General features: G+C 72.1%; 56 protein-coding genes and 1 pseudogene (1 of these 57 cut by a window edge). 19 read left to right on the top strand and 38 right to left on the bottom strand.

Annotated features, from left to right (window positions below; genetic code table 11):
• Positions 1–131: pseudogene (locus tag ACIPSJ_RS50045) on the top strand (electron transfer flavoprotein subunit alpha/FixB family protein); the annotation flags it as partial.
• Positions 132–160: 29 nt separating this feature from the next.
• Here the strand turns inward: ACIPSJ_RS50045 and ACIPSJ_RS50050 are convergent.
• A complete protein-coding gene (locus tag ACIPSJ_RS50050) occupies positions 161–1,327 on the bottom strand; it encodes an acyl-CoA dehydrogenase family protein (RefSeq protein WP_359223867.1) in 1,167 nt (388 codons plus the stop codon).
• 99 nt (positions 1,328–1,426) lie between these two features.
• On the opposite strand from ACIPSJ_RS50050, the gene ACIPSJ_RS50055 reads away from it, so the two are divergent.
• Together ACIPSJ_RS50055 and ACIPSJ_RS50060 are read left to right on the top strand one after the other, a co-directional pair.
• Positions 1,427–2,917, top strand: a complete 1,491-nt coding sequence (locus ACIPSJ_RS50055; protein WP_401356780.1) for a class I adenylate-forming enzyme family protein — start codon at positions 1,427–1,429, stop codon at positions 2,915–2,917.
• A 4-nt stretch (positions 2,918–2,921) separates the two neighbouring features.
• A complete protein-coding gene (locus ACIPSJ_RS50060; protein WP_359223863.1) occupies positions 2,922–3,686 on the top strand; it encodes a glucose 1-dehydrogenase in 765 nt (254 codons plus the stop codon).
• A 76-nt stretch (positions 3,687–3,762) separates the two neighbouring features.
• Here ACIPSJ_RS50060 and ACIPSJ_RS50065 read toward each other — a convergent pair whose 3' ends face one another.
• From ACIPSJ_RS50065 to ACIPSJ_RS50080, 4 genes are all read right to left on the bottom strand, one after another.
• Positions 3,763–5,022: an amidohydrolase family protein gene (locus tag ACIPSJ_RS50065; protein WP_401356783.1), complete on the bottom strand. Its 1,260-nt coding sequence runs from the start codon at positions 5,020–5,022 to the stop codon at positions 3,763–3,765.
• 37 nt (positions 5,023–5,059) lie between these two features.
• The gene (locus tag ACIPSJ_RS50070) at positions 5,060–5,389 is read right to left on the bottom strand and encodes a hypothetical protein (protein ID WP_359223859.1); all 330 of its coding nucleotides are present in this window, start codon (positions 5,387–5,389) and stop codon (positions 5,060–5,062) included.
• Positions 5,390–5,406: 17 nt separating this feature from the next.
• Positions 5,407–6,693: an aromatic ring-hydroxylating dioxygenase subunit alpha gene (locus ACIPSJ_RS50075; RefSeq protein WP_401356786.1), complete on the bottom strand. Its 1,287-nt coding sequence runs from the start codon at positions 6,691–6,693 to the stop codon at positions 5,407–5,409.
• Between the two features lie 156 nt (positions 6,694–6,849).
• Positions 6,850–7,794, bottom strand: a complete 945-nt coding sequence (locus tag ACIPSJ_RS50080) for an NAD(P)-dependent oxidoreductase (RefSeq protein WP_401356789.1) — start codon at positions 7,792–7,794, stop codon at positions 6,850–6,852.
• 78 nt (positions 7,795–7,872) lie between these two features.
• Here ACIPSJ_RS50080 and ACIPSJ_RS50085 point away from each other — a divergent pair, with 78 nt between their 5' ends.
• The 3 genes from ACIPSJ_RS50085 to ACIPSJ_RS50095 are packed head-to-tail and all read left to right on the top strand — an operon-like array spanning position 7,873 to position 9,667.
• Positions 7,873–9,153 carry a cytochrome P450 gene (locus ACIPSJ_RS50085; protein WP_401356791.1) on the top strand — a complete coding sequence of 427 codons (1,281 nt, stop codon included), beginning with the start codon at positions 7,873–7,875 and terminating at the stop codon, positions 9,151–9,153.
• Positions 9,150–9,338, top strand: a complete 189-nt coding sequence (locus ACIPSJ_RS50090) for a ferredoxin (protein ID WP_359223852.1) — start codon at positions 9,150–9,152, stop codon at positions 9,336–9,338. The genes ACIPSJ_RS50085 and ACIPSJ_RS50090 overlap by 4 nt, the downstream gene beginning before the upstream one ends.
• Positions 9,339–9,352: 14 nt before the next feature.
• Positions 9,353–9,667, top strand: coding sequence for a DUF1330 domain-containing protein (locus ACIPSJ_RS50095; RefSeq protein ID WP_359223850.1), 315 nt, complete (start codon positions 9,353–9,355; stop codon positions 9,665–9,667).
• Here ACIPSJ_RS50095 and ACIPSJ_RS50100 read toward each other — a convergent pair.
• The 3 genes from ACIPSJ_RS50100 to ACIPSJ_RS50110 are packed head-to-tail and all read right to left on the bottom strand — an operon-like array spanning position 9,664 to position 11,677.
• Complete coding sequence (locus ACIPSJ_RS50100; protein WP_359223848.1) at positions 9,664–10,521, bottom strand: SDR family oxidoreductase; 858 nt, start codon at positions 10,519–10,521, stop codon at positions 9,664–9,666. The two genes, ACIPSJ_RS50095 and ACIPSJ_RS50100, sit on opposite strands and share 4 nt — an antisense overlap.
• Entirely contained in the window at positions 10,518–10,976 is a 459-nt protein-coding gene (locus ACIPSJ_RS50105; protein ID WP_359223846.1) for a VOC family protein, read from the bottom strand. The genes ACIPSJ_RS50100 and ACIPSJ_RS50105 overlap by 4 nt, the downstream gene beginning before the upstream one ends.
• Positions 10,973–11,677 (bottom strand): TetR/AcrR family transcriptional regulator, encoded by a 705-nt coding sequence (locus tag ACIPSJ_RS50110; RefSeq protein ID WP_359223844.1) that lies wholly within the window; start codon positions 11,675–11,677, stop codon positions 10,973–10,975. Before ACIPSJ_RS50110 ends, ACIPSJ_RS50105 begins: the two co-directional genes overlap by 4 nt.
• Before the next feature lie 37 nt (positions 11,678–11,714).
• Between ACIPSJ_RS50110 and ACIPSJ_RS50115 the strand changes: the two genes are divergently transcribed.
• Together ACIPSJ_RS50115 and ACIPSJ_RS50120 are read left to right on the top strand one after the other, a co-directional pair.
• Positions 11,715–13,052: an acyl-CoA dehydrogenase family protein gene (locus ACIPSJ_RS50115; RefSeq protein WP_401356794.1), complete on the top strand. Its 1,338-nt coding sequence runs from the start codon at positions 11,715–11,717 to the stop codon at positions 13,050–13,052.
• Positions 13,049–14,077 carry a phosphotransferase family protein gene (locus tag ACIPSJ_RS50120; protein WP_359223839.1) on the top strand — a complete coding sequence of 343 codons (1,029 nt, stop codon included), beginning with the start codon at positions 13,049–13,051 and terminating at the stop codon, positions 14,075–14,077. Before ACIPSJ_RS50115 ends, ACIPSJ_RS50120 begins: the two co-directional genes overlap by 4 nt.
• A gap of 16 nt (positions 14,078–14,093) precedes the next feature.
• On the opposite strand, the gene ACIPSJ_RS50125 is transcribed toward ACIPSJ_RS50120, so the two are convergent.
• From ACIPSJ_RS50125 to ACIPSJ_RS50185, 13 genes are read right to left on the bottom strand one after another with little or no spacing between them, the layout of a single operon-like run.
• The gene (locus tag ACIPSJ_RS50125) at positions 14,094–15,242 is read right to left on the bottom strand and encodes an acyl-CoA dehydrogenase family protein (protein ID WP_401356796.1); all 1,149 of its coding nucleotides are present in this window, start codon (positions 15,240–15,242) and stop codon (positions 14,094–14,096) included.
• A gap of 12 nt (positions 15,243–15,254) precedes the next feature.
• Positions 15,255–16,388 (bottom strand): thiolase family protein, encoded by a 1,134-nt coding sequence (locus tag ACIPSJ_RS50130; protein WP_401356798.1) that lies wholly within the window; start codon positions 16,386–16,388, stop codon positions 15,255–15,257.
• Positions 16,373–17,197 (bottom strand): enoyl-CoA hydratase/isomerase family protein, encoded by an 825-nt coding sequence (locus ACIPSJ_RS50135; protein ID WP_401356801.1) that lies wholly within the window; start codon positions 17,195–17,197, stop codon positions 16,373–16,375. Before ACIPSJ_RS50135 ends, ACIPSJ_RS50130 begins: the two co-directional genes overlap by 16 nt.
• A complete protein-coding gene (locus tag ACIPSJ_RS50140; RefSeq protein ID WP_401356804.1) occupies positions 17,194–18,384 on the bottom strand; it encodes a CaiB/BaiF CoA transferase family protein in 1,191 nt (396 codons plus the stop codon). Before ACIPSJ_RS50140 ends, ACIPSJ_RS50135 begins: the two co-directional genes overlap by 4 nt.
• Positions 18,384–19,151, bottom strand: coding sequence for an SDR family NAD(P)-dependent oxidoreductase (locus ACIPSJ_RS50145; RefSeq protein WP_359223830.1), 768 nt, complete (start codon positions 19,149–19,151; stop codon positions 18,384–18,386). The genes ACIPSJ_RS50140 and ACIPSJ_RS50145 overlap by 1 nt, the downstream gene beginning before the upstream one ends.
• Complete coding sequence (locus ACIPSJ_RS50150) at positions 19,151–20,449, bottom strand: amidohydrolase family protein (RefSeq protein WP_401356807.1); 1,299 nt, start codon at positions 20,447–20,449, stop codon at positions 19,151–19,153. The genes ACIPSJ_RS50145 and ACIPSJ_RS50150 overlap by 1 nt, the downstream gene beginning before the upstream one ends.
• Positions 20,450–20,486: 37 nt before the next feature.
• Entirely contained in the window at positions 20,487–20,816 is a 330-nt protein-coding gene (locus tag ACIPSJ_RS50155) for a hypothetical protein (RefSeq protein WP_401356810.1), read from the bottom strand.
• Positions 20,782–21,177: a hypothetical protein gene (locus ACIPSJ_RS50160; protein ID WP_362596547.1), complete on the bottom strand. Its 396-nt coding sequence runs from the start codon at positions 21,175–21,177 to the stop codon at positions 20,782–20,784. The genes ACIPSJ_RS50155 and ACIPSJ_RS50160 overlap by 35 nt, the downstream gene beginning before the upstream one ends.
• Complete coding sequence (locus ACIPSJ_RS50165) at positions 21,174–21,881, bottom strand: ABC transporter ATP-binding protein (RefSeq protein ID WP_401356814.1); 708 nt, start codon at positions 21,879–21,881, stop codon at positions 21,174–21,176. The genes ACIPSJ_RS50160 and ACIPSJ_RS50165 overlap by 4 nt, the downstream gene beginning before the upstream one ends.
• On the bottom strand, positions 21,878–22,588 hold the full coding sequence (locus tag ACIPSJ_RS50170; protein ID WP_401356816.1) for an ABC transporter ATP-binding protein: 711 nt from the start codon (positions 22,586–22,588) through the stop codon (positions 21,878–21,880). The genes ACIPSJ_RS50165 and ACIPSJ_RS50170 overlap by 4 nt, the downstream gene beginning before the upstream one ends.
• Positions 22,569–24,680, bottom strand: coding sequence for an ABC transporter permease (locus ACIPSJ_RS50175; RefSeq protein WP_401356819.1), 2,112 nt, complete (start codon positions 24,678–24,680; stop codon positions 22,569–22,571). The genes ACIPSJ_RS50170 and ACIPSJ_RS50175 overlap by 20 nt, the downstream gene beginning before the upstream one ends.
• 12 nt (positions 24,681–24,692) lie before the next feature.
• Positions 24,693–26,081, bottom strand: coding sequence for an ABC transporter substrate-binding protein (locus ACIPSJ_RS50180; protein WP_401356822.1), 1,389 nt, complete (start codon positions 26,079–26,081; stop codon positions 24,693–24,695).
• A gap of 46 nt (positions 26,082–26,127) precedes the next feature.
• On the bottom strand, positions 26,128–27,582 hold the full coding sequence (locus ACIPSJ_RS50185; protein ID WP_401356825.1) for an aldehyde dehydrogenase family protein: 1,455 nt from the start codon (positions 27,580–27,582) through the stop codon (positions 26,128–26,130).
• 276 nt (positions 27,583–27,858) lie between these two features.
• Between ACIPSJ_RS50185 and ACIPSJ_RS50190 the strand changes: the two genes are divergently transcribed.
• From ACIPSJ_RS50190 to ACIPSJ_RS50205, 4 genes are read left to right on the top strand one after another with little or no spacing between them, the layout of a single operon-like run.
• On the top strand, positions 27,859–28,431 hold the full coding sequence (locus ACIPSJ_RS50190; protein ID WP_401356828.1) for a carboxymuconolactone decarboxylase family protein: 573 nt from the start codon (positions 27,859–27,861) through the stop codon (positions 28,429–28,431).
• Positions 28,421–28,846: a nuclear transport factor 2 family protein gene (locus tag ACIPSJ_RS50195; protein WP_359223809.1), complete on the top strand. Its 426-nt coding sequence runs from the start codon at positions 28,421–28,423 to the stop codon at positions 28,844–28,846. The genes ACIPSJ_RS50190 and ACIPSJ_RS50195 overlap by 11 nt, the downstream gene beginning before the upstream one ends.
• Positions 28,843–29,952, top strand: a complete 1,110-nt coding sequence (locus ACIPSJ_RS50200; RefSeq protein WP_401356832.1) for an acyl-CoA dehydrogenase family protein — start codon at positions 28,843–28,845, stop codon at positions 29,950–29,952. The genes ACIPSJ_RS50195 and ACIPSJ_RS50200 overlap by 4 nt, the downstream gene beginning before the upstream one ends.
• A 2-nt stretch (positions 29,953–29,954) precedes the next feature.
• Positions 29,955–30,722 (top strand): acyl-CoA dehydrogenase family protein, encoded by a 768-nt coding sequence (locus ACIPSJ_RS50205; RefSeq protein ID WP_401356835.1) that lies wholly within the window; start codon positions 29,955–29,957, stop codon positions 30,720–30,722.
• A 96-nt stretch (positions 30,723–30,818) separates the two neighbouring features.
• Here ACIPSJ_RS50205 and ACIPSJ_RS50210 read toward each other — a convergent pair whose 3' ends face one another.
• Positions 30,819–31,526, bottom strand: coding sequence for an SDR family oxidoreductase (locus tag ACIPSJ_RS50210; protein WP_365695211.1), 708 nt, complete (start codon positions 31,524–31,526; stop codon positions 30,819–30,821).
• A gap of 101 nt (positions 31,527–31,627) precedes the next feature.
• Here ACIPSJ_RS50210 and ACIPSJ_RS50215 point away from each other — a divergent pair, with 101 nt between their 5' ends.
• Together ACIPSJ_RS50215 and ACIPSJ_RS50220 are read left to right on the top strand one after the other, a co-directional pair.
• Positions 31,628–32,473, top strand: a complete 846-nt coding sequence (locus tag ACIPSJ_RS50215) for a helix-turn-helix domain-containing protein (protein WP_401356839.1) — start codon at positions 31,628–31,630, stop codon at positions 32,471–32,473.
• Positions 32,474–32,500: 27 nt separating this feature from the next.
• Positions 32,501–32,968, top strand: a complete 468-nt coding sequence (locus tag ACIPSJ_RS50220; RefSeq protein ID WP_359223800.1) for a VOC family protein — start codon at positions 32,501–32,503, stop codon at positions 32,966–32,968.
• Positions 32,969–32,981: 13 nt separating this feature from the next.
• Here ACIPSJ_RS50220 and ACIPSJ_RS50225 read toward each other — a convergent pair whose 3' ends face one another.
• From ACIPSJ_RS50225 to ACIPSJ_RS50235, 3 genes are read right to left on the bottom strand one after another with little or no spacing between them, the layout of a single operon-like run.
• Positions 32,982–33,764 carry an enoyl-CoA hydratase gene (locus ACIPSJ_RS50225; RefSeq protein ID WP_393799330.1) on the bottom strand — a complete coding sequence of 261 codons (783 nt, stop codon included), beginning with the start codon at positions 33,762–33,764 and terminating at the stop codon, positions 32,982–32,984.
• A gap of 10 nt (positions 33,765–33,774) precedes the next feature.
• Complete coding sequence (locus tag ACIPSJ_RS50230; RefSeq protein WP_401356841.1) at positions 33,775–34,950, bottom strand: acyl-CoA dehydrogenase family protein; 1,176 nt, start codon at positions 34,948–34,950, stop codon at positions 33,775–33,777.
• Positions 34,947–35,948 carry an acyl-CoA dehydrogenase family protein gene (locus tag ACIPSJ_RS50235; RefSeq protein WP_401356843.1) on the bottom strand — a complete coding sequence of 334 codons (1,002 nt, stop codon included), beginning with the start codon at positions 35,946–35,948 and terminating at the stop codon, positions 34,947–34,949. The genes ACIPSJ_RS50230 and ACIPSJ_RS50235 overlap by 4 nt, the downstream gene beginning before the upstream one ends.
• A gap of 126 nt (positions 35,949–36,074) precedes the next feature.
• Between ACIPSJ_RS50235 and ACIPSJ_RS50240 the strand changes: the two genes are divergently transcribed.
• From ACIPSJ_RS50240 to ACIPSJ_RS50250, 3 genes are read left to right on the top strand one after another with little or no spacing between them, the layout of a single operon-like run.
• Positions 36,075–36,746: a TetR/AcrR family transcriptional regulator gene (locus ACIPSJ_RS50240; RefSeq protein ID WP_401356845.1), complete on the top strand. Its 672-nt coding sequence runs from the start codon at positions 36,075–36,077 to the stop codon at positions 36,744–36,746.
• 53 nt (positions 36,747–36,799) lie between these two features.
• On the top strand, positions 36,800–37,630 hold the full coding sequence (locus ACIPSJ_RS50245; RefSeq protein ID WP_359223790.1) for an acyl-CoA thioesterase domain-containing protein: 831 nt from the start codon (positions 36,800–36,802) through the stop codon (positions 37,628–37,630).
• A complete protein-coding gene (locus ACIPSJ_RS50250) occupies positions 37,627–38,658 on the top strand; it encodes a dihydrodipicolinate reductase (RefSeq protein WP_401356848.1) in 1,032 nt (343 codons plus the stop codon). Before ACIPSJ_RS50245 ends, ACIPSJ_RS50250 begins: the two co-directional genes overlap by 4 nt.
• 69 nt (positions 38,659–38,727) lie before the next feature.
• Here ACIPSJ_RS50250 and ACIPSJ_RS50255 read toward each other — a convergent pair whose 3' ends face one another.
• Complete coding sequence (locus ACIPSJ_RS50255) at positions 38,728–39,882, bottom strand: thiolase family protein (protein ID WP_359223786.1); 1,155 nt, start codon at positions 39,880–39,882, stop codon at positions 38,728–38,730.
• 100 nt (positions 39,883–39,982) lie between these two features.
• On the opposite strand from ACIPSJ_RS50255, the gene ACIPSJ_RS50260 reads away from it, so the two are divergent.
• Positions 39,983–40,750, top strand: coding sequence for an SDR family NAD(P)-dependent oxidoreductase (locus tag ACIPSJ_RS50260; protein WP_401356850.1), 768 nt, complete (start codon positions 39,983–39,985; stop codon positions 40,748–40,750).
• Between the two features lie 22 nt (positions 40,751–40,772).
• Here the strand turns inward: ACIPSJ_RS50260 and ACIPSJ_RS50265 are convergent, their stop codons facing one another.
• Genes ACIPSJ_RS50265 through ACIPSJ_RS50280 form a run of 4 tightly spaced genes read right to left on the bottom strand, consistent with a single transcriptional unit; the run spans position 40,773 to position 44,963 of the window.
• Complete coding sequence (locus ACIPSJ_RS50265) at positions 40,773–41,558, bottom strand: enoyl-CoA hydratase/isomerase family protein (RefSeq protein ID WP_401356852.1); 786 nt, start codon at positions 41,556–41,558, stop codon at positions 40,773–40,775.
• Between the two features lies 1 nt (position 41,559).
• A complete protein-coding gene (locus ACIPSJ_RS50270; protein ID WP_401356854.1) occupies positions 41,560–42,648 on the bottom strand; it encodes an acyl-CoA dehydrogenase family protein in 1,089 nt (362 codons plus the stop codon).
• Entirely contained in the window at positions 42,635–43,552 is a 918-nt protein-coding gene (locus tag ACIPSJ_RS50275) for an acyl-CoA dehydrogenase family protein (protein WP_401356857.1), read from the bottom strand. Before ACIPSJ_RS50275 ends, ACIPSJ_RS50270 begins: the two co-directional genes overlap by 14 nt.
• Complete coding sequence (locus tag ACIPSJ_RS50280) at positions 43,530–44,963, bottom strand: class I adenylate-forming enzyme family protein (RefSeq protein WP_401356860.1); 1,434 nt, start codon at positions 44,961–44,963, stop codon at positions 43,530–43,532. Before ACIPSJ_RS50280 ends, ACIPSJ_RS50275 begins: the two co-directional genes overlap by 23 nt.
• 97 nt (positions 44,964–45,060) lie before the next feature.
• On the opposite strand from ACIPSJ_RS50280, the gene ACIPSJ_RS50285 reads away from it, so the two are divergent.
• The gene (locus tag ACIPSJ_RS50285; protein ID WP_401356863.1) at positions 45,061–46,062 is read left to right on the top strand and encodes a 2Fe-2S iron-sulfur cluster-binding protein; all 1,002 of its coding nucleotides are present in this window, start codon (positions 45,061–45,063) and stop codon (positions 46,060–46,062) included.
• On the opposite strand, the gene ACIPSJ_RS50290 is transcribed toward ACIPSJ_RS50285, so the two are convergent.
• The 8 genes from ACIPSJ_RS50290 to ACIPSJ_RS50325 all read right to left on the bottom strand — a co-directional run.
• The gene (locus ACIPSJ_RS50290; protein WP_401356865.1) at positions 46,039–47,094 is read right to left on the bottom strand and encodes a CaiB/BaiF CoA transferase family protein; all 1,056 of its coding nucleotides are present in this window, start codon (positions 47,092–47,094) and stop codon (positions 46,039–46,041) included. The two genes, ACIPSJ_RS50285 and ACIPSJ_RS50290, sit on opposite strands and share 24 nt — an antisense overlap.
• Complete coding sequence (locus ACIPSJ_RS50295; RefSeq protein WP_401356867.1) at positions 47,091–48,047, bottom strand: TIGR03564 family F420-dependent LLM class oxidoreductase; 957 nt, start codon at positions 48,045–48,047, stop codon at positions 47,091–47,093. Before ACIPSJ_RS50295 ends, ACIPSJ_RS50290 begins: the two co-directional genes overlap by 4 nt.
• 74 nt (positions 48,048–48,121) lie before the next feature.
• Positions 48,122–48,514 (bottom strand): cobalamin B12-binding domain-containing protein, encoded by a 393-nt coding sequence (locus tag ACIPSJ_RS50300; RefSeq protein ID WP_355727732.1) that lies wholly within the window; start codon positions 48,512–48,514, stop codon positions 48,122–48,124.
• Positions 48,514–50,094: a methylmalonyl-CoA mutase family protein gene (locus ACIPSJ_RS50305; protein ID WP_401356869.1), complete on the bottom strand. Its 1,581-nt coding sequence runs from the start codon at positions 50,092–50,094 to the stop codon at positions 48,514–48,516. The genes ACIPSJ_RS50300 and ACIPSJ_RS50305 overlap by 1 nt, the downstream gene beginning before the upstream one ends.
• Positions 50,095–50,273: 179 nt before the next feature.
• Positions 50,274–51,098, bottom strand: coding sequence for an SDR family oxidoreductase (locus ACIPSJ_RS50310; protein ID WP_401356872.1), 825 nt, complete (start codon positions 51,096–51,098; stop codon positions 50,274–50,276).
• Between the two features lie 92 nt (positions 51,099–51,190).
• Positions 51,191–51,598 carry a hypothetical protein gene (locus tag ACIPSJ_RS50315; RefSeq protein WP_359223765.1) on the bottom strand — a complete coding sequence of 136 codons (408 nt, stop codon included), beginning with the start codon at positions 51,596–51,598 and terminating at the stop codon, positions 51,191–51,193.
• A 173-nt stretch (positions 51,599–51,771) separates the two neighbouring features.
• On the bottom strand, positions 51,772–53,235 hold the full coding sequence (locus tag ACIPSJ_RS50320; RefSeq protein WP_401356875.1) for an MFS transporter: 1,464 nt from the start codon (positions 53,233–53,235) through the stop codon (positions 51,772–51,774).
• A 348-nt stretch (positions 53,236–53,583) separates the two neighbouring features.
• Positions 53,584–54,337, bottom strand: partial view of an SDR family NAD(P)-dependent oxidoreductase gene (locus tag ACIPSJ_RS50325; RefSeq protein WP_359223761.1) — the 3' portion only. It continues 191 nt past the right edge of the window; 754 of the gene's 945 nt are visible here — the last part of the coding sequence; its start codon lies off the right edge, out of view; it ends in the stop codon at positions 53,584–53,586.

Raw genomic sequence — 54,337 nt, forward strand, 5'->3', positions numbered from 1 at the left:
CCAAGACCATCGTGGCCGTCAACAAGGACGCCGAGGCCCCGATCTTCGAGCTGGTCGACTTCGGCGTGGTCGGCGACCTCTTCGACGTCGTCCCCCAGCTCACCGAGGCGATCAACACCCGCAAGGGTTAAGGAAGTTCTGCGGTTCGGGACTGCCTTGGTCAGTACGACCTGGGCAGTCCCAGCACGTGCTGGGAGACGTAGTTGAGCACCATCTCCTGGCTGATCGGCGCGAGCCGCAGCAGCCGTGACTCACGGAAGTACCGCTCGACGTGGTACTCGCGGGCGTACCCCATACCGCCCAGCGTCTGCACCGCCCGGTCGGCGGCCTGGAATCCGGCGTCGGCGCACAGGAACTTGGCCATGTTGGCCTCACGGCCGCACTCCAGCCCCCGGTCGTAGCGCCAAGCGGCGTTGCGGGCCATCAGACGGGCGGCGTCGAGGCGGGTCAGGGCTTCGGCGAGCGGGAAGGCGATGCCCTGGTTCTGGCCGATGGGGCGGCCGAAGACGATCCGGTCCTTCGCGTACCGGGTGGCCGCGTCCAGGGCCGCCCGGCCCAGGCCCAGGGCCTCGTGGGCGAGCAGGATGCGCTCGGGGTTGAGGCCGTCGAGGAGGTAGCGGAAGCCCTCGCCCTCCTCGCCGATCCGGGCGCTCGCCGGGACCCGCAGGCCGTCGATGAAGATCTCGTTGGAGGCGACGGCGTTGCGGCCCATCTTGGGGATCGGCCGGATGTCCATCGCCGTACGGTCGACGTCGACCAGGAAGACCGAGATGCCCTTGGTGGGCTTGTCGACCTGGTCGCGCGGGGTCGTACGGGCGAGGAGCACCATCTTCTGGCTGTCGCCCGCCTTGGTGATCCAGATCTTGCGGCCGTCGATGACGTAATGGTCGCCGTCGCGGCGGGCGAGGGTGGAGATGCTGGTGGTGTCGGTGCCGGCGTCGGGTTCGGTGACGCCGAAGCAGACGTGCAGGTCTCCGGTGGCGGCGTGCGGAAGGACTTCGCGGCGGAGTTGCTCGCTGCCGTGCCGGGCCAGGACGTTGAGGCCGAAGATGGTCAGGTGCATGGTGCTGCAGCCGTTCATGCCGGCCCCCGAGGCGGCCACCTCCTCCAGCAGGAGTGAGGCCTCCAGGACGCCGAGTCCGCCGCCGCCGTACTCCTCGGGGACGGCGATCCCGAGCCAGCCGGCCTTGGCGAAGGCGTCGTAGAAGCTCCAGGGGAACTCGGCCCGTTCGTCCTGCCCGGCCCAGTACTCGGGGCCGAAGGAGGCGGCCAGCTCACGGACGCCCGTACGGATGTCCTCCTGCTGCTCGGTCAGCTCGAAATCCACGTGGCCCCCTGGAGCGCAACCCTGCACAACTATGGAGAATGAGGTTTCCCTATACGTAGAATATCGTTCGCAGTCGGGGAGCGGAAGAAAGGGTGGGCCGTGAACATCGCGATGCTGCTCGACATGGCCGTGGCGGGCGATCCGGACCGGGTGGCGGTCGGGACGCGCGGCTCGGGTATGACCTGTGCGGAGCTTCGGCGCGTGGCCGGTGGAGTGGCGGCTGTCGTCCATCGGTCGGGGGCGCGGGAAGTGGTGTTCGCCGGGGTCAACGGGCCGGACTTTCCCGTGCTGTTGTTCGGTGCCGCGCTGGCGGGCGTGCCGCTGGTGCCCGTCAACTACCGCCTCTCCGCGGACGCGTTGACCGGTCTGCTCGATCACACCGACCGTCCGCTGGTGGTGGCGGACGAGTCCCTCGCGGGTGCGTTCGCCGGGGCCGGGCTGTCGGTGCGCACCCCCGGGGACCTGCTGGCGGAAGGGCGGGCCGCCGAGCCGGCCGAGGGTCTGGAGGGGGCGGCGGACGACCCGGCCGTGCTGCTGTTCACCAGCGGGACCACCGCCGCGCCCAAGGCGGCCGTGCTCCGGCACCGGCATCTGACCAGTTATGTCCTGCAGACCGTGGAGTTCGCCTCCGCCGCCCCGGACGACACCGTCCTGGCCTCGGTCCCGCCGTACCACGTCGCGGGCGTCGGCTCGGTGCTGAGCAGCCTGTACGCCGGTCGCCGCATGGTGCACCTCGGCGCCTTCGAGCCGGGCGGCTGGCTGGAGCTGGTCCGTTCCGAGGGCGTCACCTCCGCGATGGTGGTGCCGACCATGCTGGCCCGGGTCGTCGAGCATCTGGACGGCCGTCCGGCCGAGGTGCCGACGCTGCGCGCGCTGGCCTACGGCGGTGCCCGCATGCCGCACACGGTGCTGGAGGCGGCGCTGCGGGCCTTCCCGGCCACGGGTTTCACCAATGCCTACGGGCTGACCGAGACCAGTTCCACCATCGCGCTGCTGAGCCCCGACGACCATCGCGCGGCGCTGGCCTCCGACGACGTCGAGGTGCGCGCCCGGCTGCGTTCGGCGGGCCGCATGGTGCCGGGCGTGGAGGCGCAGATCCGGGACACGGCCGGGGCCGTGCTGCCCTCCGGGGTGCCGGGCGAGCTGTGGGTGCGTGGCCCGCAGGTGTCCGGGGAGTACAAGGGGGCCGCCGCGCTGCTGGACGCGGAGGGCTGGTTCCGCACCCGGGATCTCGCCCGCTTCGACGACGACGGTTATCTGTTCGTCGTGGGACGCGCCGACGACACGATCATCCGGGGCGGTGAGAACATCGCTCCGGCCGAGGTGGAGGACGTCCTGCTGGGCCACGAGGCCGTGCGCGAGGCGGCGGTCGTCGGCGTGCCGGACGAGGAGTGGGGCGAGCGGATCGCGGCCTTCGTCGTCGTCCACGAGGGCTCGGAAGTCGACGCCGAGGGGCTGCGGGCCTGGGTGCGTGCCCGGCTGCGCGGGTCCAGGACGCCCGATGTGGTCGTCTTCCGCGAGGAGTTGCCGTACACACCGACCGGAAAACTGCTGCGGCGCGAGCTGCTGACACTGATACGGAAGGGCTGACGCCGTGACGTCGTTCGCTGAGCTGCACGACCTGACGGGCAAGGTGGCGGTGGTCACCGGCGGTTCGCGCGGGATCGGGCGGGCCATCGTGCAGACGCTGGCGGAGGCCGGCGCCGATGTGGTGGTCGCCTCCCGGAAGGGTGAGGTGTGCCGGGCGGTCGCCGAGGAGGTGCGGGCGTCGACCGGGCGGCGGGCCGTCGGGATCGCCTGCCATGTCGGCCGCTGGGACGACTGCGAGCGGCTCGTGGCGGAGTCCGTGGAGCGGCTGGGCGGGCTGGACGTGCTCGTCAACAACGCCGGGATGTCACCCCCGTACGAGAGTCTCGACGCGGTCGGCGAGGAGCTGTACGACAAGACCCTCGCCGTGAACCTGAAGGGGCCGTTCCGGCTGGCGGTCCTCGCGGCGACGCACATGGCGGACCACGGCGGCGGCTCGATCGTCAACATCGGTACGGCCGGGTCGCTGATGGCGAGCGTCCACGAACTGCCCTACGCCTGCGCCAAGGCCGGTCTCAACGCGCTCACGGTGGGGCTCGCGGAGGCGTACGCCCCGAAAGTGCGCGTCAACGCCATTCTCCCCGGGCCGGTGCTCACCGACGCCCACCGGGCCTGGGCGGCCGAGGACTTCGACACCTCGTTCGTGCCGCTGGGCCGGCTCGGTGTGCCGGCCGACGTGGCGCCCCTGGCACTGCACTTCGCCAGTGCCGCGTCCAGCTTCACGACCGGGGCGATCGTGCGGGTCGACGGGGGCATCACGCGGAAGGTCTGAACCCCGTACGCCATGCGGAAGGGCGGCGGCTCCGGTCGGAGTCGCCGCCCTTCCGTCCCCCCGTCCCCCCGGCCTGTCAGTGGTCGGCGGTCTCGTTCCGGTACACCTGTCCGCCCTTCATCACGAACCGCACGTCCTCGGTCACCCCGATGTCGGTCAGCGGGTCGCCGGGGACGGCGACGATGTCGGCGAGCAGGCCGGGTTCGAGGCGGCCGCGGTCGTCGGCGTCGATCAGTTCCGCGGCGACGGTCGTCGCGGCCCTGAGTGCGGCCAGCGGGGTCATGCCGCGGTCGACGAGGGCGAGGAGTTCGCGGGCGTTGCGGCCGTGCGGGATCGCCGGGGCGTCGGTGCCGCAGGCGACCCGGACACCGCGTTCGATGGCCCGTCTGGTCGTCGCCTTGGCGCGGGGGAAGACGTCGGCGGCCTTGGCCTGGAGTTCGGGCGCGGCCTTGGAGACGTCCATGCCGTCGGCAATGTAGGTGGTGGCGACCAGGAAGGTGCCGCGCTCCACCATCAGGTCGAGGGTCTCGTCGCCGGCCAGGAAGCCGTGTTCGACGCAGTCGATGCCCGCGTCCAGCGCGGCCCGGATCGCCCGGTCGCCCATGCAGTGCGCGGCCACCTTGAGCCCGGCCCGGTGTGCCTCGTCGGCGATGGCGCGCAGTTCCTCGTCGGAGTACTGCTGGGCGCCGGCCGGGCCGGTATGTGACATGACACCGTTGGAGGCGCACACCTTGATGACCCGCGCCCCGTGCTTGATCTGGTAGCGGACCGCCTTGCGCACCTCGTCGACCCCGTTCGCGATGCCCTCCTCGGTCGTCAGGGGCATGATGTGCGGCGCCAGTGCCTGGAACATGGTGGGGTCGAGGTGCCCGCCGGTCGGCGTGATCGCGTGCCCGGCCGGCACGACCCGCGGTCCCTCGATCCAGCCCAGGTCGATGGCCTTCTTCAGCGCCACGTCAAGCAGCAGGCCACCGGTCTGCACGAACAGACCGAGGTTGCGTACGGTCGTGAAGCCGGCCCGCAGGGTGCGGCGGGCGTTGGCGACCGCGCGCAGGGTGCGGACGGCGGGATCGTCCTGGACGGGGTTGAGGGGGCTGCGGTGGTCGGGCCCGCCGAGGAGCAGGTTGACCTCCATGTCCATCAGGCCGGGCAGGAGCGTGACGTCGCCCAGGTCCAGTTCGACGGTGTCGGGCGGGACGGCCGTCGGGGCGACGGCGGTGATGTGCTCGCCCTCGATCAGCAGGTCGCCCGGCTCGACGAGTTCACCCTTGTCGATGTCGAGCATGCGGGCGGCACGCAGCCGGACCGGGGGCTGCGGGGCGCGTGGGCGGGGCATCAGGCACCTCCCGCGGCGCGGTGGGCTCGCACGGCGCTCACACCGCCGGTTCGACGACGGCGTCGATGCTCGCCGGGCCCGTGTCGGGCACCCGGGGCTGCCGCCAGGCCTCCACCGAGAAGGCGACGGTCACCAGGGCGCAGAACAGCCACAGCAGGTGCTTGTCCGCGTCGGAGATGTCCGCCATGGAGATGTTCTGCAGGTATTCCGTGCCGGACGCGAGGAGCGGGAACGCCGCGTTGTAGAAGGTGTCCAGTTCGTCCATGGTGCTGGCGATCCGCTTGGCGTAACGGGCCTTCTCGGTGGGGACGGCCCAGTCGGCGAAGGGCTCCAGCGCGGCGAACTCGGAGGGAAAGACGGTGGCCATGGTTCGGTCTCCTCGGGTCAGTTCGCGGCCGGGGCGCCGGAGGTGCGCTGCTGGTACTCGCGGACGTACTGCCGGGCGGTGCCGTGCAGATGGCGGAGCAGGACCTCCTGGTCGTTGAGGGGGAACTCCCGCACCGCACGCGATTCGAGCATGGTCTGGGTCGCCTCCAGGGTGTTGCCGTCCTGCAGGCCGTACTCCTTGAAGGAGACGACGGCCAGCTCCTGCTGCAGGCGCTGGAAGGCGTTCTCGGGCGGGACGAAGTAGCAGGTCGCCTCGAAGATGTGCGTGTTGTACGAGGTCGGCCAGTAGTGGTACGTCAGCACCCAGTTCGGCCGCCAGATCAGCAGCATGAAGTTGGGGAAGAAGACGAACGAGTCCATGCCCCAGCGCGGGTCCCGGGTGGGGTTGACGGCCGGCGGCAGCTGCTCGGTGCTCAGGCCGATGTCCGGGGCCTCCCAGGGTCCGAACAGGCCGCTGCGCAGGGCTCCTTCGATGGGCTTGACCATCGTGCGGTCGTGCGGCGGGGCGATGCCGCCCCAGGAGGAGACCATGCTGTGCGGGCCGTCGATGTCGTAGTGCAGGGCCTCGTACCCGTACTTCTGGATCTTGCGGGCCTCGTCGGACACGTACTGCCCCGCGTGCAGGATCGGCGCGTGGTAGAACTCGGCGAACGCGTCGATGAACAGCTTCCAGTTGGCGCCGATCTCGGCGCGGTAGCGGTGCGCCTGGGTCATCTTGTGGAACGGGTAGCCCTCGATGCCCTTGGCGAACTCGCCCAGGAACTCCCGTAGCGGGGTGGTGTTCTCGGGGTCGAGGTTGACGAAGACGAACCCCTCCCAGATCTCCGTCCGCACGCCCTTGAGGCCGTACTGCGACTTGTCCAGGTCGAAGAACTCCTGCTCCTGCTGGACGAAGGACAGCTTGCCTTCGAGGTCGTAGCGCCAGGCGTGGTACTTGCAGGTGAACTGGCGGCAGACCCCGCTGGTCTCCTCGCGCGGGAAGTCGTTCCACACGAGCTTGTTGCCGCGGTGCCGGCACACGTTGTGGAAGGCGCGCACCTCGTCGTCCATGCCGCGCACCACGACGACGGAGGTGCCGGCCGCGTCCAGCTCCTTGGTGAAGTAGCTGCCGCGCTTGGGGAGTTGCTCGACCCGCCCCACGTTCAGCCAGGTGCGCTTGAAGATCGCCTCCCGCTCCAGTTCGTAGTGCGCGGGGGAGATCGAGTCCTCGTACGACACCGGCTCCGTGCCGATCTTCAGGTGTGCGGTCCAGCTGCCTGCCGCGGGCTTCTTGAAGTGCGCCATGGGGTCTGGTCCTCCAGTCGCTTGTACGGAGGGGACTCACGATAATCTCAGTCTCTCCGAATGAGAATGCTATTCTCATTCCGGATCGGCCGTCAAGTCAGCCGCTTGTCAGGAAGAGCGCGGGAGGCCGCGGCGGGCTCGGCGGCCGGTCCTCCGTCAGGACCCGTCCACGAAGGGGAAGATCCGGGTGAAATCGGCCCCCGGCTCGGCCCGGGCGAACCGGCCCCAGACGATGCCGGCCGCCTCCCCGATCGCGGCCGGGCCGCCCTGCTCGGCCACCGCCCGGAGATACAGCCGTACATCCTTCTCCATCAGGGAGTTGGCGAAGCCGGCGGCGTAGCGGCCGGTGAGGACGTGGGCCGGGAACTTGTCCTCGGTGGCCGCGCTCCGGCCGCTGGACTCGTTGAGCACGTCGAGCATCGTGGCCATGTCGAGTCCGGCGGCCAGCCCGAAGGCGACGGCCTCGCTGGTGGCGGCGAGGGCGGTCGCGGACAGGAAGTTGTTGGCGAGCTTGAGGGCCTGGGCCATGCCGGGACGGTCACCGACCCGGCGGCGGCGGTCGCTCAGTCCGGCCAGCACGCCCTCGACGGCAGAGCACGCGTCGCCGTCCCCGGCGTACATGACGGTGAGGGTGCGGGCGCGGGCTCCGGCGACCCCGCCGGAGACGGGGGCGTCGACGTAGCCGATACCGCCCCCGGCCAGCAGTCCGGCGACGGTGCGGGCGGCGGCCGGGCCGATGGTGGAGGTGTCGACGACGTACCGTACGAGGCGGCCGGGCGCCGCCAGGATCTCGCGGGCGACCTGCTCGGACGCGGCCCCGTCGGGCAGGCTCAGCACCAACACGCCCACGCGGCGGGCGACTTCGGCCACCTCGGGAACATGCACGGCACCCTCGGGCGAACGCCCGGCACCCAGCGCGTCATGGGTCACGACCGTACGTCCGGCACCCACCAGGTTTCCGGCGAGCACGCTCCCCATGTTGCCGAGGCCGACGAACCCGACCCTCCCGGCGCGCGGTTCTCCGCCTCGCCCATCGAGCTCCCGCGTCTGTTCCACAACTCTCCTCATCACGAATGAGAATGGCGCTCTCCTGAACATCATTCAGCATTCCAGCAAACGGAGAATTGTGCTACCGTCCCCGATCGTCAGGGTGCCGGCCGAGAGGGAGCCGAACAGACCGTGAACGACTTCGAGGCGATCGACTTCTTCCGGGACGAGAGGCTCGTCGCGGATCCCTATCCCTATTTCGACGCCCTGCGCGGGCAGTGCCCCGTCCACCGGGAGAACCATCACGACGTGATGATGGTGACCGGGTACGAGGAGGCGCTGCAGGTCTACAACGACACCGACACCTTCTCCTCCTGCGTCTCGGTCACCGGTCCGTTCCCCGGGTTCCCGGTCCCGCTGGAGGGGGACGACGTCAGCGGGCTGATCGAGCGGCACCGGGACGCGCTGCCGATGAGCGACCAACTGCCCACCATGGACCCGCCGGTGCACACCGACCACCGCGCCCTGCTGATGCGGCTGATCACGCCGAAGCGCCTCAAGGAGAACGAGGCGTCCATGTGGCATCTCGCCGACGGGCTGCTGGAAGGGTTTCTCGTGCCGGGCGAGGGGGAGTTCATCGGCGGGTTCGCCGGGCCGTTCACGCTCCTCGTCATCGCCGACCTGCTCGGCGTGCCGGAGGAGGACCGGCAGGAGTTCATGGACCGGCTCCAGAACCGTCCGCCGGACGGGGGCGGCGTGGGCAGCACGGGGGCCGACACACTGCACCACTCGCCGCTGGAGTTCCTCTACGGCCGCTTCAGCACGTACATCGAGGAGCGCCGCCGGGAGCCGCGCGAGGACGTGCTCACGGGACTGGCGACCGCGACCTTCCCGGACGGCTCGACCCCGGAGGTCATGGACGTCGTCCGGGTCGCGGCCAACCTCTTCGCCGCCGGCCAGGAGACCACCGTCCGGCTGCTCGGCTCGGCGCTCAAGGTGCTCGCCGAACGCCCGGAGCTGCAGCGGCTGTTGCGCACCGAGCGGGAACGCATCCCGAACTTCGTCGAGGAGGCGCTGCGCGCGGAGAGCCCGGTGAAGGGCGACTTCCGGCTGTCCAGGGTGGCGACGACGGTGGGCGGTGTGGAGGTCCCGGCCGGGACGACGCTGATGGTGGTCAACGGCGCCGCGAACCGCGACCCGCGCCAGTTCGAGGACCCGGAGACCTTCGACGTCGGCCGTCCGAACGTCCGCCGGCACCTCGCGTTCGGCCGCGGTGCCCACACCTGCCCGGGCGCGCCCCTGGCCCGCGCCGAGGCCCGGGTGACCCTGGAACGGCTGCTGGACCGCACCTCCGACATCAGGATCGCCGAGCGGGTGCACGGCCCGGCTAACGCCCGCCGTTACCAGTACGTGCCGACCTTCATCCTCCGCGGCCTCACCCATCTCGACCTGGAGTGGAGCCCGGCCCGATGAAGGTCACCGTCGACGACGACCGCTGCCGCGGGCACGGGGTGTGCTGCTCGCTCTGCCCGGAGGTGTTCGACCTGGGCGACGACGGCTACGCCGTGGTGGACACCCCCGAGGTCCCCGCCGAACACGAGAACGCGGTCCGCTCGGCCGCCGCCCTGTGCCCCGAGCACGCCATCACCGTGAGCTGACGACGAGGAGCACCATGCCCAAGGGCTACGTCATCTTCACCGAGGCCATCGACGATCCCGCCGCGATGGCCGCGTACGGCAGGGCCGCCGGGCTCTCCCTCGCGGAGAGCGGGGCCGCCGTCCTGGCCGTCGACTCCGGCCCGCAGGTGCTGGAGGGAGAGTGGCACGGCGACCAGACGGTCGTCCTGGAGTTCGAGTCGGTGGCGGCGGCCCGGGCCTGGTACGAGTCGGCCGCCTACGAGAAGGCCAAGCCGCTGCGGCAGGCGGCGGCCCGGACCAACGCCGTGATCGTGTCCGGGATCGCGCCGCCGGCGGCAGCGGACGGCTAGCCGGAGCGTGCCGTCAGCCCGGCCCGTACCCCACCGTCGACCAGGATGTCGACGCCGGTGAGGAAGGACGCCTCGTCCGACAGCAGGAAGGCGACGACGGCGGCGAGTTCCTCGGGGCGGCCCTCGCGTCCGAGCGCCGACTGCCGTACCAGCGCGGCCATGGACGGGTGGTGCTCCGCCTCCTGCCGGCCCTGCGGGGTGGCGACGACACCGGGCGACACCGAGCAGACACGTGCCCCGGCCGGTCCGACACGCACGGCCTCCCGTTGCACAAGGCGCTGGACTCCGCGTTTGGCCCAGGTGTAGGCGACGCCCGGGTCCTCGATGTCCGGTCCGACGGCGGCGCGGATGCGGTCGAGGAAGTGCTCGTCCAGCGGGTCCGCCAGGGCTTCCTCCGTCGCGGGCCGGGGTTCGGTGTCGCCGAACAGCGCGGCCATCGAGGCGAAGCACACCAGCGCCGTCCCGCGCGTGGCGAGCGGGCGCAGGGCCTCGGCCAGCAGTGCGGTGCCGACGAGGTCGACCGTGAGGATGCGGCGCCAGTCCGCCATGGTCGGTGAGATACCGGCGGCGTGGGCGACGGCGCGGAGGGTGCCGAGTTCACGCGCGCGGGCGGCGAGGCGGGCCAGGCCGTCGCGGTCGGTGATGTCCAGGGTGTGCGGTTCGACGACGGTCGCCCGCGCGTCCGTGGAGAGTTCCGCCGCGGCCGCGGCCACCGTCTTCTCGTCCAGGTCGACCAGCAGCAGCCGGTCCACCGTCCCGGCCAGCCGCCGGGCGCACTCCAGGCCCATGCCGCGCCCGGCTCCGGTCACGATTCCCACACTCGTCGTGCGTCCGGGTTCCGTTGCGGCGGTCATGACGGCCTCCTGCCGGTCGCCCAGTACTGCTCCAGGACGGGTTGCAGCGCGCGGGTGACGAGTTCGACGCGCGGGCCGGTGGGGCCGCGGTGGAACGCCCAGTACGGGGTACCGTCCGGGCGGCGGCCGACGGCCTCGGACGCGTAGCCGCGCCGGGCCAGTTCGGCGGAGTCGGCGGCCACGTCGTCGGACCAGTACCCGAGGTGGTGGACTCCCGAGTCGGCGGCCGGCTGCCAGAGGGTGCCCGGGACGCTGCGGACCAGTTCCAGCCGGGGGACGGACATGGAGTACGTCGACGCCAGGTCGAGCACCGTGTCACCGCCGGGCAGGCTCACCTGGGCGGGTGCGCCCAGTTCCGCGCACCACTGGTAGCCGAACAGCGCCGTCAGCTCGGCCGCCGCCGCCGGAATGTCGTCCACGACGATGCCCACGTGGAACTGATCGCTCGCCTTCATTCACGCCCTCCCTGGGGTGTGACCGTGCGCAGACAGAAGCGGGTGAGATGGTCGAAATCATCGTCCGTCGGCGGCGTCCGGCGCCACAGATGGTCGGCGAGGCGGCCGACCGTGGCGTGGGCGGCGAGGGACGCGTCCAGGTCGGGAGCGGCGCTCCCCAACCGGGCGTACGGCGCACGTAGCAGGTCGGCGAGGAGGCCGGTGGCGGAGGGCGGGCCGGCCAGGAACCCCTCCCCCACGCTCTGCGCGTTCCACATGACGGCGAGGGTCGTCGCGGCCGTGTCGGCATCCCTGGCCTGGGACAGGACGCCCTCGACCCAGCGGCGCACCTGACCCTCCGGCGTGGGCTCCTTCGCCATCTGGTGGGCGATGTAGCCGCACAGGCGCTCGGTGCCGTCCTCCATGATCGCGGCAACCAGGGCGTCCTTCGAGCGGAAGTGCCGGTAGAACGCCTCGTTCGACAGTCCGGCGGCCGCCACGATATCGGCGACCCGCGGGCGCGCGCTGGTGCCGCAGCGGCGCATCACCGCCCGTGCCGCGTCGAGCAGGGCGCGCACCTCGTCGGCGTACTGGTCGGCGCGCCGGGCCAGGGCGCGCCGGGCTATCCGGTCGGCCAGGCCGTCCGGAGGCCGGCCCGGCGGCGCGTCAGAAGTCGATCCAGAAGTCGCGTTCCGCGTCAGGGGAATTGTGTTCTCCTTCATGAGAACGTTATTCTGGCACCTGCCGGAAGGAGACACAATGCCGTGGGACTTCGAGACCGAGCCGGACTACCAGGCGCAGCTGGACTGGGCGGACCAGTTCGTGCGGGAGGAGGTCGAACCCCTCGATCTCCTCTGGGACGGCCTGCAGTTCACCCCGCCCGACGACAACCTCCGCAGCGTCCTGGACCCCCTCAAGAAGGAGGTGCGGGCGCACGGACTGTGGGCGACCCACCTCGGCCCGGAGCTGGGCGGCGCGGGCCACGGGCAGGTCAGACTGTGCCTGCTCAACGAGATACTGGGCCGCTCCTCCTGGGCCCCGATCGTCTTCGGCTGCCAGGCGCCGGACACGGGCAACGCGGAGATCCTCGCCCACTACGGCACCGCGGCGCAGAAGGAGCGCTATCTGCGCCCGCTGCTCGACGGCGAGATCTTCTCCTGCTACTCGATGACGGAGCCCCAGGCGGGCGCCGACCCCAAGGAGTTCACCACCCGGGCGGTGCGGGACGGTGGGGGCACCTCCCGCTCGAGCGCAGCCGAGAGTGGGGGAGAGTGGGTCATCGACGGCTGGAAGTACTTCTCGTCCAACGCGAGGACGGCCGCCTTCTTCATCGTGATGGCCGTGACGGACCCGGACGGGGACCCGTACAAGAGCATGTCGATGTTCCTGGTCCCGGCGGAGACACCCGGAATCGTCATCGAGCGGAACGTCGCGCTGGCCGGTGAGCCCGAAGAACGGGGTTCTCACGCACTGGTGCACTACGAGGGCGTACGCGTGCCGGCGGACGCGCTGCTCGGCGGGGAGGGTCAGGCGTTCGTGATCGCGCAGACCCGGCTCGGCGGCGGGCGGATCCATCACGCGATGCGGACGATCGGGCTCGCGGGCAAGGCGTTCGACATGATGTGCGAGCGGGCGCTGAGCCGGCACACCCAGGGCACCGTCCTGGCCGACAAGCAGTTCGTGCAGGGGCACATCGCCGACTCGTGGGCGCAGCTCCAGCAGTTCCGGCTGACCGTGCTGCACACCGCCTGGAAGATCGACAAGTACAACGACTACCGCAAGGTCCGCAAGGACATCGCGATGGTGAAGGTGCTGCTGCCGGGCGTGCTGCATGACATAGCACACCGCGCGATCCAGGTGCACGGCGCGCTGGGCGTCAGCGGCGACATGCCGTTGTTCCGGATGCTGCTGGGCGCGAGCGTGCTGGGCATCGCGGACGGGCCGACCGAGGTGCACAAGGTGACGGTCGCGAGGCAGGTGCTGCGGGACCACCGGGCCAGCGAGGACCTCTGGCCGAGCGGCTACCTCCCCAAGCGGCTGGCCGCGGCCCGCGCCAAGTACGCGGAGTTCCTGGAGCCCGGGGCGGAGACCCGATGATCGACGTCGAGCGGCTGGCGCCCTGGCTGGACGAGTCCGGGCTGCCCGGCAAGGGCGAGGCGGTCGAGCACCGGTTCGTCTCGGGCGGTGCGCAGAACGAGATCTACGAGATCCGGCGCGGCGAACTGCACTGCGCCCTGCGCATCCCGCCGCCCGCCGCGCCGCCCGCCCGCGACGAGGGCATCCTGCGGGAGTGGCGGATCACGGAGGCGCTGAACGGCACGGACGTCCCGCACACCGAGGCGATCGCCGTCTGCACGGACACCGCCGTCCTCGGCCGTACCTTCTATCTGATGGAGTTCGTCGACGGCTGGTCGCCGATGTCCACCACCGGCGGACGCGGCTGGCCGGAGCCGTTCGGCACCGATCTCGCCGCACGGGCCGGGCTGGCCTACCAACTGGCCGAGGGCGCCGCCCTGCTGGGCCGGGTGGACTGGCGGGCGAAGGGGCTGCACGACCTGGGCCGCCCGGACGGCTTCCACGAGCGGCAGGTCGACCGCTGGACCCGCTACCTGGAGCGGGCCAAAGGCCGGGAGCTGCCCGGCTTCGAGACGGCCGCCGCCTGGCTGCGCGCCCACAAGCCCCTCGACTACGTCCCCGGCCTGATGCACGGCGACTACCAGTTCGCCAACGTCATGTTCCGGCACGGCGCCCCGGCCCGGCTGGCCGCCGTCGTCGACTGGGAGATGGGGACGATCGGCGACCCCAAGCTCGACCTCGCCTGGATGCTGCGCGGCTGGCCCGAGGACACCGGTGCCCCCGAGGCGGCCACCGCGTCCTATGTCGACCTGTTCGGCATGCCCTCGCGGGCTCAGCTGATCGAGCACTACGCGCAGGTGTCCGGCCGTCAGGTCGACGACATGGACTACTACGACGTCCTCGCCCAGTGGAAGCTGGCCATCGTGCTGGAACAGGGCTTCCAACGGGCCGGTGACAACGAGAAGTTGCGGGCCTTCGGTCCGATGGTGCTGGACCTGATGAAGTCCGCGGCCGACCTCGCGGAGACCACGGCCTACGGAACCTGAGCCGCACGCGAGCGGCTCACAGCCCCAGCGACTTGGCGATGATCACCTTCATGACCTCGCTGGTCCCGGCATAGATCCGGGTGATGCGGGCGTCGGCGTACAGCCGGGCGATCGGATACTCCGCCATATAGCCGTAGCCGCCGAAGAGTTGCAGACAGCGGTCGACCGCGCGGGCCTGCGCCTCCGTGCAGAAGAGTTTCACCTTGGCCGCGTCGGCGCCGGACAGTTCGCCGGCGACGAGGTCGAGGACCGCGCGGTCCAGCATGGTCTGCGCGGCCTCGATCTCGGTGGCCACGGCGGCGAGTTCGAACTTGGTGTTCTGGAAGGCCGCCACCGGCCTGCCGAAGACCTCGCGTTCCTTGACGTAGGCGATCGTCGTGTCCAGGGCGGCCCGTGCCTGCGCGACCGAGCCGACCGCCACCGTCAGCCGCTCCTGTGCGAGGTTGTGGCCCAGATAGCCGAAGGCCGCGCCCTCCTCCCCCAGCCGGTTGGCGACCGGGACGCGTACGTCGTCGAAGGCCAGCTCGACGGTGTCCTGGACCTTGATGCCCAGCTTGTCCAGGACCCGTCCCCGGGTGAAGCCGGGCATGCCGTCCTCGACCACGAGCAGGGTCAGCCCCGCACGCCGGTCGGCGGGGTCCGCCGACGTCCGCGCGACGACGATCACCAGGTCGGCGAGGAGCCCGCCGGTGATGAAGGTCTTGGCACCGTTGAGGACATACGTGTCGCCGTCGCGTACGGCGGTGGTGCGGATGCCCGCCAGGTCGGAGCCGGTGCCGGGTTCGGTCATGGCGACGGCGGTGAGCAGCCGGCCGGCGGCGAGGCCGGGGAACCAGCGCTGGCGCTGTTCCGCGTCGGCGTAGGCGAGGAAGTAGGGCAGGATGACGTCGAGTTGGGTGCGCACGGTGCCCAGGGTGACCAGGGCCCGGGACGCCTCCTCCTGGAGGACGACGTTGTAGCGGTAGTCGGCGATGCCCGTCCCGCCGTACTCCTCTGGGATCGCGATGCCGAGGACGCCGAGCGCGCCCAGCCGTTCGAAGAGCTCACGGGGCAGCCGGCCGTCCTGCTCCCAGGTGGTGTAGTTCGGGACCACCTCCTTGGCCACGAACTCCCGGACCAGTGTGCGGAATTCCTCGTGGTCGGCGGTGAAGATCTGTCGGCGCACCGAAACCCCCGGTCAGTCGATGAGTTCGACGAGTGTGGCGTTGGCGGTGCCGCCGCCCTCGCACATGGTCTGCAGGCCGTAGCGGATCCCGTGGTCGCGCATGTGGTGGATCATGCGGGTCGTCAGGACGGCACCGGACGCGCCCAGCGGGTGGCCGAGCGCGATGGCGCCGCCGAGCGGGTTGAGCAGGGCCGGGTCGGCGCCGGTCTCGGCGAGCCAGGCGAGCGGCACGGGCGCGAAGGCCTCGTTCACCTCGAAGACACCGACCTCGGACAGGCCGACGCCGGCTTTCGCGAGCACCTTCTCGGTGGCCGGGATCGGGCCGGTCAGCATGAGCACCGGGTCGGCGCCGACCACCGCGCCCGAGCGGTAGCGGACGACAGGGGTGAGCCCCAACTCCCTAGCCTTCCCAGGGGTGGTGACCAGGAGGGCCGCCGCGCCGTCCGAGATCTGGGAGGCGTTGCCCGCGTGGATCAGGCCGTCGTCGAGGAAGGCGGGCCTGAGCCGCGCCAGCTTCTCGGCGGTGGTGCCGCGCCGTACGCCCTCGTCGGCCTTCACGCCCTCCACCGCCACGATCTGTGCCTCGAAGGCGCCGCTGTCCTGCGCGGTGGCCGCGCGTTCGTGGGACAGGGCCGCGAACTCGTCGAGGCGGGTGCGGGTGAAGCCCCACTTCTGGGCGATCTTCTCGGCGGAGAGTCCCTGGTTGAAGGAGAAGTCGTGGTAGCGGGCGAGGACTTGGGGCCCGTACGGCGTCCCGGTGGCCCGTGCCGAGCCGAGCGGCACCCGGCTCATGACCTCGACCCCGCCGGCCACGACGACGTCCTGCTGGCCGGACATGACGGCGTGGACGGCGAAGTCGAGGGCCTGCTGGCTGGATCCGCAGGCCCGGTTCACGGTGGTGCCGGGGACGGTCTCGGGCCAGCCGGCGGCGAGGACGGCGTAGCGGCCGATGTTGCTGGACTGGTCGCCGACCTGGGAGACGCAGCCCCAGACGACGTCGTCGACGAGCGCCGGGTCGAGGCCGGTGCGTTCGGCCAGGGCGTTCAGGACGACGGCGGAGAGGCCGGCCGCGTGCACGCCGGACAGGCCGCCGTCGCGTTTCCCGACGGGGGTGCGGACGGCCTCGACGATCACTGCTTCGCGCATGAAGGGTCCTCCGTCGGGGGCTGGCGGAACCAGCGGCCGGTGAAACGCGGTTCTCGCTTCTCGGCGAAGGCCGCGTAGGCCTCGGTCACGTCGGTCGAGGCGAAGTTCGCCGTCTGGGCGCGGGCCTCGGCGGCGAGCGCCTCGCGCAGGGTGCGGCCGGTGCCCTCGTCGAGGAGCGCCTTGGTCTGTGCGAGGGCGACGGGCGGCCCGGCCGCCAGCCGGTCGGCGAGGTCGGCGACGTACGCGTCGATCTCGTCGGCGGGCACCACCCAGGTGACGAGGTTCAGGGACCGGGCCTCCTCGGCGTCGATCGTCTCGGCCAGCAGGGCGAGTCGCTTGGCCTGCTGGAGTCCGGTGAGCCGGGGCAGCAGCCAGGAGCCGCCGCAGTCCGGGGAGAGTCCGCGGCGGGTGAAGATCTGCGAGAACCGGCTCTCCGGCGTGGCCACCACCAGGTCGCAGCCCAGCGCCAGGTTCCACCCCGCGCCGACCGCCGCGCCGTCGACCTTGGCAACGGTCGGGACCGGCGACTCGTGCAGCAGCAGGGCGACCTCGTTGAGGTCGCGCACCTTGTCCAGGGGGTGCCGGGTGTCGGCGGCGCCGCTGGTCAGGTCGGCGCCGGAGCAGAAGGCTCCGCCGGCGCCGGTGAGGACGAGGGCCCGTACGGCGGGGTCGTGGGAGGCCTCGGTGAGTGCCTGCCGCAGCAGTCCCCACAGGTCCCGGTCGACGGCGTTCCTGCGGTGCGGGCGGTTCAGGGTGAGGGTCCGTACGCTGCCGCTGTCGCTGGTCAGGAGCGCGGGCGGGGCGGTCATGTGGCGTTCCCCGACTCCGTTTCGTGGCAGCCGAGTTCGGCCAGGATCCGCTCGGTGTGCTCGCCGAGCGCGGGGACGGCGCCCATCGGCGGGTCGTAGCCGGCGATGACCGGGGGCGGCAGCAGGGCCGGGACGGGCCCGGCGGGGGTGGCGATGCGGCGCCAGCGGTCGCGGGCCGCTAGGTGGGGGTGGGCGAGCACGTCGTCCGGGGTGTTGTAGCGGGAGTTGCCGATGCCCGCGTCGTCGGCGCGCTGCTGGATGTACGCCAGCCGGTGCCGGCCGCACCAGGCGCCGATCTCGGCGTCGAGCAGCTCGCGGTGGGTGACGCGGCCCGGGTTGGTGCGGAAGCGGTCGTCGGCCGCGAGGTCGGGGCGGTCCAGCAACTCCCGTGCCAGGCGCTGCCATTCGCGGTCGTTGGTGGTGCCGAGGACGACCGTGTGGCCGTCGGCGGTGCGGTAGGCGCCGTACGGGGCGACGGCGGGCGAGCTCATGCCGAGCGGCTGCTGCCAGCCGCCCGCGTGCCGGGTGTAGGTGAGCGGATAGCCCATGAGTTCGGTCATGGTGTCGAACATGCTCACCGCGACGGCTCCGCCCGGCTTGCCGCGGCGCTCACCGGAGTACAGCAGCGCCACGATCGACAGGGCCGTGTAGAGGCCGGTGCTGGCGTCCGCGATGGGCGGGCCGGGTTTGGCCGGGGCGCCGGGGTGGCCGGTGATGGCGCAGACGCCGGACTCGGCCTGGACGAGGAGGTCGTAGGCGCGTTTGTGGGAGAGCGGTCCGCCGGGGCCGTAGCCGTCGATCTCCACCGCGATCAGGTCGGGGTGGCGGGTCGCCAGGTCGTCGGGGGCCAGACCGAGTTTGGCCGTGGTGCCGGGGGCGAGGTTGGAGACCAGCACGTCGGCGCGGTCGAGGAGGCGGTGCAGGATCGCCGTCCCCGCTTCTGACTTGAGGTCGAGGGCGATGGACTCCTTGCCCCGGTTGGCCCAGACGAAGTGGGCGGCGAGGCCGCCGACCACGTCGTCGATGTGGCGGGCCGAGTCGCCGCCGTCCGGGTTCTCCACCTTGATGACCCGGGCGCCGAGGTCGCTCAGGACCCGGGTGCACAGGGGTGCGGAGACGGCCTGCTCCAGGGCCACCACCGTCACGCCGGAGAGAGGCCCCGGAGTCAGGAGCGGTTCCGGCGTCATCAGATCACCAGGCCGCCGTCGACCGGCAGGACCTGGCCGGTGACGAAGGAGGCCGCGTCCGAGGCGAGGAAGACGAAGGCCCCGGCGACCTCGTCGGGTTCCGCCCAGCGGCCGAGCGGGATACGGGCGAGCATGGTGGCGGCGAACTTCTCGTGGGTGCGGATGGTCTCGGTCATGGGGGTGGCGGCCAGCGGCGCGAGGGCGTTGACCTTGATCTGCCGCCTCGCCAGCTCCCTGGCCAAGGACTTGGTCATGCCGATGACCGCCGCTTTGGCGGCGGAGTAGTTGACCTGGCCGAGGGTGCCGGTCAGGCCCGCGGACGAGGTGACGTTGACGATGCGTCCGGTGCCGTCGGTGGGCAGGTACGGAAGAGCGGCCTGGGAGCAGGTGAAGGTGCCCAGGACGTGGATGTCGAGCAGGCGGCGGAAGGTGTCCTCGTCGAGGTCGGGGAACATGGCCGGCGCGGTGACGCCGGCGTTGTTCACCAGGATGTGCAGGGTGCCGTCGGCGAGGTCGGCGGCCCGGGAGACGGCGTTGTCGGCGGCGGGCCGGTCGCGGACGTCGAGGGGCGCGCTGTCGGCGGTGCCGCCCGCCGCCGTGATCTTCCCCGCGACGGCCGCGGCGGCGGTCGGATCGACGTCGGTGACGAGGACGGCGGCACCGGCCCGGGCGAGGGCGTGGGCGACGGCGGCGCCGATGCCGCCCGCGGCTCCGGTGACCAGCGCCGAGCGTCCCGTGAGGTCGAACAAGTCGTTGCCGTTCGCCACTACTTGCTCGCCGCCGCTACGGCCGCGCGGGCCCGGGCGCGGAAGGCCTCCAGCTTGTCGACGGGTTCCTTGAGCTGGCGGCTGCGGGCCCGGATGCTGACGTCGTGGCCCGCGGCGGCCACGCGCAGGGCGCCGACCGTGGCCTGTTCGCGGGGGATGTGCGCGAACGGGTCGAAGGAGTACCAGCGCATGGCGTTCTCGTGGGTGATCTTCACGGTGTCCGCGTCCGGGACGGCGAACTCGGTGAGGACGCCGTGCAGTTGCTCGGGGGCGTCGGGCCACAGGGAGTCGCTGTGCGGGTAGTCGCCCTCCCAGCAGATGTTGTCGATGCCGATGTCGTGCCGCAGCTTCACGCCGAGCTTGTCGGTGATGAAGCAGGTCAGGAAGTGCTCGCGGAAGACCTCGGAGGGCAGCTTGCCGCCGAAGTCCTGGAGGGTCCAGGCGGCGTGCATCTCGAAGGTGCGGTCGACCCGCTCCAGGAAGTAGGGGATCCAGCCGGTGCCGCCCTCGGAGAGCGCGATCCTCAGGTCCGGGAAGTCCTTGAGGGTGCGCGACCAGAGCAGGTCGGCGGCGGCCTGGACGAGGTTGATGGGCTGGAGGGTGATCATCACGTCGGGCGGCGAGTCGACGGCCGGGATGGCGAGGCGGCCGGAGGAGCCGATGTGCACCGACAGGACGGTGTTGGTGTCGCAGGCGGCCTGCCACACCGGGTTCCAGTACGGGTCGTGGAAGCTGGGGTAGCCGAGGGCGGCCGGGTTCTCGGGGAAGGTCATCGAGTGGCAGCCCTTGGCCGCGACCCGGCGCAGTTCGCCCGCGCAGAGTTCGGCGTCCCAGATGGCGGGCAGGGCCATCGGGATGAAGCGGCCGGGGTAGGCGCCGCACCACTCGTCGATGTGCCAGTCGTTGTAGGCGCGGACGAGGGCGAGGGAGAAGTCGGAGTCCTCGGTGGCGAACATGCGGGCCGAGAAGCCGGGGAAGGACGGGAAGTTCATCTGGGCGAGGACACCGCCGGCGTTCATGTCCTTGACGCGTTCGTGGACGTCGTAGCAGCCGGGGCGGATCTCGTCCATGCCCTGCGGGTCGAGGCCGTACTCCTCCTTGGGGCGCCCGGCCACGGCGTTGAGGGCCGCGTTTCCGACGGTGTTGTCGCGGAACTGCCACACGTCGCTGCCGTCCTCGCGGTGGACGAGCTTGGGGGCGTCGTCCAGGTACCGCTTCGGGAGGTGGTTCACGAAGATGTCCGGCGGCTCGATGACGTGGTCGTCGACGCTGATGAGGATCAGGTCGTCCTTGTTCATGCGAGGTCCCTTTCGCTGTGAAGCCGGTGGGTGCGGGTCAGTCCGAGGCGGGGAGGGGTTTTGCCGCCTTGAGGGTCATGGGGACGCCCGCGCAGGCGAGTTCGCCGGTGCCGGGGCTGGTGCAGAGCAGTTCGAGGGTGCCGTCGGCGTCGGTGTAGCGCTTGCCGAGGAGGGTGACGGGGTCGCCCGTCGTGGTCGTGGCGGGCGGGGGCGGGGGCGGGGCGGTGGATGCGGGGACCATGGGGGCGCCGCCGCAGGTCAGGGCGGACAGCGCGGCGGCCGGGGCGCGGACCACGACCACGCGGGTGGCGCACACCGTGCTGGCGAGCTGGTCACCGGGGCGCAGCGTCGGTGCTGGTGAGGTCATGGTGCGGGTCCCTTTCGGACAGGCGGTCGGCGAGCACGGCGAGGTCGTAGGACTGGCGGGCCATCCAGAACCGCAGGAAGCCGGTGAGCGAGTAGCGCAGGAACAGCGCGGCGCCGACGACCGTCCCGGCGATGCCGCCGAGGCCGAGGGCGAGGGCGTCGCGCTGGTCGAGCGGGTTCTGGGTGTTGTGCGACACGAAGTACGCCGACACCGCGAGGACCAGGCCGACGGCCATCAGGGCGGCGCCGAGGCGCAGCCAGAGGCCCGCGCGGGCGGCGGCCGGGTCGGGGATCCGGAGGTCGGCCAGCTCGCGGACGAAGCGGTCCGCACGGGAGTCGGTGGGCGGCTCGGTGGGTGTCATGCGGAGCTCCCGAGGTAGAGGGCGGACAGTTCGTCGCGCAGCCCGCCGTCGGGGCGGCCCTGGCGTTCGACGCGGCCGCGCACGAGGACGGCGGCGTGGTCGGCGATGCCGAGGACGGCGGCGGCGAACTGCTCGACGACCAGGACGGCGACGCCCTGCCGGGCGATCTCGGCGACCTGTTCGTAGAGCCGGGAGACGACCAGCGGGGCGAGTCCCATGGAGAGTTCGTCGAGGAGCAGCACGGCCGGGTCGGTGGCCAGGCCCCGGGCGAGGGCGAGCATCTGCTGCTCGCCGCCGGAGAGCGTCCCCGCCGCCTGGCCCGGCCGCTTGCCGAGGACCGGGAAGCGGGCGTAGGCGATCTCCTCGATCTCCGCGCGGGTGCGGCCGGTGAAGGTCATCATGAGGAGGTTGTCGCGGACCGAGAGGCTGGGGAAGACCCCGCGTCCCTCGGGGATGAGGCAGACCCCGGCCCGGGCCAGGTCGCGGGGGTCGGCGCCGGTCATGTCCCGCCCGCCGAGCAGGAGTTGCCCGGAGAGCGGCGGATGGAGTCCGGCGGCGACGTGCAGCGTGGTGGTCTTTCCGGCGCCGTTCGGGCCGAGCAGCGCGACGACCTGCCCGGCGCCGACACTCAGGGCGACGCCGTGCAGGACGGTGATGCCCTCGTGGGCGGCGCGCACGGCGCGCAGTTCGAGCAGAGCGTTCACACGTCCCCCAGGTAGGCCGCGAGCACCGTCTCGTCGTTGCGGATCACCTCGGGCGGTCCTACGGCGATGACCTTGCCCAGGTCGAGTACGTACACCTCGTCGCAGACGCCCATGACCAGCCCCATGTCGTGTTCGACCAGGACGACGGCGGTGCCGTCTGCGGCGAGCGAGCGCAGCAGGGCCGCGAACCGTTCGGTCTCCTCGCCGTCCTGCCCGGCGGCGGGCTCGTCGAGGAGCAGCAGCGCGGGCCGTACGGCCAGGGCGCGGCCGACCTCGACCAGGCGGGCGACGCCGGTGGGGAGGTTGTCGGCGCGGGTGTCGGCGATGCCGGTCAGGCCGAGCCGGTCGAGCAGTTCGTCGGCCAGGGCTGCCGCCCGCCGTCGTCCGGGGCCGAGTTCCGCGGCGACGAGGAGGTTGTCGCGGACGCTCAACCGGCCGAAGGGTTCGAGGCGTTGGAAGGTGCGGGCCAGCCCGTGCCGGCAGCGGCGGGCGGGTCCGAGGCGGGTGACGTCCCGGCCGTCGAGGGCGACCCGGCCCGCCGAGGGCCGGCGCAGTCCGGAGACGACGTCGAACAGGGTGCTCTTTCCGGCCCCGTTGGGTCCGATGAGGCCGGTGATCCGGCCCCGGTCGGCGCTCATGGCGACCCCGTCCAGGGCGCGGTTGCCGCCGAAGGAGACGGTGACGCCGCTAACGTCCAGCAGTGGCACGGACCAGCACCTCCCCGTCCTCGGGACGCCAGGGGCGGCGTACGCCCCACCACTCGACCGGCACGTCCTGCTCGGTCTCCGGCTGCCTGCGGGCGGCGGCCCAGGCGCGCAGCGCGAACCCCACGACCAGCGAGCCGATCAGGAACGTCCAGCCGTCGATCGCGCCGGTCAGCCGCAGCACCCAGCCCAGGGCCAGGGCGGCCAGCAGGACGGGCAGGGCGGCCGGGTCCCGGCCGAGGGGCTCCCACTGCCGGCGGAACCTGGCCCCGATCCCCTCGGGGCTGTGTCCGAGCCCCATTCCCGCCAGGGCGGGCAGCAGGGCGACGATGTTCTGCGTCCAGGAGGCCATGCCGGTCAGGATGTTGGGGCCGAGGTAGGCGGTGCCGGTGAACAGGCCGGTGCCGACCGCGCCGAGGCCGCCGATGACGGCGACGAGGAAGATCGGCAGTCCGGCGACGAGGTTGAACTGCTCGGCGGTGATGGCGCGTTGCTGCATGCCGTAGAGGGCGCCGCCGAGTCCGGCGATGCCCGACGACAGGGCGAACACGGCGACCTTGGTCAGCAGCAGGTTGCCGCCGAGTGTCGCGTAGGCCGCCTCGCTGTCCCGCAGGGCGATCAGACGCCGTCCGAAGCCGCCGCGGCGCAGCCACGCGACCGCGAGGGAGGCGAGGCCGAGGCAGACGGCGGCGAGGACGGTCAGGTCGGCGGCGGAGTCGAGATGCCATCCGAACAGGTCGGGCCCGCTCATGTCGACCGAGCCCTGGTCGAAGAGCGAGATACGCAGACCGAAGAGGTGGAAGGCGGGCAGGGTGAAGATCCACCGGTCGAGGATCACCGCGAACGCCGCCGTTCCCAGCGCCAGGTACACACCGGAGAACCGCAGTGCGGGCACCGCGATCAGCGCCCCGGCGGCCCCGGCGACGGCGATCGCCGCGGCCAGCGCCCACAGTTCGCCGTGGGTGCCGAGGTGTCCCCAGACGACGGCGCCGATGCCGGCCATGCTCAGCTGGCACAGCGAGATCTGCCCGGCGTACCCGGCGAGCGGCACGTAGGACAGGGCGACGACGCCGAGCGAGAAGATCGGTCCGTAGGTGACGAGGTCGGCCTCGTCCAGCACCGTGGCCAGGACCACGGCGAACGCGACGGTGGCGGCGGCGAAGACGGCGGTGCCGCGCAGGCCGGGCGCCGGGACCTGGACCAGCCGGCGGTCGCGGTGGCGCAGTCGGGGATGGCGGAAGAGGAGCAGGGCGAGGAAGAGGAGCAGGGCCGGGGCGGCCAGCCGCAGGCCGGGCAGGTAGGGGTTCTGCGGGAGGTAGCCGGTGAGGTAGCTCTCCATGCAGCCGACGACGACCGCGCCGGCGAAGGTGAGCGGCAGGCTGCGCAGCCGGCCGAAGACGGCGGCGGTGTAGGCACTGACGATCAGGAGGGAGAGCTGGGAGGCGTCCAGGGCGACGGTCGGGGCGATCAGGATGCCGCCGATCGCGGCCAGTTGGGTGCCGAGGATCCAGGCGACGCGACCGGCCCTGACCGGGTCGGCGCCGGTGAGCCGGGCGAGGGCGCGGTCGTCGACGGTGGCCCGCATCTCGGCGCCGGTGCGGGTGCGGGTCAGCAGGAACCACAGGACGGCGGCGACCGCCACCGCTACGGCCATGGTGAGCGCCTGGTGCCAGGTGACGGTGGCCGGGCCGAGGTGCAGGGGCTTCTCGTCGGCGAAGAACACCGTCAGCGGGCGGGGGACGTTGGGGTCCCAGATCCAGCGGGCGGCGGCGATGGCGCCGCTGAGCAGCGCCACCGTCATCACCAGGCGTTCGGCCTCGCCGAGCCGTTGCACGGGCCGCATCAGGACCCGTTCGACGGCGAGGCCGAACCCGGGGGCCAGTACCAGGAGCACCACCGCCAGGGCCACCGGGACGGGCCAGCCCCAGCCGACGGTGAACTGCCAGTAGCAGAACGCCGCCAGCATGCCCGCCGCCCCGTGCGCGAAGTTGAACACGCCGGTGGTGACGTAGGTGAGCACCAGGCCGCTGCCGATCACCGCGTAGACGGCTGCGGTGCTCAGGCCGACGATCCCGAAGGTGAGGAACTGCTCCATCTGCTTCAGCCTCTACTTCACATCGCTCATGCTCTTGCCGACGTCGGCGAGGGTGAGGGGCTTGCCGTAGGCGCCCTTGAACTTGTAGGTGGGCGCGTCGCAGCGGTAGGCCCCGGTGTTCGGTGCGAAGTCGGCCGACTGCCAGCCCTTGGACGTGGCCTTCTCGACGTTGAAGCACTTCAGCGGGGCGTCGGCCTGGGTCAGGTCGACGGGGGCGAGCAGTCCGCCGCCGGTCCACGCGCTCTCCTTGCGGGCCGCCTCGTAGACGCACGCGCGGGTGAGCTGGTCGCCGCAGGAGGAGGCCGCCTTGGCGAACAGCAGCCAGGCCGCGAAGCCGCGTACGCCGGGCATGGTGGGCTGCGCGTCGGGGGCGTACTTCTTGTACAGGGAGACGAGTTGCCCGGTCGCCGGGTTGTCGGCGGCCTTCTCCAGCGGGTAGACGCCGCTGAGGTCGGCGAAGTTGTTCTGGTAGTCGAGTGACTTGCCCGCCAGTTGCAGGAAGGGCGCGCCGTAGGCGTTGTTGTTGGCGTCGATCCAGTCCAGCTTGTAGTCCATGCCGGTGAGGATCTGCTCCAGCTTGGCGAGGCTCGCGAAGTCCCCGAGGAACACCAGGCCCTTGACGCCCTTGCTCTTGATGGCCTGCGCGTAGGGCGTCCAGTCGGAGACCCCGGCGGCCGGGTACAGGTCGTGGTACGTGATCTTCGCGCCGGAGGCCTTGAGGCTCTCCTGGGCGCGGGCGTCGATGACCTTGCTGACCGCGGCGTCGCCCGCGATGGTGCCGACGGCGCCCGCGGACTTGGGGTAGGCGGTCTTGAGCAGCCACTGGTAGTAGCCGGGGTAGCGGTCGTAGGACGCGCCGCCCGTCTCGTTGAGCTGAAGGTCGGAGCCCTGGTTCTGGATCTGGCTGACCTGGGCGGGGAAGTCGGGCAGCAGGCACTTGAGCCGGTCCTGCACGCCGAGGGCGTCCAGCGCCGCGCCGCCGCCGACGAGCGCGAAGTCCGACTGGCAGGCCTCCAGCATCCGCTGGCGGACCTCCATCAGCTTGGAGTCGCGGGTGGTGGCGACGAGCTTGCGGCCGTCGATGCCGCCGGCCGCGTTGCACCAGGAGGTGAACACCTTGGCGGCGTCCACGAATTCGGAGTTCTTGGTGAAGCCGACGTCGGAGAAGACGCCGAGCTTGATGGTGTCGGCGGTGACGCCCTGGGTGGGCGCGCTCTTGGCGTCGCCGGGTCCGCAGACGTTCTTCAGGTCGCCGAAGTCGCCGCCCGCGGCCTGCTGGGCGGCCTTGGTGGGGGTGGCGTCGCCGTCGCCCGACGTGCCGGCGCTGTCGTGGCCACCGCATCCGGCGACGGCGAACAGCGCCGCCGCCGCGAGGGCGGCGGGGATTGCCTGGACTCTCACGGGGTTCCTCCTCGGTGGTGTTCCCCGGGCTGCTGCGTGCCGCCGGTCAGTCGGCCGGCACGGCGAAGGTCTTGAGCTCGAGGAACTCCTCGAGGCCCGCGACGCCCATCTCCCGGCCGATGCCGGACTGCTTGAACCCGCCGAACGGGGCGTCGGCGGCGAAGTAGTTGCCGCCGTTGATGCTGAAGGTGCCGCTGCGGATCCGGCGGGCCACGGCGGTCGCCCGCTCGGCGTCGGCGCCGAGCACCGCGCCGGACAGCCCGTACACCGAGTCGTTGGCGATCCGGACGGCGTGGTCCTCGTCGTCGTAGGCGATGACGGCGAGCACCGGTCCGAAGACCTCCTCCTGGGCGATCTCGGCGGCCGGGTCGACGCCCGCGAGCAGGGTGGGCTCGTAGAAGAAGCCCTCCCCGTCGACGGGACGGCCGCCGGTCACCAGGCGGGCGCCGGCGGCGACGGCCCGCTCGACCATGCCGTGCACCTTGGCCCGCTGCTTCTCGCTGATCAGGGGGCCCATGTGGGTCTTGGGGTCGGCCGGGTCGCCGTACCGGACCTTGCCGAGCATGGCGGCGACCAGGCCGACGATCTCGTCGTGCTTCTCCCGTGGGACCAGCAGGCGTGAGGTGAGGGCGCAGCCCTGGCCGGAGTGCGAGCAGATGGTGAAGGCGGCGAACATGGCCGCGTTCGCGAGGTCGGCGTCGTCGAGCAGGATCATCGCGGACTTGCCGCCGAGCTCCAGGAAGACCCGCTTCAGGGTGGCGGAGGCGGCGGCCATGATCGCCTTGCCGACCGGGGTCGACCCGGTGAAGGTGATCATGTCGATGCCGGGGTGGGTGGTGAGCAGTTCGCCGGTCTCGGGTCCTGACGAGGTCAGGACGTTGACGACACCCGGGGGGATGCCGGTCTCCTCGGCGATGATCCGGCCGAGCGCCAGGGTCGTCCACGGGGTGTCCGGTGCGCCTTTGAGGACGACCGTGCAGCCCGCGGCGAGCGCGGGGGCGAGCTTGGCCAGGGCCAGCTGGTTGGGGAAGTTGTACGGCAGGATGGCCGCGACGACTCCGGCGGCCTCCTTCTCGATCCACCGGCGGTGCCGCCGCCCCCGGCTCTCCAGGACGGGCAACTCCTCGCGGAAGGAGTGGCGTTCGAGGAGATCCGCGTAGTACTTGACCATCTCGATCGGCTCGTCGAGCTGGGGTCCGTGGGTGAGGGAGCGGGGTGCGCCCACCTCGGCGATGGTCAGGTCGCGCAGTTCCTCGCGGTGCGTGTGCAGCGCGTCGTACAGGCTGCGCAGGCAGCGCAGCCGCAGCTCGCGGTCGCGCATCCAGTCGGTGGTGTCGAACGCGCGGCGGGCGCCCGCCACCGCCGCCTCGACATGACCGGTGTCCGCGTCGGATGCCGTCCCCAGCACCTTCCCGGTGGACGGATCGACGGTCTCGAACGTGCGCTCCGCGCGCACGAGCCGCCCGTCGATCAACAGCCGGTCCTCATGGAAAAGACTCACGGCTCCCCATCTCTTCTGGGTGTCACAGGTCCTGCCTGCCTTGGCCCTGCCTGCGGTGGAAAGTAGCTTCTCATTAGATGAGAAGCAACCATCCACACAGGAGAATTGGGCAATCACACGGGAGCGGGAGGAATCATGCCCGGTCAGGACGGAGGAGCGGCGACCGCCGGGCCCGAAGGGCCGCGCCCAACGGTTGACGCCGCCGCGACGCGGGTGAAAATCTGAAACTCGCATCCGAGAATCCCATTCTCGGAAGACTCTGCCGAGGGAGCCCGCATGCCGCCTCGCCTGCCTCCGCTGCCGGACGACCAGTGGGACGACCGGACCCGTGAGGTGCTCGCCGCCCTGCTCCCCCGGCGCATGCGCAACGCCGAGGCGGCCGGCAACGCGATGTCCACACTCGTCCGCCACCCCGACCTGACCGCGGCCTTCCTCCCCTTCAGCACGTACCTCCTGGCCGGCTCCACCCTCCCGGAACGGCTGCGCGAGCTGGTCGTCCTGCGGGTCGCGCGGCGCCGGGACTGCGCGTACGAGTGGGCCCACCACGTCCTCGCCGCCCAGCAGTGCGGTCTCACCGAGGCCGAGGTCGAGGCCGCGGGCCAGGGCAAGGCGGACGATCCGCTGGAGAGCACGGTGCTCCGGGCCGTCGACGAACTGGAGGACGGCTCGGACATGTCGGACGGCACCTGGGCCGCGCTCGCGGAGCACCTCGACGAACGCCAGCTGATGGACCTGGTGTTCACCGTCGGGACGTACGCCCTCATGGCGACGGCCTTCAACACCTTCGGCATCCGGCCCGAACACGACGCGCGCGAGCGTGCGGAAAGGAGGCGGGCCCGTGACCACTGACGAGACCACCGCCGACCTCGTCGAGATCCAGCAGCTCCTCGCCCGCTACGCGGTGACCATCACCCGAGGTGACCTCGACGGGCTGCTCGCGGTCTTCACCCCCGACGGCAGCTACAGCGCGTTCGGCGACACCTACCCCCTCGCGGAGTTCCCCGCGCTCGTCGCGGCGGCCCCCAAGGGGCTGTTCCTCACCGGTACACCCGCCGTCGAGCTGTCGGGCGACACGGCGACCGGCACCCAGCCGCTCTGCTTCGTCGAGCAGACCACGCACGAGATGCGCATCGGCTACTACAACGACACCTACGTCCGCACCGCCGACGGCTGGCGGCTGCGCACCCGGGCCATGACCTTCATCCGGCGCAGCGGCGCCCACGACTCGGGGCGCCCGCACGCGTTCGGGCGCCCGGCGGTATGAGCCCGTTCACCACGGCGGCGGAGTTCCGCACCGCCCTGCGCGCCTGGCTGGACGAGCACGACCTCACGCCCGGCCCCGACCACTCACTCGACGCGCAGGTCGCCCAGCTGGCGCGGGTCCGCCGGGCCCTGTTCGAGGCGGGCTGGATGCGGTACGGCTGGCCGGAGGAGGTCGGCGGCCTCGGCGGACCGGCGGTCCTGCGGGCGGTGCTCGGCGAGGAGGTCGCCACCCGCGGCCTCGCCGAGCCCGGTATCTACTCGATGGTCGAGGTCCTCACCCCGACCCTCGTCTCCTACGCCCGCCCCGAACTGGCCGCGGACATGGTCCCGTTGCTGCTGAGCGGCCGGGAGCAGTGGTGCCAGGGCTTCTCCGAGCCGGGCTCGGGCAGCGACCTGGCCTCCCTGACCACCCGGGCCGTGCCCCGGGACGACGTCTGGGTGATCAGCGGGCAGAAGGTGTGGACGAGCCTCGCCCAGTACGCGGCACGCTGTGTCCTGCTCACCCGCACCGCCCCCGGCCACGACGGGATCACCGCGTTCTTCGTCGACATGGACACCCCCGGCATCACCGTGCGGCCGTTGCGTACGATGCACGGCGTCGACGAGTTCGCCGAGGTCTTCTTCGACGAGGTCGTCGTGCCCGCCGACCGGATGCTGGGCCGCCCCGGCGACGGCTGGCGGCTCGCGATGGACCTGCTCCCGCACGAGCGCTCCACCTGCTTCTGGCACCGGGTCGCCCACCTCTACACCCGCCTCGACCGCCTCCTGGACGAGACCGACGCGACGGACGACGCGGACGACACGGCCCTGGGCGCCGCCTACCTGGCCCTGCACACCGTCCGCTGCCGCTCGCACGCCACCCAGCACCGGCTCGCCACGGGCGCCCGGCTCGGCCCGGAGACCTCGGTCGACAAGGTGCTGCTGGCCACCGCCGAGCAGCAACTCTTCGAGACGGTACGGGACTTGCTGCCCGGGGTCCTGGAACTGACCGACTCGCCCTGGCGGTCGGAGTACCTCTACGCGAAGGCCGCCACCCTCTACGGCGGCACCGCCGAGATCCAGCGCAACATCATCGCCCGCCGGCTCCTCGACCTGGGGAGGGAGTGACCGTGGACCCCGCCGAGCTGGAGCTGCTGACGCAGACGCTCCGCAAGACGATGACGACCACCGCCCCGGGCCCGGCCCTGGACGCGGCGCTGGCCGGGCTGGGCTGGCGCGAGCTGCTGGCCGAGTTCCCGGGTCCGGCCGTCGCGACGGTGTTCCGGCTGCTGGGCGAGACGGGGGCGCACGCCTCGGCGCTCACGGACGTCGTGGGCTCGGCGACGCTGCCGTATACGGGCGGCCGGTGGGTGGTGTGGGAGTACGGAGCCGCCGCGCCGGGTGCCGGGCTGGACGAGGAGCTGCCCCTGCGGCCGGTCACGGCGCCCGCGGGCGATCCCGTCGCGCTCGCCGCCGGCCGGCGGGCGGTCGGCTGGTGGCTGCTCGGCACCGGCCACACCATGCTGGCGCTCGCCCGGGGGCACGCCCTGGACCGGGTCCAGTTCGGCCGTCCGCTCGCCGCGTTCCAGGCGGTACGGCACCGGCTCGCGGAGACCCTGGTGGCGCTGGAGGGCGCCGAGGCCGTCCTCGCGGCGGCCGAGGACGACCTGGGCGCGCTGCTGGCCAAGGCGGCGGCCGGGCAGGCGGCGCTGACCGCGGCCCGGCACTGCCAGCAGGTGCTGGGCGGGATCGGCTTCACCGCCGAGCACCCGCTGCACCGGCATGTCCGCCGGGCCGTCGTCCTCGACGGACTCCTCGGCAGCGCCCGGGAGTTGACGCGTGAGGCCGGGGCGCTGGTGCGCTCACGCGGCACCGCGCCCCGGCTGGTTCAGCTGTGACTCACCGGGGTGTCCGCCCGGGTCGGTCGCGATTCACCGGAGCAGGCGCCCCGGTCGGTCGCGCATCACCGAAGCGGCCGGCCCGTCGGTCGCGGTTCACCAGGGCAGTCGTCCGTTGACGTCGAAGTAGCCGCCGGTCGGGCCGTCCGGGCCGATCTGCGCCATCCGCACGATGATCTCGGCGCCCTGCTCGACGGTCTGCGTGCCTGTGTTGCCGTTCAGGTCCGTCTTGGTGAAGCCGGGCTCGACGGAGTTGATCCGCAGCGCCGGGAACGCCTTCGCGAACTGCACGGTCAGCATGTTGACCGCCGTCTTGGACGTCGGATAGGCGATGCCGGGGTAGAAGTGCGCGGGGTGGTCGGGGTCGGACAGAGCCGTCAGCGAGGCCAGACCGCTGCTGACGTTGACCACGACCGGCGCGGCCGAGCGCTGCAGCAGGGGCAGGAAGGCGTGCAGGACGCGGACGACACCGAAGACGTTGGTCTCGAAGGTGTTGCGCATCAGGTCGGCGGTGACCGTCTCGGCCGTGGGCACGCTGTTGTCCGGGGTCCGGCTCTCGATCCCGGCGTTGTTGATCAGGACGTCGAGCCCGCCGTCGGCCGCGACGGTCTTGGCCGCGGCCTCGACGGAGGCGTCGTCGGTGACGTCGAGCAGGACGAACCGGGCGCCCAGCTCCTCCGCGGCCCGGCGTCCGCGCTCGGCGTCCCTGGCTCCCACGTACACGGTGTGACCTGCGGCGATGAGCTGGCGGGCGGTCTCGTACCCGATGCCCTTGTTGGCTCCGGTGATCAGTGTTGTCGTCATGTCTCCACCCTGCGCCCCGGCCACCCGGTCAGCCAGCAGACCCTTCTTCCTGGGACTGCCGGTACCAGGCACGGCGGCGGCCGACGGTGTTGACTGGGGGCATGACGGCCACGGAACTGGGGCAGGCGCTGCGGCGCTGGCGGGACCGCGTCGCCCCGGACGCGGCGGGGCTGCCGCCCGGCGGCCGGCGGCGCGCGGCCGGGCTGCGGCGCGAGGAGCTGGCGCTGCTGGCCGGGATCTCGGTCGACTACGTGACGCGCCTCGAACAGGGCCGGGCGGCCAATCCGTCCGTGCAGGTCGTCGAGGCACTGGCCCGGGCGCTACGGCTCTCCGCCGACGAGCGGACCTACCTCTTCGGGGTGGCGGGGCTGGTGCCGCCGGGTCCTGACATGGTGCCCGGGTACATCACGCCCAGCGTGCAGCGGCTCCTCGACCGGCTGTCCGGCACCCCGGTGGCGGTCTCCGACGCGGCCATGACGCTGCTGGTGGCCAACCCGCTGTACGGGGCACTGATGGGTGACCCGTCCCAGCTGCGCGGCTTCCAGCGCAACGGCGCCTGGCGGAACTTCCTGGGCTGGCCGACCCGGGTACGGCACACCCCGCGGGAGCGGCGCGACTTCGAGACCGGCATGGTCGCCGAGCTGCGCGCCACTGCGGCCCGCTATCCCGGGGACCGCCAACTGCGGCGGCTGATCGCCGAGTTGCGCGCCGGGAGCGAGCGGTTCGCCGAGCTGTGGGACGCGGGGGTCGTCGGCCGCCTGGAGGCCTCGCGCAAGACGATCGAGCACCCGCAGGTGGGGCTGCTCACCCTGGACTGCGACCAGCTCCGGGTGGAGGAGCACGACCTGCACATCCTCGTGTACTCGGCCGAGCCCGGCACCGAGGACGCCGAGAAACTGGCGCTGATCTCGGTGCTCGGCACCCAGAGCCTTGCGCCCGGCCCCTGACGGTTCAGCAGAACAGGAGTGATCGCGATGCCCATGCCGCCCCACCCGCCGAGGAACCCGTCGAGCCCCTTCGCCTCCTTCGGCGGTCACCATGTGGGTATCCGCGTCCCCGACTACGACGCGGCGAAGGCCTGGTACACGGAGAAGCTGGACTTCCGTGTGCTCCAGGAGTGGCCCTACGGCGAGCTGAAGCTCGCGTACCTCTGCCCGCCCGACGACGACACCTTCCACGTGGAACTTCTGGCCGGCCCGGTGCCCTTCCCGAACGAGGTCCTCGACGATCTCGGAGTCAGCCTCCAGCACGGCGGCTACCAGCACATCTGCGTCCATGTCGACGATGTCGACGCGGTCCGCGCGGAGCTCGCCCGCCGTGGTGTGGACCTGGTCGGTGAGCCTTTCGAGATCGAGGACATCAGCCGTCGGCTGGCGTTCTTCCGCGACCCGTGGGGCAACATGATCGAACTCTCCCAGAAGCTGCCCGGCGCCGGTTCCTAGACGCTCCCCGGTTCTAACGGAGCTTCTCCTTCATCTCGTCCAGCTTCGCCAGGATCGGATACCCGCTGACGCTCAGCGCGTTGCCGTGGCCGGTCTGGTGGATGTCGAAGACGGACTGGATCGCCGCGTAGAAGCCCTGGACGTCCAGGGTCTGGTTCACGGCGCGTTTGGCCTGGCGCAGGCCGAAGGCGGGCATCGCGGCGATCCGCTCGGCGAGTTCCCGGGTGGCCGTGTCCAACTCCGCGCGCGGGACGACCCGGTTGACCATGCCGACCCGCTCCGCCTCCTCGGCGGTCAGCGGGCGGCCGGTGAACAGGATCTCCTTGGCCTTGCGGGGGCCCAACTCCCAGGTGTGGCCGTGGTATTCGACTCCGCCGATGCCCATGGTGACGACCGGGTCGGAGAAGAGGGCGTCCTCGGCGGCCACGATCAGGTCGCAGGGCCAGCACAGCATCAGCCCGCCGGCGATGCAGCGGCCCTGCACGGCGGCGATCGACGGCTTGGGGGTGTTGCGCCAGCGCAGCGTGTACTCCAGGTAGCGGCGGTTCTCGGCGCGGTAGATCCACTCCAGGGTGATCTCGTCGGGGCCGGGCCAGCGGTCCTTGAGGTCGTGTCCGGCGGAGAAGTGCTTCCCCTCGGCGCGCACCACGATGACCTTCACGTCCGGGTCCTCGGCGGCCCGGGTCCAGGCCGCGTCGAGTTCGTCGAGGAGCGCGGCGTTCTGGGCGTTGGCGACCTCGGGGCGGTTGAGGGTGAGGGTGGCGATGGAGTCCTTCACCTCGTACAGGATGTGCACGGACGTCTCCTCAGCGTCGGGGCAGACCGAGCACGCGCTCGGCGATGATCGTGCGCTGGATCTCGGACGTGCCGCCGGCGATGGTGCCGCCGAAGCTGCGGGCGAAGCGGTTGAACCAGCTGGCGGAGTCGTCGTCGAAGCTCATGTGGAAGTAGGGCGCGGTCCGTGCCGGGTGGTCCAGGCCGTCCGGTCCTGACGCCTCCAGGACGTGCTCCAGGGCGTGCTGGGCCGCCTCGGAGCCGAACACCTTCAGCACGGACAGCGCGGGCACGTCCTGTTCGCCGCGGGCGGCGCGGGCTAGTGCGGCCGAGCCGAGCAGTCGTAGCGCCTGGAGGTCCATGACCAGGGTGGCGTACCAGTCCCGCTGTACGGCGCCGGTGGGCCGGAAGTCCCGTACGACGGCCTCCAGCCGCTCGGCCTCGCCGAGCCACATCAGGGTGCGCTCGTGCCCGAGGGAGCCGTTCGCGACCCGCCAGCCCTGGTTGAGGGGGCCGACGAGGTTCTCGGCGGGGACCCGGACGTCGTCGAGGTAGACCTCGTTGAAGTCCCGGTCGTCGGGGCTGGTGTAGGAGGCGAAGGGGCGGCGGGTCACGCCGGGGGTGTCGGTGGGGATCAGCAGGACGCTGATGCCCTTGTGCTTGGGGGCGTCCGGGTCGGTGCGGACGAAGGCGAGGAGGACGTCGGCGTCGTGGGCGCCGGACGTCCAGACCTTCTGGCCGTTGACGGTGAAGTGGTCGCCGTCGAGGTCGGCGCGGGTGCGCAGGGAGGCGAGGTCGGAACCGGCGCCGGGCTCGCTCATGCCGAGCGCGGCGGTGAGTTCGGCGCGCAGGATGGGCACGGCCCAGCGGCGCTTCTGCTCCTCGGTGCCGAAGGTGAGCAGGGAGGCGGCGATGATGCCGACGCCCTGCGGGTTGAAGCTGTGACAGATCCGGCGCCGGGACAGTTCCTCGCGATGGACGTACTGCTGGACGACGGTGGCGTTCCGGCCGCCGAACTCGGGCGGGTTGCCGGGCAGCAGCCAGCCCTCGTCGAACTGGAGGCGCTGCCAGCGTCTGGCCCACTCGGGCAGGTGCGCGGTGGAGCGGGAGCGCTCGGCGGCCTCGGCCTCGGTCGGCAGGTTCGCCTCCAGGAAGGCCACGAACTCGGCCCGGAAGGCCTCCACTTCGGCGTCGAAGGACAGTCTCATGCGATCTCCTCCGCGACCGCGTGCTCGGCGATGAACGCCCGGTGTTCGGCGGCCCCGCCCAGCATCAGCTCGCCCGCCTTGGCCCGTTTGACCGCGAACTGCAGGTCGTTCTCCCAGGTGTGCCCCATCGCGCCGAACAGCTGCACGGCGTTGCGGAACACCAGGGCCTGGCACTCCCCCGCCGACGCCTTGGCCATCGAGGCGGCCAGGCGGCGGCGCGGGTCGTCCTCGGCGATGGTGAGGGCGGCGAAGTAGGCGAGGGCGCGGGCCCGTTCGACCGCCACGTGCATGTCGGCCGCCTTGTGCTGGACGGCCTGGAAGGAGCCGATGGGCGCGTCGAACTGCCGTCGGCCGCGCACGTGGTCGAGCACCAGGTCCAGGGCGCGGCGGCAGGCGCCGACCATGGTCAGGGCCATGCCGGTGAGCGCGATGTCCCGGGCGCTGTCCGGATCCGCCCCGCCACGGTCGCTTCCGCCCACCCCGACCCGTTCGAAGGTGACGTCGGCGAGGTGCAGGACGGGGTCGAGGACCGGGGTGCGTACGGCGCTCGCCGCGGCGGCCGGTACGACGAAGACGCCCGCGTCGGTGACCACGGCGAAGTGGTCGGCTCGGTCGCCGTCCAGTACGTGGCGGGCGGTGCCGTCGAGGACCCAGCCGCCGTCGGCGGGCCGCGCGGTGACGCCTTCGTAGACGGCCGTGCCGGACTGGCCGGGGTCGCCGAACCCGGGGGCGAGCGGGGCGAACCGGGTGAGCGTCGCCAGGTAGGGCGTGGGGTCGGTGGCCCGGCCCAGCTCCTCCAGGACGATCGCCAGTTCGACCGCGTCGGCCGGGTCGGTCAGCTCGGTCCAGCCGAGGTCCGCGTACGCGCGCCACAGCGGGGACGGGTTGGCGCCGTCGTCCGCGACGGCCCGCACCAGCGCGGGCGGGCACTCCTTGAGGACGGCCTTGTGCACGGTGTCCTGCCACAGCCGTTGCTCGGCGTCGAACTCGAACAGCATCCGAATGGCCTCCCGGCGATGAGAATGCAATTCTCTTCAGATGGAATTCGAAGTCTCCTCCAGATCTCCGATGGTGTCCAGACTGGATACAGATGCTTGTCGGTGGGCTGCAGTAATGTTCTCCTCATGGCACAGAAGGCGGAGCAGCCCGTGAGCACACCGACCGAGGAACCGGCCTGGAAGCAGCGCGCGGTCGAGCGTTCCACCCAGGCGGCGAAACGCCGGGCGGAGCAGAGGGTGGAGCGGTTCCTCGACGCGGCCCAGGCGATCATGGCGGAGAAGGGCACGACCGACTTCACCGTGCAGGAGGTCGTCGACCGGTCCAAGCAGTCGCTGCGCAGCTTCTACCAGCACTTCGACGGCAAGCACGAGTTGCTGCTCGCCCTGTTCGAGGACGCGATGAGCAAGTCCGCCGACCAGTTGCGGACGATCGCGGCCGAGCAGTCCGCCCCGCTGGACCGGCTCAGGGTGGTCGTCCAGGAGCTGTTCGAGAGCTCACGCCCCGACCTGACCGGCCGGCAGCGCCCGTTGTTCAGCGACTTCGCGCTGCGCCTGCTGGTCTCGCACCCGGCCGAGATGCGGGTGGCGAACGCGCCCCTGCTGACGCTGTTCACCGACCTCATGCAGGAGCTGGAGGACGCGCACCTGCTCCGCGAGGGCTTCAAGCCCAAGCGGGTGGCGGCGCTGACCATGCAGACCGTCATGTTCAACGCCCAGTCGAGCGGCCAGGACGCGGCCCACCCGCTGACCGCGGACGAGATCTGGGACTACTGCGCCAACGGGATCACCAGCGACTGAGCCGAGCGAGAGCGCCATTCTCATATCTGGATAGTGGGACTACCCTCACGGGCATGCCACTTGCCGTGAGTGAACTCTGGGACGACCTTCGGCACTGCCTCGACCTCCGGGGGCACGACGAGAAGACCGGCCCCGTCTACGAGGCGGGCAACCAACGACTCGGCTACCACCGCCTGTTCGGCGGGCAGTTGCTGGCCCAGTTCGTCCGGGCGGCTCAACTGAGCTGCCCGGGCAAGGGCGTCAAGTCCCTGCACGCGCTGTTCGCGCGGGCGGGCCGGCCGGAGGAACCCGTCCGCTACGAGGTGGAGCGCCACCACGACGGCGGTTCCTTCGCCGCGCTGACCATCGTCGCCCGGCAGTCGAAGGGCGTGGTGGCCACCGCTTCGGTGTCCCTGCACATCCCGGAGGACGGCCCGGCCCGGCAGACGGTCGCGCCCGTGCCCGCCCCGCCCGGCCCCGGACACCGCACGGATCTCCACCCGATCCCCTGGGAGACGCGGGCCGCCACCGACCTGGACACCCCGGTCGCCGAACCGCCCGAGTACGACGTGTGGATGCGCCTCCCGGCCGACGGTGCGGCGGAACTGGCTCCGGCGCTCACCGCCTACGCCACCGACCTGACCCTCATCGGCACCGCCCTGCGCCCCCTGGCCGGTGTCACCCAGCACGACTCGGGCAAGGCGTTCACCTCCGCCGTCACCTCGCACACGGTCTGGTTCCACCGCCCGTTCGGCGCCGACGCCTGGCTGCTGCTGCGCCAGCACAGCCCGGTCCTCGCGCACGGCCGTTGCTTCGGCCGGGGCGACGTCCTGACCGAGGACGGCTCCCTCGTCGCGTCCTACGCCCAGGAGGCCCTGCTGCGCTTCACCGGGGAGCCGGCATGAGGCCGTACCGGGTCGTCCAGTGGGCCACCGGCACCATCGGCGCCCGCTCACTGCGTGGGATCATCGAACACCCCGGCCTCACGCTGGCCGGCGTGTACGTCCACTCCCCGGCCAAAGCGGGCCGCGACGCGGGCGAGTTGTGCGGAACCGGCCCGACCGGGATCACCGCGACCCACGACGTCGGGAACATCCTCTCCCTGGGCGCCGACTGCGTGCTCTACGCGCCGCTCACCTGCGATGTCGACGAGGTGTGCCGACTGCTGGCGTCGGGTGCGAACGTGGTGACCACGCGCGGCGAGTTCCATCACCCGGGGAGCATGGATCCCGACGTACGCGGGCGGGTCGAGGAGGCGTGCGCGCGGGGTGGCAGCTCGATCCACAGCACGGGCAGCAGTCCCGGGTTCATCACCGAGGCGGTGCCGCTCGTGCTGACGTCCCTGGCGCGGCGCCTCGACGGCCTGACCATCGACGAGTACGCCGACCTGTCCCGACGCCCCTCCCCCGAGCTGCTGTTCGGGGTGATGGGCTTCGGCGTGGCACCGGAGGCGTTCGACGAGCGACGGCTGTCCGGAGCCCGTACCAGCTTCGGTCCGTCGCTGCGGCTGGTCGCGGACGCGCTGGGGCTTCCTCTCGACTCCCTTGAGGCTTCCGGCGAGTTGGCGACCGCGCGCCGCCCGGTCCGCATCGCCGCGGGCGAGTTGGCCGCCGGCACGGTCGCGGCCCAGCGGCTCGTGGTGACCGGGGTGCGGGCGGGCCGTCCGCTGCTCCGCTTCCGGGCCACCTGGTACTGCACCAGGGACCTCGATCCGGCCTGGGACCTGGGGGACACGGGCTGGCATCTCTCGGTCGAGGGCGACGCCCCGCTGGAGGTCGGCATCCGGCTGCCGGTGCCGCTCGACCGGATGGCCGAGGTGTCACCGGCGTACACGGCCAACCGCGCGGTCAACGCCGTGCCGGTGGTGTGCGAGGCGGCACCGGGGATCCGTACGACGCTCGATCTGCCGCAGATCACGGCGGCACTGGCGTGACCCGCCGGAGCAGCGCCGCGGCACCGACATGACCCGCACGCCGGAGCAGCGCCGCCCCCGCTGCCGGTGTCAGGGCGCCGGTACCTCCACCACCATCGCCGACCCCATCCCGCCCCCGGCGCACATGGACGCGACGCCGATCCCGCCGCCCCGGCGGCGCAGTTCGTGCACGAGCGTGACGAGCATGCGGGCGCCGGTGGCGGCGACGGGGTGGCCGAGGGAGCAGCCGCTGCCGTTGACGTTGACCCGGTCGGGGTCGAGGTCGAGGAGGCGGACGGCGGCCACGGTCACCGAGGCGAAGGCCTCGTTGATCTCGTAGAGGTCGACGTCCGCGGTGGTGAGGCCGGCGCGGGCGAGCGCCTTCGGGATGACCTTGACGGGTGAGAGCCCGGTCTCCGCGGGGTCCACGCCGACGGACGCCCAGGACCGTACGGTGGCCAGCGCGGGCAGGCCCTGGGCGGTCGCCGTCGCCTCGCTCGCGACGACCAGGGCCGCCGCCCCGTCGTTGCCTCCGCAGGCGTTGCCCGCGGTGATGCTGAAGCCGTCGATCTCCGGGTGCAGCGGCTTGAGGGCGGCGAGCTTCTCCAACGAGGTGTCGCGGCGGGGGTGTTCGTCGACCGCGAACCGGCCGTGCGGGGTGTCGACGGGCACGGTCTCGGCGTCGAACCGGCCCTCGTCGATGGCGCGTACGGCGTTGCGGTGCGAGCGCAGCGCCCAGGCGTCCATCTCCTCGCGGCTGATACCGGCGCGCTGGGCGACGTTCCAACCGATGGTGATCGACATGTCGTTGTTGGGGGCGTCAGGGCGGTCGGGGTGGGTGGGCGGCATCCAGGGCTCGACCCAGGCGCCGTCGACGCGGAAGGCCGATTTCGGGGCCGTGGAGGCGGAGTTGACGCCTCCCGCGATCACGAGTTCGTCCATCCCGGCGCGGATGCTCGCGGCGGCGTCGGCGACGGCGGCCAGGCCGGCGGCGCAGTGCCGGTTGACGGCCGCCCCCGGGATCCCGGTGAGGCCGGTGGTGAGGGCGGCGTGCCGGGCGAGGACGCCGCCGCCGTAGAGGCCCTCGCCGAGGATGACGTCGTCGACGCGGTCCGGGTCGAGCCCGGCCGCGGCGGCCCCGACGATGTGGTGGGCCAGTTCGAAGGCGGTGGTGTCGCGCAGGGTCCCCTTGCGGGCGGTGCCGACGGGGGTGCGCAGGGCGGACACGATGACTGCCTCGGGCATGGAGGTCTCCAACTCGGCGGGCCGGACAGGGATCTCAGCACACTGCGAGAATGCTACTCTCCTCATACTAGAACCATGTATCCCTGGGAGGGGAGTCGCGATGCGGGTTCAAGGGGCGTCAGCGGTCGTGGTGGGCGGAGCCGGAGGTCTGGGCGAGGCGACCGTGCGCCGGCTGCACGCGGCGGGAGCGTCCGTGGTCGTCGCCGACCTCGCCGACGAGAAGGGCAAGGCCCTGGAGGAGGAGCTGGGGGTCCGGTACGTGCGGACGGACGCCACCGACGAGGGCCAGGTGCGTGCCGCCCTCGGGGAGGCGGAGTCGCTGGGCCCGCTGCGGATCTCGGTGGACGTGCACGGCGGCCCGGCGAGCGGCGGCCGGCTGGTCGGCAGGGACGGTGAGCCGCTGGACCTCGCCGGGTTCCGGCGGACCGTCGACATCTACCTGACCGGCGTCTTCAACGTCCTGCGGCTGGCCGCCGCCGCGATGGCCCGGCAGGAACCCGTGGACGAGGACGGCGGCCGCGGGGTCGTCGTCAACACCGCGTCGATCGCGGCGTACGAGGGCCAGATCGGGCAGCTGCCGTACGCGGCGGCCAAGGGCGGGGTCGCCGCCATGACCCTGGTGGCCGCCCGCGACCTGTCCCCGCTCGGCATCCGAGTGGTCACCGTCGCCCCGGGCACGTTCCTGACGCCCGCCTACGGCAAGGCCGGCGACCAGCTGGAGAAGTACTGGGGGCCGCAGGTCCCGCACCCCCGCCGGATGGGCCGCTCCCCCGAGTACGCGGCCCTCGTCCAGCACATCTGCGAGAACGACTATCTCAACGGCGAGGTGATCCGCCTGGACGGGGCGCTGCGCTTCCCGCCGAAGTGAGCGGCCCCGCCGCGGCGGCGGGTCACTTCTCCCGGTTCGTGAGGCGGGCGAGGGTGTCCCGGAAGTCATCGGTCCGGAAGGACTGCTCCTCGGCGGTCGTGGCGTAGTCGAGGGTGGCGAGGACCGCGCGTTCCAGGTGCAGGTTGAGGATGCGTTTGGTGCTCTCCGCCGCCTGCCGGGGCAGTCCCGCGATCCGCTTGGCGCAGGCGGTCGCCTCGGCGAGCGGGTCGGCCACGACGTGGTTGGCCAGGCCGAGGGCGACGGCCTTCTCGGCCGGGATACGGGCGCCGGTGAGGGCGTACTCCTTGGCGAGCAGCAGGCTGGTGTGCAGCGGCCAGGTGAGCGGGCCGCCGTCGGCCGCGACCAGGCCGACCTGGACGTGCGGGTCGGCGAGGTAGGCGGACTCGGCCATGTAGACGATGTCGCTGAGCGCGACCAGGCTGCAACCGAGGCCCACGGCGGGGCCGTTGACCGCGGCGACGACGGGGACCCGGCAGCGGACCATCCCCAGCACCAGGTCACGGCCGTGAGCGATCGTCCTGGCCAGCAGGTCGGGATCCTGTCGGATCTCGTCGAGGTAGCCGAAGTCACCGCCCGCCGAGAACGCCGTCCCCGCCCCGGTGAGTACGGCGGCCCGCGCGTCCCGGTCGCCGGCGAGCCGGGGCCAGAGCCGGGCGAGGCCGGTGTGCAGCGGGTCGTTGACGGCGTTGAGCGCGTCGGGCCGGTTGAGGGTGATGATCCGCAACGGCCCGTCCGCGCGGACCTCGATCTCCGCAGGCATGCCGTACATGTGCTGACCGTCCGTCATGTCAGGCTCCCAGTCCGAGGATCCGCGAGGCGATGATGTTCTTCTGGATCTGCGAGGTGCCGCCCATCACGCTCTGCGCGCGGCTGTAGAGGTAGGTGTGCAGGAGCTCCGGGTCGTCGGTGCCGCCGACGGCCAGGGCCGCGTGGCCCACCGCCTGCTCGGTCCAGGTCATGAGGAGCTTGTCCAGGGAGCCCTCGGGGCCGTGGGAGACGCCGTCGAGCTGCTCGGAGAGCCTGCGGCGCACATGCAGGCGCAGCATCTCCGTCTCCACGATCGCCCAGGCGAGCTCGGGCGGCGGAGTGCCCGGGGTGCGGGCCACGAGGTCGCCGACGATCTTCCCGTAACGGGCCGAGAAGCCGAGGGTGGAGGGTTCGCGCTCGTGTCCGACGACCGTCATGGCCAGCGCCCAGCCCTCCCCGGGCGCGCCGACCATCTGGTCCGCGGGCACGGTCGCGCCGTCGAACAGGACCTGCCCGAACTCCTTGGTCACCCCGCTCATCATCTTCAGCGGGCGCTGTTCCACGCCGGGTTGGTCCATGGCGACGACGAACGCGGAGATACCCCGGTGGCGGGGTGCGTCCGGGTCGGTGCGGGCGAGGAGCAGGCACCAGTCGGCGACGTCGGAGTAACTGGTCCAGATCTTGTGGCCGTTCACCACATAGGTGTCGCCGTCGCGGCTGGCGCTGGTGGTGAGGGAGGCGAGGTCGGAGCCGGCGCCGGGTTCGCTGAAGCCCTGACACCAGCGTTCGGTGCCGTCGATCATGCCGGGCAGGAAGCGGCGGCGCAGTTCCTCGCTGCCGTGCCGGCCGAGGCCCTGGACGAGATAGCCGAGGCTGGGACGGGCCGGGGCGCCGGCGCGCACCAGTTCCTCGTCGAGGATGACGTCGTAGACCGGCGGGAGGTCGTGGCCGCCGTACCGCTCGGGCCAGGAGAGGCCGAAGAATCCGGCCGCGTGCAGGGCGCGGTGCCAGTCGCCCTGGCGGGCCCAGTACGCGTCGCCGGACGTGGGGAAGGCGCCGGCGTGCTCGGCCAGCCAGGTGCGCAGGCGGTCGCGGAAGGCGGCCTCCTCGGGCGCGTCACGAAAGTCCACGGTCGATCTCCTCCAGGCGCACGGGGAACAGGTCGGCGGACGTCAGCGCCCGGCGCAGATGGACATGGGCCAGGCACTCCCAGGTGTTGCCGATGCCGCCGTGCACCTGGACGGCCGTCTCGCAGACGGTGCGGGCGGCGCGGGCGCAGTAGAGCTTGGCGATCCGGGCGGCCCTGAGCGCCTCGGCGGGCGGCAGTTCGTCGACGGCCCAGGCCGCGTGCCGCAGGACGCTGACGGAGCCCTCGATCAGGGCCAGCCCTTCGGCGAGGAGATGGGCGACGGCCTGGTAGGAGCCGATCGTCCGGCCGTACTGTTCACGGATCCTGGCGTAGTCGCAGGCGAGAGTGTGTGCGCCGCGGGCCGCCCCGACGAGGTCGGCGGAGGTGGCGACCATGGCCAACGCCCGCCAGCGGTGCGCCGCTTCGGCGGTGAGCGTGCCGATCTCCTCGGGAGCACCGCGCAGTTCGGCGGTGCGGCGGGTCAGATCGGCGCCGGGGGCGAGGGGACCGATCCTGGAGGACTGGACCCGGTCGCCCGCGAGGGCGAGAGCCTGTCGCATGCCGCGCGTGTCCCACGCCCGTCCGGTCACGGAACCGGTCACCGAGCCGGGCACGGCCACGGTCGCCGCGGAGAGCCCGGGGGCCAGACCGTCGGCGAGCACCGGCCCGAGGTACGGCACGTCGACCAGCCCGCGCCCGAACTCCTCCACCACCAGGGCCACCTCGACGCCGGAGGCGCCGTCCGAGCGCAACGCCCGCCAGCCGGTGGCCTCGACCGCCTTCTCCAGTCGGGCGATCCGGTCGGCGTCGTCCAGTGCGAGGACCGAGCCGGGGCCCAAGTCATCGGCCAGGCGGGCCGCCGCGTCCCGGAGTTGGCGTTGCTCAGCTGTCAGCCGTACGTCCATCGCGCTCCTTGAGAAGCTCTTCCTTGAGGACCCGCTCTTTCAGCACTCGCCGCAGCGCCTTCCCCGAGGGCAGGCGCGGGATCTCCGTCACGAACTCGACGCGGCGCGGCCGTTTGTAGGAGGCCAGCCGGCTGCCGACCAGGTCGACGAGTTCGGCGGCCTCGACGGGCGCGGCCCGCCGCACCGCCGCCACGACCGCCTCCCCGTCGGCGCCGTCGGGGACGCCGAACACCGCGCAGTCGGCGACCGCCGGATGACCGTGCAGGACGGCCTCGACCTCGGCGGGGGCCACCTGGAAGGCCCGCACCTTGATCATCTCCTTGGAGCGGTCGGTGAGGTACACCCAGCCGTCAGCGTCGACGCTGCCGACGTCACCGGTGCGGTACCAGCCGTCGTGGAGGGCGTCGGCCGTGGCCTCGGCCGGCAGGTAGCCGGCCATCAGGGACGCGGAGCGCACCTCGATCTCCCCGGTCTCGCCGGGGCCGACCGGTTCACCGCTGTCCAGCGAGACGACCCGCAGGCGCACCCCGGGCACGGGACGGCCGGGCGTGTCCAGCCGGGCCCCGTCGAGCGGGTTGCAGGCGATGACGGGCAGTTCGCTCGCCCCGTACGCGGGCACCCAGCCGACGCCCGTCCGCCGGGTCACCGTCTCGGCGATGCTCGGGGTCACCGGCGTGGCGCCCCACATGATGTACCGCAGCGAGGACAGGTCGTAGGACTCCAGCTTCGGGTGGGAGGCGAGGGCGAGCGCGATCGGGGCGACGGCCATCTCCACGGTGATGTGGTCGCGTTCGATGTGGTGCAGCAGCCGGTCGAGGTCGAAGCGGCGGTGCAGCCGCAGCCGGGCGCCGGTTTCGAGGGCCGTGACGATGTTGAGCAGGCCCAGGATGTGCGAGGGCGGGGTGGCGATCTGCAGCCGGTCGCGGGCGGTGAGGCCGAGGGCGTCCCGCCAGTGGCGGACGGCGGCGGCCAGCGAGCCGTGGGTGTGCCGGACGGCCTTGGGCATCCCGGTGGTGCCCGAGCTGAACACCAGCACCGCGTCGGCTTCCCGGTCCACGGGCACCTCTCGCGCCCGTCCCGGCACGATCGGCTCGTCCAGGTGCAGCATCGGCATCAGGCCGTCGAGCACCGGGTGGTCGCCGACGGCGTGGTCCGGCTCGGTGACGGCCAGGGCGTGCTCGACCTCGCCGCGCTTCCAGGCCGGGCTGAGCAGGACGACCGCCGCGCCCAGCCGCCAGACGGCCTGTACGGCGATCACGAACTCGGGCCGGTTGGACGACATCAGCGCCACCCGCTCCCCCGCCCGCAGGCCCCGCCGGGCCAGTGTGCCGGCCAGCCCGTCCGCGAGCGCGGTCAGCTCGGTTCGGCTGTACTCCCGGTTCTCGAAGACCAGCGCGGCCCGTTCGGTCATCTCTCGCTCCCGCCCGTTGAGAGGGTCCCCTTCGCCAGGTGAGAATAGTATTCTCATTGGGACAGAACCTTGATACCAGAGCTTGAGGAGGGCGTCCATGGCGAGCCCGGCCCTGTTCCGGCGTGCGACCGTCGTCAAGATCGTCCAGGAGACCGCCGACGCCCGGACCTTCGTGCTGGACCCGCACGACGGCCCGTTCACCTATCTGGCCGGGCAGTTCTGCGTGTTCCGGGTCCGGGTCGACGGGCGGGACCTGCTGCGTTCGTACTCGATGTCGAGCGCTCCGGAGTCCGACGCCGAGCTGACGACGACGGTCAAACGCGTCCCGGGAGGCAGGGTCTCCAACTGGCTCCTCGACCGCGTCGGCGAGGGCGACGAGCTCGAACTGACCGAGCCCCGCGGGAAGTTCTGTCTGCGCCCGGCCGGGACACCGCTCCTCGGCTTCAGCGGCGGCAGCGGTGTCACCCCGATCCTCTCCCTGGCCAAGAGCACCCTCGCCGGCACCGGGCGGAGCGTCCGGCTGCTCTGCGCCGACCGCGACCGGGACGCGGCGATCTTCCGCTCGGTGCTGGAGGAACTGTCCGCCCGCTACCCCGGGCGGCTGACGGTCGTACGGCATCTCGATGCCGAGCGCGGGTTCCTGGACCCGGACGGCATACGGGAGTTCGTCGGGGCGGACACCGACGCGGACGCGTACGTGTGCGGGCCGGAGCCCTTCATGGAGCTGGTGGAGGCCGCGCTGCCCGGTCCCGGGCGGGTCTTCAGCGAGCGTTTCGGCGGCGGTGCGGCCGTACCCGCGGTCAACGGCAGCAAGGCGCCGGAGGACGCCGGGACCGTCACCGTCCTGCTCGGCGGCGCCCGCGTCTCGGTGCCCAAGCACCCGAACGAGACCCTCCTGCAGAGCGCCCGCCGGGCCGGTCTCACCCCGCCGTTCTCCTGCGAGGCGGGCAACTGCGCCACCTGCATGGCCAGGGTGACGGAGGGCAGCGTGACGATGCGGGTGAACGACGTCCTCACCGAGGAGGAGGTCGCCGAGGGATACGTGCTCACCTGCCAGGGCGTGCCGGACGAGGGGTCAGTCACCGTCCACTACGAGTGAGCCGTGTTCGCCGAGGCGGGGCGGCGGCCGGAACTCGGGCTGGTATCCGGCGACCCGGACCGGGCTGCCGATCAGCCGGAAGCCGCCCGCCCGCACGATCATCTCCGGGGTGGCGTCCAGCGCCTCGGGCAGGGTGCGCACGGCCGCCGCCGGGACGCCGAGCGGGCGCAGCCGCGCCTCCCAGCCCTTGGCCGTGTCCGCGGCCAGGGCCCGGGTGACGGCGGCGAGGACCTCGTCGCGGCGGGCGGCCCGCTCGGCCATCGTCGGGAAGCCGTCGATCCCGGCCTCGGCGGCGAAGGCCCGCCAGAAGCCGTCGTGCGTGACGAACAGCGCCAGGTACCCGTCGCCCGTGGGGAAGAGCTGGGCCGGTACGTAGTAGGAGTGGGCGCCGTGGGGCATGCGGCGCGGCTCGACGCCGTCGTTGAGGTAGGCGGCGGCGCGGTAGTTGAGCTGGGCGAGCATCACGTCCCGCAGCGCGACCTCCACTTGGCCGCCGCGCCCGGACACGATCTGCGCGAGCAGTCCCAACGCGGCGGTCAGAGCGGCCGAGTTGTCTGCGGAGGAATAGCCGGGCAGGGTCGGCGGACCGTCGGGGTCCCCGGTGAGCGCGGCGACGCCGGTCGCGGCCTGGATGACGTAGTCGAAGGCCGGGTCGTCGCCCGCGTCCAGCCCGTAGCCGGTCACGGCGACGCAGACGATCCGCTCGTTGAAGCGGCGCAGAGCGTCGTAGGTGAGGCCCAGGCGCCGGATCACCGACGGCTTGAGGTTCACCAGCAGCGCGTCCGCGTCGGTGGCCAACTCGCCGAGCCTGGCCCGTCCCTGCTCGGTCGTGAGGTCGAGGCGGATGCTGCGCTTGTTGCGGTTGATGCTGGCGAAGTAGGCGTCGCCGACCTGCCGGGAGAGGTCGCCGCCGGGCGGCTCGATCTTGGTGACCTCGGCGCCGAGGTCGGCGAGCAGCATGGTGGCGAAGGGGCCCGCGAGGATGTGGCCGACCTCCAGGATGCGCAGCCCGGCCAGCGGTCCGGGGTTCACCGGAACTCCGCCGCGAGACCGGCGATCATCTCCCGGGTACGGCGTTTGGAGGCGACCAGTTCCTCGCGGCCGTCGCCGAGGGGCAGCAGGCGTACGGACAGGTCGGTGACGCCCGCGTCCGCGAACCGCCGGAACCGGGCGGCGACGGCCGCCTCGTCGCCGGCCGCGCACAGGTCGCCGACGTCCTTGGCGTCGCCGTACTCCAGCAGCCGCTGGTAGTTGGGCGAGATCTCCGCCTCGCCGAGAATGCGGTTCGCGCGTTCCCGCGCCGCGTCGACCTCGGAGGGGCGGCACAGGCAGACCGGGATCCCGGCGGCGATGCGCGGTGCCGGACGTCCGGCGGCCTCGGCGGCCTTGGTGATCCGGGGCACGACATGCTCGGCGACGGCCCGCTCGTCGGCCATCCACAGCACCGTCCCGTCGGCCCGCTCGCCCGCGAGGGCCAGCATGACCGGGCCGAGGGCGGCGAGCAGGACCGGCAGGGGTGCCACGGGGCCGAGGTCGAGCGGGTTGTGCACGGTGTAGGTGGCGTTCTCGACGTCGACGGGGCCGGGGCCGCGGCGGGCCGCGTCCAGGATGTCGAGGTAGTCGCGGGTGAGCCCGGCCGGGCGCTCGTACGGCAGGCCGAGCATGTCCTGGACGATCCAGTGGTGCGAGGGGCCCACCCCCAGCGCCAGCCGTCCGCCGGTGGCCGCCTGCGTGGACAGGGCCTGGCGGGCGAGCGCGATGGGGTGCTGGGCCTGGAGCGGTACGACGGCGGTGCCCAGCTCGATCCGCGAGGTGCGCGCGCCCATCAGCGCGACGGCGGTCAACGCGTCGAAGTCCGTGGGGATCTGTGGGATCCAGGCGGTGTCCAGGCCCGCCGACTCGGCCCACTCCACGTCCGCGAGCATCCGTGCCGCCTTGCGGGCGGAGTCGCCCCGCTCGGGCCCGATCATGACACCGATCCGCACGTTCCCTCCAGCTGTCCGGGTGCGGGCCCCGCTCCTGCGAGGAGCCGGGGAAAGTCTGTGGATTCAGAGGGGGTTCAGGGGGACGCCGTGAGGGCGCGCACCTCGGCGACCACCACGTCCAGTGGGGTGCCGGTGGGGAACACCCCCGCCGCACCCGCGGCCTTGAGCCGCGGCACGTCCGCGGGCGGGATCGTGCCGCCGACGACGACCGCGATGTCCCCGGCGTCCGCGGCCCGCAGCGCCTCGACCGTCTTCGCCGTCAGCGCCAGATGCGCGCCGGAGAGCATGCTGAGACCGACCATCGCCACGTCCTCCTGGACGGCGGTGGCCACGATGTCGTCGACGCGCTGGCGGATGCCGGTGAACACGACCTCGAAGCCCGCGTCGCGCAGGGCCCGCGCCACGATCTTGGCGCCCCGGTCGTGGCCGTCCAGGCCGGGCTTGGCGATGAGCACGCGGATCCCCATCAGAACACCACCGGTTGCCGGAACTCGCCCCACACGTTCTTCAGCGCCGTGACCATCTCGCCGACCGTGCAGTAGGCGTTGGCGCAGTCGATCAGGGGGCCCATCAGGTTGTCGGTGCCCTCGGCGGCCCGGGAGAGGGCGGCCAGCCCAGCCCGGACTCCGGCCGGATCGCGTTCGGCCCGGACGCGGGCGAGCCGTTTGAGCTGGGTCTCGCGGCCCCGCGCGTCGAGTTCGTAGGTGGCGATCTCCGGGGCGGGCTCGTGTGCGTCGACGTACCGGTTGACGCCGACGACCGGGCGGGTGCCGGCCTCGACCTCCTGGTGGATCCGGTAGGCCTCGTCGGCGATGAGCCCCTGCAGATAGCCGTCCTCGATGGCCCGGACCATGCCGCCGTGCGCCTCCAGATCGGCCATGATCTCGACGATCCGCTCCTCGGTGGCGTCGGTGAGGGCCTCGACGAAGTAGGAGCCGCCGAGCGGATCGGCGACGCGGGCGACGCCGGTCTCCTGGGCGAGGATCTGCTGGGTGCGCAGGGCGAGGGTCGCCGACTCCTCGCTGGGCAGGGCGAACGGCTCGTCCCAGGCGGCGGTGAACATCGACTGGACCCCGCCGAGGACGGACGCGAGTGCCTCGTAGGCGACCCGGACCGTGTTGTTGCGGGCCTGCGGGGCATACAGCGAGGCGCCGCCGGCCACGCACCCGAAGCGGAACATGGCCGCCTTGTCGGACGCGGCGCCGTACCGCTCGCGCACGATCGACGCCCAGCGCCTGCGCCCCGCACGGTACTTGGCGATCTCCTCGAAGAAGTCGCCGTGCGTGTAGAAGAAGAAGGAGACCTGCGGGGCGAACTGGTCGATCGTCATCCGGCCGCGCTCCAGCACGGTGTCGCAGTACGTCACCCCGTCCGCGAGCGTGAACGCCATCTCCTGCACGGCGTTGGCGCCCGCGTCCCGGAAGTGCGCCCCGGCCACCGAGATCGCGTTGAACCTCGGCACCTCGGCCGCGCAGAACTCGATGGTGTCGGCGATCAGCCGGAGCGACGGCTCCGGCGGCCAGATCCAGGTGCCGCGGGAGGCGTACTCCTTGAGAATGTCGTTCTGGATGGTGCCGGTGAGCTTCGCCCGGGGGACTCCCCTGCGCTCGGCGGCGGCCACGTAGAACGCGAGCAGGATCGCCGCCGTGCCGTTGATGGTGAAGCTGGTGCTGATCCGGTCCAGCGGGATGCCCTCGAACAGCACCTCCGCGTCGGCCAGCGTGTCCACGGCGACCCCGACCCGGCCGACCTCCTCGCTCACCTCCGGGTCGTCGGAGTCGTAACCGCACTGGGTGGGCAGGTCGAGCGCCACGGAGAGGCCCGTCCCGCCCTGTTCCAGCAGATAGCGGTAACGCCGGTTCGACTCCTCGGCGGTGCCGAACCCCGAGTACTGCCTCAGCGTCCACAGCCGCCCCCGGTACCCGGACGCGTAGTTGCCGCGCGTGAACGGGAACGCACCCGGCACGGGCGGCTCGGCACCCCGGTCCGCCGGTCCGTAGACCGGCTTCAGCGGGATACCGGACGAGGTCTGCACAAAGTCATCCATCGCCCGGATACGCTACTTGCACAAAAAGAGAATGCCAATACCGTAGGCGAGAATTGCCCTGCCCCTTGCAAGTCACGCGACTGCAGCGCCCCGCAAGGGGCGCGGGGAACTGCGCGACCAGCCCCCACACCGCCGCAGCCGCGCACCGGCCGAACGCACCCCCACCAACCGCGCGGGCCTCACTCCTCCCCCACCGCCGCGCACAACCCCCCGTCCACGACGACATCCACGCCCGTCACGAAGCTCGCCCCGTCCGACAGCAGGAACGCGGCGACGGCCGCGACCTCCTCGCACCGGCCGACACGCCCCAGCGGCGTGCTCTCGACGAGCTCCCGTACCGACGCGTGCCGCGCCATCTCGAACCGCGTCTGCGGGGTGTCGATCGCACCGGGCGACACCGAGCACACCCGGGCGCCCAACGGTCCGAGCCGCACCGCCTCGGCGCGGACGAAGCGGTGCACGCCGTACGTGGCCCACGGGTACGCCCAGGCGGGATCCTCGATCGCCGGGCCCACCGCCTCGCGGACCCGGTCGAGGAAGTCCTCCTGCAACGGGTCGTCGAGGACCGCCGCGACCGCCGGGTCGGGGTCGACGTGGGCGATCAGCGGGGACACGGAGGCCAGGTACACGAACGCCGTCCCGGCCCCCGCCAGCGGCCGCAGCGCCTCGGCGACCAGCGCGGTCGCGACGAAGTCGGCCTGGAGCATGCCCCGCCAGTCGGCCTCCTCCGGAGCGACGCCCTCGGCGTGCGCGACGGCCCGGAGCGTGCCGAGTTCCCCGGCCCGGGCGGCCAGCCGGGCCATGTCGTCGCGGTCGGCGGTGTCCGCCGTGAACGGTTCGGCGACGGCCCGCCCGCCGCGGCCCGACAGATCCTTCGCGAACGCGGTCACGGCGGCTTCGTCGCGGTCGACGAGCAACAGCACGTCCACCATGTCGGCCAGGCGGCTCGCGCATGCCTGCCCGGTCCCGCGACCGGCACCGGTGGCAATACCTACCGTGGTCATGCGCCACTCCTCACTAGAGACACTCGTCACAGGACGAGTGTCTCTCGGGTGGCGGTTTCCGGGTTCCGGCGGGGCCGGGCCCGGCGACCGTGTCAGGACGTGCACACGCTCTTGAGCCGGTCGGCCGCCGCGTCGATCCGGCTGGAGTCGGGATGGGTGTCGCCGTTCAGGATCGCCTTGTTGTAGTCCTTGATCGCCTCGTTGAGGTCGTCGACCGCCTTGTCGACCTTGCCGTGGTCCGCGTTGTCGTCCGTCTTGTCGTTGATCTTGTCCAGGTTCTTCTCGATGGTGGTGATGGACTCCTCGGTCCGCGTCGGGTCCTCGATCGCGTCGGCGCCGGCCTTGTTGATGGCGGTGATGCTGTCGGCGATCGAGTCGGCGTTGGTGAGGCAGTCCAGCGAGTCGCCGGGGTCGCATCCGGTGGCGAGGGCGGCGGTCAGGGCGACGGCGGCTGCGGTGGTGGCGAGGACGGTGAAACGGCGGCGTCGGTCGACGGCCATGGGGTCGGTCCCTTCTGACGGCGGCGCGCTCGCGGCCACCGGCGGAATTCCTCGGCACGAGAGCCAGGTGCTCTCGATCTCTGCCGACCACGATCCCGTCCCCCGCCCGACGCCACGATGGAGCGGGCTCCCGGATCCCGGGTGTAGCCCGCTCCACCCCGTGGGTCCGTGCGTCAGACCGTCTGCGGGACCGGGGTCTCGGCCTCGCCGAGCCGCCTGCTCCGCGGCACGAGCGCGACCAGCACCGTCCCGAGGGCGCAGCATCCGACGACGAGCCAGAGGCCGTTGGTGAAGCCCTGGTCGAGGTAGAACTGCGTGCCCTTGAGGACCACTCCGTGCTGGGCCATGACCACGAAGGCCAGCTGGGAGACGATGATCTGGGCGACGCCCTGCGCGAGGGTCTGGGCGCCGTTGGCGAGGGCCTGTTCGGCGGGCGAGACCACCTCGATGATCATGATGGGGACGACGGCGACGACCATGCCGGTGCCGAGGCCCGCGAGCACGCCCCAGGCCACGATCTGGGGGCCGTTGTGGTGCAGGTGGGTGCCGATGCCGTAGCCGATGACCGTGCACACCGAGCCGATGGCCAGCAGGATCCGGGCGTCCACGCGGCGGGCGACCCAGCCGGTGCCCACCGCCCCGACGATGATCATCGCGCTGATCGGGCTGGTGACGATGGCGTTGTGGGTACCGGACCAGCCGAGGCCCTCGGAGACGTGCGGGATGTTCGGCATCAGCACCAGCAGCTGGATGACCACGCCGACGGCGCTGAGCGAACCGGCCGCCACGGAGGTGGCCAGCAGCACGGTCCACACAGGCCGGCGCCGGGTCATGGCCGGCGGGAACAGCGGCTCGGCCACCCGGCGCTCGACGATCAGGAAGGCGATCAGCGCGACCACCGCGCCGGCGACGAAGGCGATGAACTTGCCGCTGCCCCAGCCCCAGTCGGCGCCCTCTCCCACCGCGTACACGAGTCCGGTGACCCCGGCGCCGAGGAGGAGTCCGCCGGTCCAGTCCATGCGGCCCGCGCTCTGCCGGACCGGGCTCTCCGGGACGAAGAGGGCGACCATCGCGAAGCTCACCGCGGTGCTGACGGCCATGAACCAGAGCACGCCGCGGAAGCCGTAGTCGTCCAGCAGCCAGCCGGCCAGGAACGGTCCGCCGAAGGCGACCAGTCCGACGCCGCCGGCGAGGATGCCGCTGGCGATGCCGACCCAGCGGCGCGGGAAGATGTCGCGGGTGATGGCGTACCCGATGGGCATCGTGGCCGCGTAGACACCGGCGAGTCCGCGGCCGATGAGCAGGGTGCGGTAGTCGGTGGCGACGGCGGCGAGCAGGTCACCGGCGAAGCCGAGGCCGGTGGCGACGAGCAGGACGCGCTTCTTCCCGAACAGGGCGGCGCCCTTGACCATGAACGGCAGGAAGAAGGTCCCTGTCAGCAGGGTCATCAGGGTGAACCAGGCGATCTGGGTGGTCCGGAAGTGGATCGCGACGTCGGCCTGGGCGATGCCGGACAGCGCGGCGACGAGCGACACGAGCTGGACCGTCCACAACAGCGCGACGACGACGAGCACGTTGCGCGTGGTGGAGCGGGATCTGTCGTCCGCCTGTGGCGGAACGGTCTGCGTCTGGGACATGGGGGCCTTCCGTGGACGGTCGGGGGCGCGGGAAGCCGCCGCGGACAGACACGGCCTGAAGCGCCTTGCCGGAGGGGAGATCGGACGGGCGCAGCGGTGAGCCGGCCGATCCGGAATGCCGACGTATCTCGTCGGCCCGAGCGAAGCGCGGGCTGCGGAGTGGGCCCGGCTTCGCACGTAACGTAGACCTAACGGTCGGTACAATCAATCCTTCGGACAGGAGAATTTCCGACGAGCTCAGCCACTTCTCCACCAACAGAAAAATGCCGCGCGAATGGAATAATTCGCGCGGCATGGAGAGAGCAGGGAAGACGGAGAGGACGGGGCGTCAGACCCCCGCCATGGGGTTCACGACGACGCGGCTCCCGTCCCGAGCTGCCCGAGCTGGTGCTTGAGGAAGGCCCCGGTCCAGGCCATCAGGTCGGTGGGGACGTAGTAGCCCTTCTCGTCGTTGATGGCCTCCCAGTTCGCGGCCACGTCCTCGATCGAGGCCGGGCCGCCGTCGTGGGCGTAGCCCTCGGTGGAGGCGAGGAACAGGCGCGCGAAGCGGCCTGCGCCGGCCGTGTAGGTCTCGCCGTTGACCGGGCAGCTCTCGTGCGCGAGGTAGGCGACCATGGGCGCGACGGCGTCGGACGGCATGTACGGCATGCCCGGGGCGGCCTCGGCGGGCTCCTCCTCGGGGCCGCCGCCCATCCGGGTCATCGCGGCCGGCGCGATCAGGTTGACCTTGATGTTGTGCGGCTCCCCCGCCAGCTTCGCGCTGCGGGCCATGCCGACCGTGCCCGCCTTGGCGGCCGCGTACGACAGGTTGTTGTCCATGCCGAACATGCCGCTGGAGGTGGTCAGGACGACCCGGCCGTAGCGCTGGTCCACGAAGTGCGGCCAGGCGGCGCGCATCGTGTTGAACGAGCCGACGAGATGCACGGCGAGGTGGCGCTCAAGGTTCTCCGCGTCGATGTCGGGCAGGCCCGCGTACCGGATGATCCCGGCGTTGTTGACGAGGACGTCGATGCGGCCGAAGTGCTCGATCGCGGTGTCGACGATGGCCTGGCCGCCGGCCGGCGTGGAGACGTCGTGGGTGTCCGCGACGGCCTCGCCGCCC

Origin of the sequence: Streptomyces sp. NPDC090088 (assembly GCF_044747345.1) — a bacterium.
In the GTDB taxonomy this organism is placed as follows: domain Bacteria; phylum Actinomycetota; class Actinomycetes; order Streptomycetales; family Streptomycetaceae; genus Streptomyces.

Bases quoted from the DNA above. Each gene is read 5' to 3' on its own strand.
- ACIPSJ_RS50065 (WP_401356783.1), bottom strand. From the start codon at position 5,022: ATGCCCCGCCCACGCGCCCCGCAGCCCCCGGTCCGGCTGCGTGCCGCC.
- ACIPSJ_RS50070 (WP_359223859.1), bottom strand. From the start codon at position 5,389: ATGGCCACCGTCTTTCCCTCCGAGTTCGCCGCGCTGGAGCCCTTCGCC.
- ACIPSJ_RS50075 (WP_401356786.1), bottom strand. From the start codon at position 6,693: ATGGCGCACTTCAAGAAGCCCGCGGCAGGCAGCTGGACCGCACACCTG.
- ACIPSJ_RS50080 (WP_401356789.1), bottom strand. From the start codon at position 7,794: ATGATGTTCAGGAGAGCGCCATTCTCATTCGTGATGAGGAGAGTTGTG.
- ACIPSJ_RS50090 (WP_359223852.1), top strand. From the start codon at position 9,150: ATGAAGGTCACCGTCGACGACGACCGCTGCCGCGGGCACGGGGTGTGC.
- ACIPSJ_RS50095 (WP_359223850.1), top strand. From the start codon at position 9,353: ATGCCCAAGGGCTACGTCATCTTCACCGAGGCCATCGACGATCCCGCC.
- ACIPSJ_RS50100 (WP_359223848.1), bottom strand. From the start codon at position 10,521: ATGACCGCCGCAACGGAACCCGGACGCACGACGAGTGTGGGAATCGTG.
- ACIPSJ_RS50105 (WP_359223846.1), bottom strand. From the start codon at position 10,976: ATGAAGGCGAGCGATCAGTTCCACGTGGGCATCGTCGTGGACGACATT.
- ACIPSJ_RS50110 (WP_359223844.1), bottom strand. From the start codon at position 11,677: ATGAAGGAGAACACAATTCCCCTGACGCGGAACGCGACTTCTGGATCG.
- ACIPSJ_RS50115 (WP_401356794.1), top strand. From the start codon at position 11,715: ATGCCGTGGGACTTCGAGACCGAGCCGGACTACCAGGCGCAGCTGGAC.
- ACIPSJ_RS50120 (WP_359223839.1), top strand. From the start codon at position 13,049: ATGATCGACGTCGAGCGGCTGGCGCCCTGGCTGGACGAGTCCGGGCTG.
- ACIPSJ_RS50130 (WP_401356798.1), bottom strand. From the start codon at position 16,388: ATGCGCGAAGCAGTGATCGTCGAGGCCGTCCGCACCCCCGTCGGGAAA.
- ACIPSJ_RS50135 (WP_401356801.1), bottom strand. From the start codon at position 17,197: ATGACCGCCCCGCCCGCGCTCCTGACCAGCGACAGCGGCAGCGTACGG.
- ACIPSJ_RS50140 (WP_401356804.1), bottom strand. From the start codon at position 18,384: ATGACGCCGGAACCGCTCCTGACTCCGGGGCCTCTCTCCGGCGTGACG.
- ACIPSJ_RS50150 (WP_401356807.1), bottom strand. From the start codon at position 20,449: ATGAACAAGGACGACCTGATCCTCATCAGCGTCGACGACCACGTCATC.
- ACIPSJ_RS50155 (WP_401356810.1), bottom strand. From the start codon at position 20,816: ATGACCTCACCAGCACCGACGCTGCGCCCCGGTGACCAGCTCGCCAGC.
- ACIPSJ_RS50160 (WP_362596547.1), bottom strand. From the start codon at position 21,177: ATGACACCCACCGAGCCGCCCACCGACTCCCGTGCGGACCGCTTCGTC.
- ACIPSJ_RS50175 (WP_401356819.1), bottom strand. From the start codon at position 24,680: ATGGAGCAGTTCCTCACCTTCGGGATCGTCGGCCTGAGCACCGCAGCC.
- ACIPSJ_RS50190 (WP_401356828.1), top strand. From the start codon at position 27,859: ATGCCGCCTCGCCTGCCTCCGCTGCCGGACGACCAGTGGGACGACCGG.
- ACIPSJ_RS50200 (WP_401356832.1), top strand. From the start codon at position 28,843: ATGAGCCCGTTCACCACGGCGGCGGAGTTCCGCACCGCCCTGCGCGCC.
- ACIPSJ_RS50210 (WP_365695211.1), bottom strand. From the start codon at position 31,526: ATGACGACAACACTGATCACCGGAGCCAACAAGGGCATCGGGTACGAG.
- ACIPSJ_RS50215 (WP_401356839.1), top strand. From the start codon at position 31,628: ATGACGGCCACGGAACTGGGGCAGGCGCTGCGGCGCTGGCGGGACCGC.
- ACIPSJ_RS50220 (WP_359223800.1), top strand. From the start codon at position 32,501: ATGCCCATGCCGCCCCACCCGCCGAGGAACCCGTCGAGCCCCTTCGCC.
- ACIPSJ_RS50230 (WP_401356841.1), bottom strand. From the start codon at position 34,950: ATGAGACTGTCCTTCGACGCCGAAGTGGAGGCCTTCCGGGCCGAGTTC.
- ACIPSJ_RS50235 (WP_401356843.1), bottom strand. From the start codon at position 35,948: ATGCTGTTCGAGTTCGACGCCGAGCAACGGCTGTGGCAGGACACCGTG.
- ACIPSJ_RS50240 (WP_401356845.1), top strand. From the start codon at position 36,075: ATGGCACAGAAGGCGGAGCAGCCCGTGAGCACACCGACCGAGGAACCG.
- ACIPSJ_RS50245 (WP_359223790.1), top strand. From the start codon at position 36,800: ATGCCACTTGCCGTGAGTGAACTCTGGGACGACCTTCGGCACTGCCTC.
- ACIPSJ_RS50250 (WP_401356848.1), top strand. From the start codon at position 37,627: ATGAGGCCGTACCGGGTCGTCCAGTGGGCCACCGGCACCATCGGCGCC.
- ACIPSJ_RS50255 (WP_359223786.1), bottom strand. From the start codon at position 39,882: ATGCCCGAGGCAGTCATCGTGTCCGCCCTGCGCACCCCCGTCGGCACC.
- ACIPSJ_RS50260 (WP_401356850.1), top strand. From the start codon at position 39,983: ATGCGGGTTCAAGGGGCGTCAGCGGTCGTGGTGGGCGGAGCCGGAGGT.
- ACIPSJ_RS50265 (WP_401356852.1), bottom strand. From the start codon at position 41,558: ATGACGGACGGTCAGCACATGTACGGCATGCCTGCGGAGATCGAGGTC.
- ACIPSJ_RS50275 (WP_401356857.1), bottom strand. From the start codon at position 43,552: ATGGACGTACGGCTGACAGCTGAGCAACGCCAACTCCGGGACGCGGCG.
- ACIPSJ_RS50280 (WP_401356860.1), bottom strand. From the start codon at position 44,963: ATGACCGAACGGGCCGCGCTGGTCTTCGAGAACCGGGAGTACAGCCGA.
- ACIPSJ_RS50285 (WP_401356863.1), top strand. From the start codon at position 45,061: ATGGCGAGCCCGGCCCTGTTCCGGCGTGCGACCGTCGTCAAGATCGTC.
- ACIPSJ_RS50300 (WP_355727732.1), bottom strand. From the start codon at position 48,514: ATGGGGATCCGCGTGCTCATCGCCAAGCCCGGCCTGGACGGCCACGAC.
- ACIPSJ_RS50305 (WP_401356869.1), bottom strand. From the start codon at position 50,094: ATGGATGACTTTGTGCAGACCTCGTCCGGTATCCCGCTGAAGCCGGTC.
- ACIPSJ_RS50310 (WP_401356872.1), bottom strand. From the start codon at position 51,098: ATGACCACGGTAGGTATTGCCACCGGTGCCGGTCGCGGGACCGGGCAG.
- ACIPSJ_RS50315 (WP_359223765.1), bottom strand. From the start codon at position 51,598: ATGGCCGTCGACCGACGCCGCCGTTTCACCGTCCTCGCCACCACCGCA.
- ACIPSJ_RS50320 (WP_401356875.1), bottom strand. From the start codon at position 53,235: ATGTCCCAGACGCAGACCGTTCCGCCACAGGCGGACGACAGATCCCGC.